Origin of the sequence: Amycolatopsis thailandensis, from assembly GCF_002234405.1 — a bacterium.
GTDB lineage: Bacteria > Actinomycetota > Actinomycetes > Mycobacteriales > Pseudonocardiaceae > Amycolatopsis > Amycolatopsis thailandensis.
The window spans coordinates 1-57,549 of record NZ_NMQT01000112.1 but is presented as its reverse complement, the minus strand read 5'-3'; the positions used below and the strand labels follow the sequence as shown (position 1 = coordinate 57,549).

Below are 57,549 nucleotides of genomic sequence, written 5' to 3'. Positions count from 1 at the left end.
CCGGTGGGGCGGCTCGTTGCCGAACCGCGCCAGGATGTTGCTGGACGTCGTGCGCGCTGTTCGCGAGGTCGTCTCGCCGTCGTTCGCCGTCGCGGTCAAACTCAACTCCGCCGATTTCCAGCGCGGCGGATTCGACGAGGACGACGCTCGCGAGGTGATCGCGTTGCTCGAACCGCTCGGTGTCGACCTGGTCGAGCTTTCCGGTGGCAGCTACGAGAGCCCGGCGATGTCCGGCCGTCCCGCGGACGCGCGGACCCAGGCCCGCGAGGCCTACTTCCTGGATCTGGCGCGGGATCTGGTGAAGACGAGTCCGCTGCCGCTGATGCTGACCGGCGGCATCACCCGGCGCGACACGGCCGAACGTGTCCTCGGCGGTGGCGTCGCCGTGGCGGGAATGGGCACCGCGCTGGCCATCACCCCGGATCTGCCGAACCGGTGGCGGCAGGGCGGCGAGGCCGGTCGGAACCTGCGGCCGGTGACGTGGTCGGACAAAGCGCTCGCTTCGGCCGCGAGCATGGCGCAGGTCCGGCATCAGTTGCGCCGCATCGCTCGCGGCCGCCGTCCGGCGCCCGGCACTCACCCGGCCTGGGCGCTGCTCGCCGAGCGACGTCGGCAGCGGAGCGCGTTGCGCGGCTACCGTGCCTGGCTGTCCACAAGGGAGCACGATGTGGACGCCATGCCCGAAGTGACCGGAAAGGCGAAACGATGACGCAAGTTCTGTTCGTGATCTCGGCCGCGGACCGCTGGACACTCGACGACGGCACCGTTCACCCATCCGGGTACTGGGCCGAAGAAGTCGCTGTACCGCACCGGATCTTCTCGGAAGCGGGCTGGGAAATCACCGTCGCGACGCCAGGTGGGAAGGCCCCGACGCTCGACCGGCTCAGCCTCGGCGTCGCCGGCGGGATGCCGGGCAAACGCCGCGAGGTGAAGGCCTACCTCGACAGCATCGAAAGCACGCTCGCGCATCCGGCCGCGCTCGATTCGGTCGACGCGAACGAGTTCGACCTCGTGTTCTATCCCGGCGGCCACGGTCCGATGGAGGATCTCGCCTACGACGCCACTTCCGGCGCGCTGCTGGCCGAGCGGTTGGCTTCCGGGAAGCCGCTCGCCCTGTTGTGTCACGCACCGGCCGCGATCCTCGCGGCCACTAGGGCCGACGGTACTTCGCCCTTCGCCGGATACCGGATGACGGGACTGTCCAACCGGGAGGAACTGCTCAACCGGTTCGCGAAGAAGGCGCCGTGGTTGCTGGAAGACCGGTTGAAGGACGCGGGCGTCGAATACTCCAAGGGGCTGATTCCGCTGCGTCCCCACGTCGTGGTCGACAGGAACCTCTACACCGGACAGAACCCGCAATCCTCGAAGGACCTGGCCTCCCGGCTCCTCGCCGATGTGGGCAGCTCCGCCTCGGACGGACCTCTAGGAGTTCACTGATGGCAGCGACACAGCAGGAAACAATCGAAGTCGATCTGGGCGGTCGCACGGTCCCGGTCCCGAAAGGCGGCCTCTACGACCGATACCGGATGAACACCGAACTCGACGACGTCGCCCGCGACCCGCGGGTTCCCGGCGTCGAGTTCTTCCGGCGGCTGCCGAAGACCAGGGTTGACTCGCGAATCGGCCCCACGCTCACGCCGAACTTCTACTACCGGATTTCGACGGCCCGGCTCACGATGATCGCCCGCTCACGGGCGATCCGTGCCCGCCTGCCACGGGCGCTGGCACCGTTGGAGATCGCGCCGGGCTTCGGGCTGGTCTCGGTCATGTTCTTCCGCTACGACGTGTGCGACATCGACTTCTACACCGAAGCCGCGGTCGGCATCGCCGTCAGGCCGGCGCGCCACGGCAAGCTGGGGCTCGTCGACCTCGTGGCTGGGCTCAAGAACGACCACCTCGACACCTACGTACTCTCGCTGCCGGTCAACACCGAGATCGCCCAGGTTCGCGGCCACGACGGGTACGGCTTCCCGAAATGGGTCACCGAGCTCGATGTCGACATCGACGCGGACCGCACCAGCGCAAGGGTCGCCGACGACGCCGGTGAAACCGACATCTCACTTTCGGCGGCTACTCCCGCTCAGTCCACCTATCCGACGGGAAGCCGGGTTTCGGCGCTCACCTCGTACACCACGATCGACGGTGCGTGGCATTCGACGCTGAGCCAGACCAACGTGCTCTCCGCCGGGACAGCGCGCTTCCCGCGCGATGTCACCCTCCACTTGGGACAAGGGCGGATGACGGAAGACCTGCGCTCGCTCCACCCGATCAAGACCGTCCAGTTCGACGTCGTCACCGAAGGGCAGCTCGCCCTGCATCTCCCGGCGCCGATCTCGGTTCAGGGCTGAGGGTTCGCGAAGAAACCGGCCAAGGTTTGGGCGATCGGCCCCGGGGCGTTTTCGGTGGGGATGTGGCTCGCGCCTGGGACCCTGATGAGCGTGGTCCGCGGGATCTCCGAGGCGAACTTCTCGGCGCTCTCGTCCCAGATCAGCGTCTTGGGCGTCGTGGACCGCCGCAACGCGGGAACGAGATCGAGGGTGTGACGGCTTTCGGCGGCGCCTGCCATGGCCAGCCAGGAGCGGCGGGACCGTGGATCGGCCCACGGTTCACGGCCGTCCCGCCCCGCGGTCAGGCAGCTGATCGTTTCGCCGTCGCCCTGGACGGTGGTCCGCCTGACGCCGATCTCAGTGGCTTTGCCCATGAGACCACTGTGGATCCGGGCCGGCTTCCGGTCGAGGGGCCGGAAAGTCATTCATCGTCGCATTCCTGCCAGGCGTCCCGTCAGGCCTGGGAGGTGCCCATCCCACGCCACAACAGGTCGAGCAGGCTCGCGACGTCGCGCCGCCACTCGCCGTTCGGGTCGAGGTACAGCAGGCCGCCCAGGCCGCGCAAGACGGTCTCGGGTGCCAGGTCCGCGCGGACGGTGCCGGCGTCGACGTTGGCTTTCAGCAGTGTGAAGACCGCGCCGACCATCGCCTCGTAGGCCCCGGCGGGCAATTCGCCGCGGGAGCTGGTCACGGCGCGCAGGGCGTCGGCCAGTCCGCGTTTGGTCATCATGTAGTGCGCCAAGTGATCGGTCGTCCACGTCCGGAAAGCCTGCTCCGGCGGATGCTTGTCGAGCAGGGTCGGCACGATGTCGACGAGCTGGCGCACCTCGCGCTCGTAGACCGCCAGGATGAGGGCCTCCGGGGTGGGGAAGTGCCGGTACACCGTGCCGACGCCGACTTCGGCCTGCTTCGCGATGGCGTTGAACGAGACCTCGCCCGACCCGGCCAAGGACTTCGCCGCGGTGGCGAGGATGCGCTCGTGGTTGCGCCGGGTGTCCGCGCGCCGGGGATTCACCGATCCCGTCGTCATCGCCCCTCCTGTTCGCCGATCCCGTTCCCCGGTGAATGTAGCCGAAGAATCCGAGGACCTGGAGCGACTCCAGGAGCCGACGTCGACATTGCGGAGCGGATCGGGTTCCGCTAACTTGAAAGTGAAGCGGATTAATATCCGGTTCACTTCACGACTGACTCCCCACCACCTCAACCTACGCCGTCGGGCTCTCGGCCCGCACGATCGGCGGAAAGAGATCCAGTGGACATCTCACTCGAAGTCAATGGCAGGACGGAACAGCTGAGCGTCGATCCCGGGGTGACACTGCTGGACACGCTGCGGGAACGGCTCTCGGTCACCGGCCCGAAGAAGGGCTGCGACAGAGGGCAGTGCGGCGCCTGCACGGTGCACGTCGGCGGACGGCCGGTGCTCTCCTGTCTCACCTTGGCCGCCACCGTGAAACAGCCGGTGACCACGGTCGAGGCGTTGTCCACAGTGGACGGATTGCATCCGGTTCAGCAGGCGTTCGTCGACCAGGACGCCCTCCAGTGCGGATTCTGCACCTCCGGGCAGATCATGTCGGCGGTCGCGGCCGTCGAGCAGGACGTCGAGGACGTCCGCGAGTTCATGTCCGGCAACCTCTGCCGATGCTCGGCCTACCCGAACATCATCGCGGCGGTCGAGCAGGCGAGGCGGGCCGATGCGTCCCTTTGAGCTGCTCGCACCCGAGACCGTCGAGGACGCGGTCGCCTCACCCGGCACCTTCCTGGCGGGCGGGACCACACTCGTCGACCTGATGAAACTCAACGTCCTCACTCCACCGCAGGTGCTGGACATCAACGCGGTGCCGTTGCGCGGCATCGACACCGACGACGGGCTGCGGTTCGGCGCGCTGGAGCGGATGAGCGACATCGCCGGACATCCCGGCGTGTACCCGGCGATTTCGCGGGCGCTGCTGCTCAGCGCCTCCCAGCAGATCCGGAACATGGCCAGCATCGGCGGGAACCTGATGCAGCGCACGCGCTGCTCGTACTTCCGGGACGTCGCCATGCCGTGCAACCGGCGGGTTCCCGGCAGCGGCTGCCCGGCGATTTCGGGCGCCAACCGGATGCACGCCGTGCTGGGCACGAGCGATTCGTGCGTGGCGACCCACGCCAGTGACGTGGCCGTCGCCCTGGTCGCTCTCGACGCGCGGCTCCGGCTGGTCAGCGAGACCGGGACCCGCACGGTCGAACTGGGCTCGTTCTACCGTCAGCCTGGTGACACCCCCGAGGTGGAGAACGACCTGCGCCCCGGTGAACTGATCGCCGAGGTCGTCGTCCCTCGCCTGGACTGGGCGTCGAACTCGACTTACGTCAAGGTGCGGGACAGGCAATCCTACGAGTTCGCGCTGTGCTCCGCCGCGGTCGCGCTGCACGTCGAAGACTCGCGCATCGTCGATGCCCGGGTCGCGGCCGGTGGTGTCGCGACCGTGCCGTGGAGGCTGCCCACGGTCGAGGAGGCCTTGCGTGGCGCGCCCACGACCGTCGCCGCGTTCGAAGAGGCGGCGGCGCTGGCCACCGAGGGTGCGCGGCCGTTGTCCGCGAACGGATTCAAACCGTCCTTGCTACGCCGGACGATCGTCCGCGCGCTGCTGGAACTGACCGAGGGGAGCCGCTGATGACCAGCCGGGTGGACGGGCCGCTGAAGGTCACCGGCCGGGCCGATTACGGGGCGGACCACACCTTCCCCGGATTGGTCTACGGCTACGTCGTGCTCAGTACGATCGCGCACGGCGAGATCGAGGCGATGGACGTCACGGAGGCGAAGGGCGCTCCGGGCGTGCTCGGCGTGTACTCGCCGTTCGATCCCCTGGAGCTGCGCACACCGACCACGGCGTTCATGGGCGAGACCTGGGTTCCTCTGCAGGACAAGGAAGTCGCCTACTACGGCCAGCCGATCGGCTTCGTCGTCGCCGCGACCTACGAGCAGGCACGTGACGCGGCGATGCTGGTCGAGGTCTCCTATCGGTCCAGGCCCGCGCTGACTTCGCTGGAGGACGGCCTCGCCACGGCCGAGGACGCGCCGGACTCGCGGGGTGGGCCTTCCTCGCTCGCCGTGCTCGCCCCTGGGGTCGAGTCCATCGAGGAGGCGCTGGCCGCGAGCCCGGTGGTCGTCGAGGCGACGTACTCCACCGCTACCCAGAACCACGCCGCGATGGAACCGCATTCCGCGGTCGCGGTGTGGGGACCCGACGGCCTGACGATCCACAGTGGAAACCAGGCATCCGATCTCCAATCGGCGGAGCTGGCCGCGGCGCTGGACGTGAGCCCGGCCGACGTGCACGCGGTGAACCCGTTCGTGGGCGGGGCGTTCGGCGGCAAGGGCCGCACGTCCGTGCCGGCGTTCCTGGCCGCGGCGGCGGCGAGGGCCCTGGACAGGCCGGTGAAGGCCGCGCTCAGCCGGGAACAGGTCTTCACCGCGACGGCGGGCCGCGCCGCGACGGTGCAGAAGATCGCCCTCGGCGCGGAGCACGATGGCACGCTCAACGCCCTGCGTCACGACTCCTGGTGCAGCACGGCGGCGGACCGGTCGTTCGTCGAGCCGACGTCACACGGCACTTCGCGCGAGTGGTACGCGACCCGGAACCTGGCGATCAGCCAGAAGATCGTGCCGCTCAACGTGCCTCCGACGACGTTCATGCGGGCGCCGGGGGAGGCGCCCGGGTCCTTCGCGCTGGAGAGCGCGATCGACGAGCTCGCGGTGGCGATGAAGATGGATCCGATCGAGCTGCGTCAGCGGAACAACTCGAACGCGCCGCCCGGCAACGATCTGCAATGGTCGAGCAAGCATCTCGACGAATGCTTCCGCATCGGTGCCGACCGCTTCGGCTGGGCGGACCGCTCACCGCAGGGAAAGACCGACGGGGACTGGCTCGTGGGCGTCGGCACGGCCACCGCCATGTTCCCCGCGCTGCGGTTCCCGGCCACGGTCGGGGTCACCCTGCTGCCCGACGAAACGGCTGTCGTCGCGACCAGCGGGGCGGACCCTGGAACAGGGCTGCTGACCGTACTTTCCTTGGTGGGCGGGGAATCCCTCGACATCTCGCCGGATCGAGTGGTGCCGCGGCTCGGTGACTCGACGTTGCCGCCGGGTGGCATGTCGGGCGGTTCGACGGCGACCGCGAGCGCGGGATCGGCCATCATGATCGCCGCCGCCAAAGCGATCGACGATCTGTTGAAGCTGGCATCCGCACCGGGAGCGCCGTTCGAGGGCATGGACGTCTCCTACGCGGACGGCAAGGTGTTCGCCGAGGGCCGGACGATGACGTTCGGCGAGCTGCTGCGGGCGCTGAACCTGCCGTCGCTCTCCGTGGCCGGTTCGTCGGCGCCCGGCGAAGAGCTGACGAAGCATTCGTTCAGCTCGTTCGGCGCCCAGTTCTGCGAAGTCCGTGTGCACAAGTGGACGCGGGAGATCCGCGTGTCCCGCATGCTCGGCGTGTTCGACGCGGGCCGGGTCATCAATCCGACGGCCGCGCGGAGCCAGATCGTCGGAGGCATGATCTGGGGAGTCTCGGCCGCGCTGCACGAGGGGCTGGAAATCGAGGCCGACGGTCGATTCGCCAACGGTGACTTCGCGAGTTACCTGATTCCGGTGAACGCGGACATCCCCGACGTCGACGTCCACTTCGTGGAGTACCCGGACACGTTGCACAACCCGGTCGGCGCGAAGGGCCTGGGGGAGATCGGCATCGTCGGGATGGCGGCGGCCGTCGCGAACGCCGTCCACAACGCCACCGGCATCCGGGTGCGGCACATCCCCATCCAGATCGAGGACCTGCTCGACGAGTCGTAGCGTCGGGTACCGGCCGGAGTACATGAAGGCCCCCTTGCTTGCGCTAGGCGCAAGGAAGGGGGCCATCATGTACTTGGACAGGGTGTGGTGGGTCGAGGTGGCTGTCGGTGCGGCGCGGCATCGCCGGGTCCGTGAAGGCCTCCTTGCCTACCCTGAAGGTAGTGAAGGAGGCCTTCACGGACCCGGAGCCGGTCACGATCTCGACCGTCCACAAAAGACACCGCCCGTTTTGGGCACTTTGCATGGCCTTGCGAAGGGGTCGTGAGTGAAAAAGAGGGTTCTAACCCTCATTATCACTCACGACCTCACGCGGAAAACCCCATATGACCATAAATCGGACACTCAGCCGTCCCCTGTGGACACTCGGGGCGCGCCTGGTCCCGTCCAGTCCGGAACTATGTCCTCGGCAGCGAAGAAGGCCTGCGCGGCAGGATCGACCATGCCATATTTGGCTTATTGCCCAATAATTCCTCCAACGCGAAGACGGGTCCGAAAACGATGTCCACGAGGCAAGACGGAGACAGCTGGGACCTGGCGTCCAGCGTCGGTGCGACAGCCACCATGGCCGCGGCGGCCAGGGCGATGGCGACTCGCCAGGATCGCTCGCTCATCGACGACCCGTTCGCCGAGCCGCTCGTCCGGGCGGTGGGCATCGACCTCCTGACCCGGCTGGCGGCAGGCGAAGTCGCGGCCGGGGAGCTGGTCGAGCAGCTCTGGATCGACGTCGCCAAGATCCGTACCAAGTTCTACGACGAGTACTTCATCGAAGCGACGAACGCGGGAATCACGCAGGTCGTGATCCTGGCGTCGGGGCTGGATTCCCGGGCGTACCGGCTTCCTTGGCCCACCGGAACCGTGGTGTACGAACTCGACCAGCCGCAGGTCGTCGAGTTCAAGACACGCACGCTGGCAGAATTGGGCGCCGAGCCGACGGCCGCCCGGAAAGCGGTCGCGGCCGATCTGCGTGACGACTGGCCCGCCGCGCTGCGTGCCGCCGGCTTCGACCCGGCCCGGCAGACGGCGTGGAGCGCCGAAGGGTTGCTGGGCTACCTGCCGCCCGAGGGGCAGGACAGCCTGCTGGACACCATCACCGGACTCAGCGCGCCGGGAAGCCGGGTGGCCACCGAAAGCAAGCCCAACCCGCGTCCGGGCGAGGAGGACAGCACGAAGGAACGTCTGAACCGCATTTCCGAACGGTGGCGCGAGCAGAGTCTCGACACCGACATGACGCGGCTGCGCTACTTCGGCGAACGCAACGAAGCCGCGCCGTATCTGGCCGAACGCGGTTGGACGCTGACCACGGCCAGTATCCGGGACCTGTTCGCCGTCAACGGACTTCCGGCCCTGGAGGACGACGGCATGCGCTTGGGCGACACGCTCTACGTCAGCGGCATCCTCGGCGCTAAGCGTCCAGCGTGATATCGGAAGTCGGTACCGACTGGCAGGTCAGGCAGTGGTCGTCGGGGAGGCCGTTCGGTGGGGTGACGAGATGCGCGGTGGTGCCGGCGAGCACGGGCACCGCGCAGCTCTCGCATTGGCCGAGGCGGCAGCCGCTGGGCAGGGAAAGTCCGGTTTTCTCCGCGAACTGAAGGAGCGTCCCGTCGGCCTTGCGCCAGGTCGCTTCACTACCGGATCGGGCGAACCGCACGGTCGCCGTGGCGTCGTCAGCGATGGTCACCGGCGCCGGTGCGGCGTGGAACTTCTCCGTGAAGATGTCCGCGCGGGGCACGCGGCGGGCCAGGAGGCCGGAGGTGATCTCCTCGATCATGGAGCCGGGGCCGCATAGGTAGAAGCGCGCCCGTCGCTCGATGAGTGAAGCCTCGACGCTGTCGGCCGACACTCGCCCTTGGACGTCGTAAGTATCGCCCGGGGCAGGACGGCTGTAGTGGTTCACGACGTGCACCGTGCGAAGGCGCTTCGCCAGGCTGTCGATCCGCTCGCGGAAGGCGTGGCTACCGGAGTTCCGGTTTCCGTAGTGGAGAACGATTTCGGGCGCGGTTCCGGGCTCGCTCGCGAGCGTCTCCAGGAGGCTGAGGAACGGCGTGATCCCGATGCCGGCGGCGATCAGCACCAGCGGCTGCCGGTGGCCGGATGGCAAGGCGAACGAGCCGGACGGCGGTGACACCAGCACCCGGGCCCCCGCCTGGAAACGCTCATGGACGAGGGGCGAGAACTGTCCGTCCGGCAACCGGCGGACGGCGACACTGTAGGCGGTGCGGCCGGTGTCCCGGGCGGCGGCCGTGAGCGAGTAGCTGCGCGTCACCTGCGGTTCGTCGGCGGCGGCCAGGGTGATGTGCTGGCCGGGGCGGAAGTCGGGCAGCCCGCCGTCGTCCACCGGACGCAGGCCCAGCGTGAGGATGTCGTCCGTTTCGAGAGCACGACTTTCCACGATGAACTCGCGTTCGGCGGTCCACGGCGATGGTCCGGCAGGCCGGACGTCGCAGGCTGTCGAGCGGAGCGCGACCGAGCCGCTGATCGGATCCCTGGTGTCGTCGCCGATCAGCAGGTTGTAGTTCGCGCCGCCGTCGACGAGCGGATCCGAACCCGGCAACGCGAGGTCGGGTGCCGGTTGCCACCAGCCGTATTCGGCGACGACGACGTCCCGGTGCAGCGCCGAGTCGATTCGCGCGCGCATCGTGACCGTCGCCGACAGGGTCGCGATCTCCACCCATTGGCCGTCGACGATGCCGCGATCGCTCGCCAGTTCGGGACTGAGATCGACGGTCGGCTCCGGGAAGCGCCGCCGCAACGACGAGATCCCGCGGTGCTGGCTGTGGCAGAAGTAGCCGTTCTTGGCGCAGGTCAGCACCAGGGGGTATCGCGTGTCCACCTCCGGCGTGCGGGCGACCGGGACCGGCGACTGCCCGTGCTCGGCGAGACGTTCGGAGTAGAGCTCGACGCGCCCGGTCGGGGTGGCGAAACCGGTGACACCGCCGTCGGTTTCTTCGGCGTACTTTCGGTATCCGGTCCGTAGCGGGACGTCGACGCCGCCCGGCTCGGCGCGGAGCCGTTCCGTGGTGAGCTCCAGCGGAGCGAGTTGGTGGTCCCAGCCGGTTTCGATCCGTCCGCCGAAGAATTCGTCGGTCATGCCGAGGCGGGCCGCGAGGTCGAAGACGAACTCAGTGTCCGACCGGGACTCGCCGACCGGCTCGATCATGCGCGGCCGGAGCTGGACCCGTTCCTGCGCCGACGGCGTGATCTCGAAACCCGCCCGGAAGGCTTCGTGCTCCCAAGGAGTGTTGACGGGCAACAGAAGGTCGGCGAAGCGGGAAGTCGGGTTCTCGAAGAGATCGAGGTGCACCGAGAAATCAAGGGCGCGCAACGCCTCCGCGGTCCGCTGTGGATCAGGCTGGGACAGGAGAAGGTTGCCTCCGAAGGAGACCAGCGCCCGGACACGGTACGGGTCTCCGTCGATCGCGGCCTGGCAGAAGTCACGGGCGTTGATCCACCCTTGTGACGGCGGCCCGACGGGGAACTTGTCCAGCCCCAGTGCTTTGGCGCGCTGCCGCGGGTCGAGCTGGGCGTGCGACGTCACCGGATTCGCGGGCTGTTTGGGCAGGACGACGTTGCCGCCGGGGGCGTCGTAGCTGCCTGTCAGGGCGTACAACGTCGCGATCGCCCGCTCGGTCTGTGTGGCGTTCGCGTGCTGCCCGATCCCGGTCCACGCGGAGTAGGAAACACTCTCCGCCGCAAGGAGTTCTTCGACGAACGAGGCGATGGAGGCGGCCTCGATCGTCGTGGTGGAAGCCGTCCGGTCGAGCGGCCAGTCGGCGCACGCTCGCGCGTACAGCGCGAAAGCCGGAACGCACTCGACGATCCCTCCGCGCGTCGGTATCCGCCTCATTCCGTGCAGGGCGAACTGCTCGGCCTTCGACGACAGGACGGCCGTGTCGACAGGCTCCGCCGCGTCCGTTGTCGCGTTCCATGCCACGAAACCCGCGAGATCCGGTTCGAGGTCCGACGCCCGCAGGAACCGGCCGGTGTCCCGGCGCACCAGGAGCGGCCCGTTGGTCCAGCGCCGGACGAACTGTTCGTCGTGTCCTCGCCGGTTCAAGAGCTGGTGGGCGACACCGAGCGCGAGGGCGTCGTCCGTACCCGGCCGGATCCGGAGCCAGAGGTCGGCCTGCAGCGCGCCGGTGGACCGGCGAGGATCGACGACGACGAGACGTGCGCCGCGCGCCTTCGCCTCGGCCAGCGCGGCGGACTGCGCGAGCCACGACTTCGCGGGATTGTGTCCCCACAGGATCGCCAGGCCGGTCCTCGCGTAGTCGGGGCCGGGGAGAGGCCCGCCGAAGGTGAAGGCGTGGGCGAAGTCCTTGTGCCAGTTGCAGATTTCGGTGCTGTACAGCGTGTTCGGGCTGCCGAACAGCCGGATGAAGCGCTCCACCCAGTCGATGGAGTCGGACATCGGCGTCCCGCTCGGCGAGGTCACGGAGAACGCGACGGACTCGGCGCCGCTTTCGGCCCGGATGGTGCCCAGCCGGTCGGCGATCTCGGCCATCGCCTCGTCCCAGCCGATCTCCGTCCACTGTGGATCGGAGGCCGACTTCGGCGTCGTCCGCCGCAGTGGCCGCGTCAGCCGCTCGGGGGAGTGGACCAGTTCGGGTGCTGCGCGGCCCTTGGGACACATCGCGGTGCCTGTCGGGTGGGCGGGATCGGGGCGAACGCCCGTCATCATCCCGTTCTCGATGGTGTAGATCGCTCCGCATCGTGAGCGGCACAGCGTGCAGTAGCCTCGTACGTCGGCCATGGCTCACTGCACCCGGTCGAGAAAGGTCTGAGCGAGCAGACTGGCGATCGCCCAGTCCTGCATGGCGACTCCGACGCTCTTGAAGACCGTCCGGCCTGCCCGGTTCGCCACCCCTTCGGCCAGCGCGTCCCCGAGTTCGACGAGATCGTCCTCGGTGATGGCTCCGGTCCCGAGCGCGTGGATGATCTCCCCGGCCTCTTCGAGGATCGCCTCTCGTTCGTCGATCACGACGGTCGCTTCGGCGAGTAGCTCGTCGGGGAGTTCCCGCATCGTCGGCCGGAAGGCGCCGATGGCGTTGACGTGGGCGTTTTCGGTGAGCGACGTGGCGGAGAACAACGGAGTGGTGGACGTGGTCGCGCAGCAGACGATGTCCACGTCGCGGACCGCCTCGTCCGCGTCGGCGACCGCGACGACGGTGTCGATACCCAATTCGGCGCCGAGGGCTTTGGCGAGCGTGCCCGCACGGTCGAGGCTGTGGTCGACGACCCTGAGTTCGATCAGTGACCGTACGGCGTGCACGGCGCGGACCTGATCGGGCGCCTGCCCGCCGGCGCCGATGAGAGTGCAGGTCTTCGCCTCGGCCGGAGCGAGCAGGTCGGTCGCGACACCGACGATCGCGCCGGTCCGGATGCGGGTCACCTCGGCGGCGTCGGCGACGAGATGACGTCCGTGGCCGAGTTCGCTCCAGACGACGGTCCCGACGATGGCCGGTACGCGGTCGGTGAAGTTGAGGCTCAACGTCTTGATCATCGCCGAGGCTGTCGGGCGGTGATGCGTCGACATCACGAGGAACGCGCCGTCACGCAGCGCCGTCCGGGTCGGCATTTCGAACTCGCCACGTCGCAGCGCGAGGAACCCGGTTCGCACCGCGTCGATCGCGGCGGACATGGAGACGGCGGAACGGATCTCCTCCGGGCCGACTGTGACGACGTCCATCGAATCCTCCTGTTTTCTCGTCAGCGCAGTACGAAACCCGGGACCAGATCGTCGTCGGGGTCGACGACGAACCGGTGGTAACCGGTACGGAACGCTCGCCCTGACACGACGGGGATCACCGCGTCGCGCCCCGCGACTTCGACCGTGCTCGCCGCCCGGGCGTGCCAGGTCGAACCGACGATCGAGGAGTGGACGAGCGTGTGGTGGGCGGCCAGCCGCCCGGACGCGTGCAGTGCCGCGACGCGGGAAGCGGTCCCCGAACCGCAAGGCGACCTGTCCACCTGACCGTCGGCGAAAACGGTCACGTTGCGCTGCCGGATGTCCCCGTTCTCCTCGACGCCGAGTTCGTCGAAGAAGATCACACCGTAGATCCCGCTGAGTCTCGGATCGTGCGGGTGCTCGGCGTACGCGCTCTCGTTGAGCTGATTCTTGATCTCGCGTCCCAGCTCGATCAGTTCGGGGAGCGAGTCCTTGTCGACGGCGAGCCCGAAGTCCGCGGCCAGGACGTGGGCGTACATCGCCCCGCCGAACGCGATCACGCAGTGGACGGTGCCGCGTGACGTCTTCACGGCGACGTCGTCTTGGAGGAGATAACTGGCGACGCTGACGAAGTCGACCGAGGTCACCTTGGCGCCGACAGCGGCGACCCGTGCGGTCACCCTCCCGGACGGAACGTCGATCACCACGTCGGTGACTCCGCTGGGATCGGCGGGCACCAGACCGGTCCGTACCGCCCAGGTGCCGAGGCACATCGTGCCGTGACCGCACGCGGCGGAGAACCCGTCCTTGTGCCAGAAGAGCACGCCGAAGTGGGCGCCGGGGTCGTCCGGCGCCACGAGGAAGCCGCCGTACATGTCCGCGTGCCCGCGCGGCTCCGAACAGAGCAGCCTGCGCAGCCCGTCGATCTCGGGGTCGGCCGCGGCCGCGACACGTTTTTCCGCGACCGTCGGCACGTCGGGCTCCGCGATCTCGGCGACGATCCTGAACGGTTCGCCACCGCAGTGGTAGTCCACCGCGAAGTACCCATCGCTCGTCATGCCGACCTCCCGCGAAGTAGTATGTGACATTGTACAGTCGCGGTGGAGGGATTTGAATGCCTGAGGACGAGCTCAAGGGGCTTCCCCCGGTCAGTGGTCGTCGCAACCTGCGCGACGAGGTCATCGAGACCCTGCGCGGCGCCGTCATCTCAGGCGGGATGCGTCCCGGCGTCGTCTACTCCGCGCCCACCTTGGCCGAGCGGTTCGGCGTGTCCGCGACGCCGGTGCGGGAGGCGATGCTCGACCTGGTCAAGGAAGGTCTCATGGAAACCGTGCGCAACAAGGGTTTCCGCGTCACCGAACCCACCGAGCACGAACTCGACAACTTCACCGAACTGCGTGCCCTGATCGAGGTGCCCACCGTGCGCCGGATCGCCGAGTCCGGCGTCGGGGCGGACGCGTTGAGACGGCTCCGCGAGCTCGCGACCGGCATCGAGCGGGCCGCCGCCGCGAACGACCTCATCGGGCACGTCACGGTCGACATGGAATTCCACCTCGCGCTGCTCGACCTGGCGGGTAACGAGCACCTCGTCGAAGTCGTCCGGTCGCTGCGTGCCCGATCGCGGATCTACGGGCTGAAGGCGCTGGCCGAACGTGGGCAACTGATTTCGTCGTCGCGCGAGCACTCGGAACTCGTCGACTTGATCGAAGCCCGGGACGCCGACGGCGCCGAGGATCTGATGCGTCGCCACATCGGCCATGTCCGCGGTATCTGGGCTGCCGGGTGACGCCCTGGGGGTCAGCCCAGCTGCCGCGGGGTTGTCGTGCCATAACCTTCGGGTGACGACACCTCCACGGGAACCGAGGGCTGCGTGTCGAATGCCCTCGTCCAGACCGCCTCGATCCAGTCGGCGACCGTGTCGACGACGACGTCCGCCGAGAGGTCTCGCGGGAGGGGCGGTACTTCCGGATCCCAGCCCGTTTCGTGGTGGACGACGCCGAAAAGGTGACGGTGTTCGTCGATCGGTTTGTTGAGGACGAACGAATCCGGGCCGTCGAACCGGGCCCACACGTCGAAAGTCCCCTCGCCGTCGGCGTCGGGGAACACTTCGATCTGCACACTCTCGACGGTGCCGCCGATCGCCTTGACGATCGCCCTCAGCCGGGCGATGACGTCCTCGGAATGCGCGTCGAGGACGTGGCGAAGTCGGTTGCTGTACTCGGCATGGTCCACACAGGCCAATCTAGCGCGGCCTTGATGCCGTCAAACGCGCGTCCTGGACGGTCTCGCTTCGCCGGAAGCGGGGGTGGGCCGCGAGCACGAGCGCGGCGAAAGTGATCGCGACGCCGACGAAGGTGGCGGCGGACGGCCGCGGGCCTGGGGTGAGGGCGTCCAGCAGGACGGCGCCGAGCAGCTGACCGGCCACGCTGGCCAGCCCGAAGACCAGCACGCCGATGCGCCGGACGACGGTGGTGGCCACCGCTACGACGCCCATTCCGATCACCCCGGCCAGGTAGAGGAGCGGCTCCGCGGGCAGGTGTCCAGGCAGGGCTCCGCCGAACCCGGCTCGCAGGACGAGAGCGAGGGCGAGCGACCCGGCCGCGACGGAAAAGTTGATCAGGGTGGCCGGCCACGGAGACCCGGCGATCGCTCCGACCCGTCCGTTCAGTGCCGACTGTGTCGCGATCGCGACGCCGGCGAACACGGGCAATATCACCAAGGCCAGGGTTCCGGAGCCACCCCACGCGCCGTTCCCGGCGATGGCGACCGCCGCCACGCAGGCCGCGGCACCCGCCGTCCGTGCCACCGTGATCGGGCGAGGAGTGCCGTCTCCACCCCAGAACCGGTCCACGATCAGCCCGCCGACGGCCGAGCCGCCCACGACCGCCACCGTGAACACGGCCACGCCGAGGGAACCGACGCTGATTCCCTGACTGGCCACGAACACGGCGCCACACACTCCGCCCGTCAGGTGCCACCCTCGCAGCCCGCCGGTGCGTACCGCCGCGCGGACCAGGCCCAGCCCGCGTCGTCCCGCCGGGAACAGCGGAACGATCGCGAGCAGCAACAGAAGTCCGACGGAAGTCGATGCCAGCGTCGCCGTGATTCCGTCGCCCACCCGCGAACCGAGCTCCCCGTTCAAGCGCGACTGAACCGCCAAGCCGACACCGGCGCTCACCGCCCCCGCAAGCGAGATGACACTTCCGCCACGTCCAGCCGGCTCCACCGATTCCCCACGCCCCATCACTGACCGGACGATATCGCCATGCCGCAGGCCTCGGACGATCTTGCCGAATTCTTCACCGGGATGGCGGAGAATTGTTCCACAACGCGGGATCACGCGGAATTCCTCGGCTCACCGAGGTACGAATGGCCCGGCGTTCCGCGAAAATGCTTTCGAATGGTGGACCTGCTCGACAGTTTCCATAAAATTCACCGAAGCGCACGAACGGAGCTGACAGCCGTCACACGGATTTCAGCACGTCGATTTCGCAGCCCGGCGAAGAGGGATCGAAGCCGTGCTCGGCCAGCCAACGGATCGCCAGCAGACAGCGCAAGGACCACCACCCGCGGATCATGTCGAGGTCGACGTCGGTGCCGTAGCCTTCTACGACGTCGGCGAGGTGTTCTTCGTGACCGAGCGTCAAGGTGGCGAGGTCGAACAGAGCATCGCCCTGGGCGGCCTCGGACCAGTCGATCACGCCGGTGATCTCGTCGCTGTCGACGAACACATGCGAGATCTGCAGATCGCCATGGATGAACACGGGCGTCCACGGCCGGAGCACCGTCTCGGCGAGTCGGCGGTTGCGCTCGACCAGGTCAGCGGGGAGGACGTGGGTGCCGACGAGCCACTCGCATTCGGCGTCGAGGCGCGCCGCGAGCTCGTCGGCACTCCGGCCCTGCCGCGGCGGCAACGGCGCGTCGTGCAACCTCCGGACCGTGGCTCCCGCGGCCGCCCACGCCTCCGGTGACGCTGTCGATGGCTCGCCAAGGCGGCCGAGTGCCTTTCCCGGGAGAGCGGCGAGCGCGAGTACGGGCGGCTTCCGCCACAAGACCTCGGGAGTCGGGATCGGCGCCATGGCCATCGCCTCGACCTCGACGTCGGTGCGCGTCTGATCGGCGTCGATCTTCAGGAACACCTCACCGACGCGCAGCGTCGCGCAGTCGTGGTGGGCGACGACGACCTCGACCTCCTCCATGAAGCCCATTGTCGCGAGGAAGATCGTCGATGTCGCCGGATTTGTTTGGGCCGAAAGGCAAAGGTGCCATGCTTGACCGCTCGCGCGTCTGCCAAGGGTTCGGGTATCAGTGAGAGGTTCCTCGATGCCGCCCGTAAGGCTCCGCTCCGACAAGGGTGACGCGGACCGCGTCGCCGCTCGGCACACGGTATTCCCGCCGCTCACCCGGTTTCGCGCCGTGCAGCGCGCGGCCGATGGGCGAATCGGGGGAGTAGACCTCAAGAACGCCATGGCCTGCTTCGTCGCGCGTGCCGAGCAGGAAGGTCTCGGTGTCGCCGTCGTCGTACTCGACGGTGAGCACCATGCCGGGCTCGGCGATCCCGTCGTCGGGGGGATCCTGCCCGACGACGGCCCCGCGCAGCAGGTCTTCGATCTGCCGGATCCGGGCCTGCCGGTGGATGGTGAGCGTGATTTCGTCGTCGCCGTCCCGGTCGTCGGCGGCGGGGCGCCGTAACGCCGCGAGCTCCCGCACCAGGCGCGCGTGAGTCTCCGGGGTGAGCCAAGGGCCTGACGAGACGATGGTCATGGTGATGATCGCCTTTCGATGGATGACGTCTGTGAGGGCCGGGCGCGGAAAGCCCCGACCCTCACAGACCTTCGGTGAGTCCCGCGTCGTCAGCGGGTCTCTGGTTTTCGGGGCGGACGCGGGAAAGCGCCCGCGTCGGTTGCGAATCCGATGGCGGCCTTCAGCAGAAGGGCCTTCTCGGTGCGCAGCAAGGCGTTCTCGGCGCGGAGCCGGTCCACTTCGGACTGTGTGCTCTCTTCTTCCGGTGGCATCGTCATCCCGATCAGCGGAGGGGGTCGAAGGGCCGAAGGGCCTCGGGCTGCTTGCCGGTGGTGATGTTCTCGGCCAGGAGCCGCCCGGTGACCGGCCCGTGGGTCAGTCCCCACATCCCGTGCCCGCCCGCGACGTAGAGGCCGGGAGTGCTCGTCGCGCCGATCACGTGGCGCCCGTCGGTGCTGACCGGGCGGGAGCCGACCCATTCGTCGGTGCGCCCCTCCCAGTCCAGCCCGGTGAGGTACGGCCGTGCCGAATCGATGATCGCGGCGATCCGCGCCGGATCCAGTGGCGCGTCCGGCTTCCGGAACTCCATCGTCCCTGCCACCCGGAGGCCGCCCCGGTACGGCGTGCACGCCACGCGGATGTCCGGCAGGTAAAGCGGTCCGGGCACCGGGTCGTCGGTCGGCACGGTGAAGGAATAGCCGCGACCGGCGCGCACGGGGACCTTGACACCCCACTTCCGTCCCAGGCCTCCCAGCCAGGCACCGGTCGCGAGTACGACCGCGTTGGCGTTCACCGTCTGGCCCGACGTCGAGCGCACGCTGATCGCGTGGCGGTGCGCGCGCAGCGACGCGACCTCGAACCGGTGCCGGATCGTCCCGCCCCGGCTGACCACCGCCCGCGCCAGCGACTCGACGAACCGGCCGGGATCCACGTAGCGCTGTCCATCGATCCGGACACCGGCGCCGAGCCTCCCGGTGGCCTGGGGGAACCGCTCCGCGAGCTCGGCGCCGGTGAGCCGGGTGTAGGAGATGTCCTGCCCAGCCTCGCCGATGCGCCGCAGTTCCGTGATCAGGCCCGCGGCGTGCCCAGCGGTCTCGAACGCCGCCGTGATCGGGGCTTCGATGGTCGGCGCGTCGACGCCGTTGGCAGTGAGGACGTCGAAGGCTTCGAGGCATTCTTCGTTCAGCGGCGCGTTCGCCTCGACGGCGCGCGTCCACGATCGGCCGGTGCAGTTCGCGGCGAACCGGGCCAGGAACGACCACAGTCGCGGGTCTGGCGACGGCGGGACGTGCAGCGGGGCTTGCCGGTCCAGCAGTGTCCGCAGGCCGTAGCGCAGGACGCCGGGCTCGTTGAGCGGGAACGCGAGCCCGGGGGAGAGCCAGCCGGCGTTGCCCCACGACGCACCGGCCGCGATGCCCTCGCGGTCCACCACCGTGACGCCGACCCCGCGTTCCTGCAAGAACCACGCGGTCGACAGGCCGACCACGCCGGCGCCGATCACGATCGCCGAACGTGGGACGCCGTCGATCCGGTCGAGATCGCCCATGAATTCCTCCGCTGCACGAGTGGTGCTGTCGCGGTCAGGATGGCTCGGAATCGGACGGCGATGATTGTCCGGATCCGACAATCAGGGCAGGCGGTTTTGGCCGGAACGGTCAAGGGGTCGGATCGGAGACCGCCAGTTCGATGATCATCGCCAGCCGTTTCGCGGGCTGGTCGAGCCGGAGTTCGGTCACTTCGGCCATCTTCCGCAGCCGGTAGCGGATCGTGTTGGGGTGGACGTCCAGGCGCTCGGCGGCTTCCGAGAGGTCCCCTTGCGCCTCCAGCCAGGCGCGCAGCGTCGCGACGTAGCTGGTGGCGTTCGCGCTGTCGTGCCGCCGCAATTCGGTGATCGGTCCCCGGGCCGGTGCCCGGCCGGACGCCGCGGCGGCCCGCAGCCGTTGCACCAGGATGTCGTCCCATGCCTCGTCGTAGGCGATCGCGGACTTCGTGGTGGGCCGGACGTCGTGCAACGCGAGACACTCGTCGGCTTCCCGCCTGCTGGCCGGCAGCTCCGCGGACACCGCGCCCGACCCGACCCCGGCCAGCATCGTCACCTGCCTGGGCAGGGCTTCGCGGATCGAACCGACCCACGCCCTGGCCGCCGACACGTCGTCCCCGGGCAGGACGGTGTAGACGGTGTTGCTGAACAAAGTGCTGCGACCCGGTCGTGACCAGCCGAAACCGGTCGTCGCCCGTTCGAACGCGAGCAGGAGTGCGGCATGGCGCTCGTCGCCGATGTGGGCCTGCAGCGCGATCACCCGGAACCGGCCGGGCGGCAGACCGAGCCTGCTGAGCACGGCCGCCGCGTCCGGCGTGCCTTCCAGCAGGCGGATCACCAGATCGGATTCGACCTGCCGTTCCAGATCCGCGCTCGCCCGGGACCGCAGCAGGTGCAGGCCGACCGTGCGCGAACTGTCCCGCAGCACCGCACGCCGGACGTCGGACAACGGCTGGTCGCATTCCACCCAGATCGAGCCCAAGGCCTCCCGGCCCGCCCGGACCGCGACGACCATGCGCCCGGTGAGCCCGTGTTCGGGATCGGCCTCGACGAACAACGGTTCGTCCGACTCGGCGAGGTGCCCGAACACACCCCGGTGCTCGAACAGTTCGCGGACCGGCTCGGGAACGCGCCTGCCCAGGATCGTTTCCAGCCGCGCCCGATCGGCCTGATGCTGACGGCTGGAGTAGGCCAGGACCCGGGAGAGCCGGTCCTCGATGGTCACCGCGCTCCCGAGCGCGTCCGCCAGACTGTCGGCCAACGCGAACAGGTCGGTCGGCCCACGGCCCGACTCGGTCTCCCGGCCTTCCAGCACCAGCCCGTAGACCACTCCGGCGAGCTGGCCCCAGGACACGTCCGGCTCCACCAGCAAAACCGCGACACCGCCGGTCTCCGCTCGCTCGGTCGCCTCCTGATCCGGCGGCTGCGATCCGCGGACCAGGACGACCGACGCCCGCGCCGCCACGGCCAGGTCGACGGCCGTGGCGATCGAGTCCGTCCCAACGGCGAGGAAGACGTCCCCGCGCAGTTCACGCGGGTCGGCGGCGTCGTACATCACCACGTCGCGGAGCGCGACCTCGCGGGAGACCGGGCAGCAGCACAACCTCGCCCCGTATCCGCCGAGGACGTTCACGAGCCGATCCAGCGTCACCATGGCTCGTTCTTACTCCATTCGCGCGGCACTCGACGTCAGCCGGGCCGGGCCTCTCCTCGGGTGGCCCAATCCGCGGCCAAGCGGTCTTGCAGGCGAGCATGCTTGAACTGGTAGCTGGGACCGGCCATGCGGAGTACGTCGCGGTCGCAGGCGTCGTCGAGAAAACGGATGAGACGCAAAGGTCCCGAGCCGGTGAAGCGTAATTGACAGAGTGACAGCCCCGCGGCCCAGGTTTTCGAGGAGACGAGCCCGAACGTCAAGCCGTACGGAATCGTGCCCTGCATCGCGCCGATGATGGCCCGCGCACGAGGAACTCATCGCGCTCCGCGCGGACGGGTCCGTGCACCGCCACGTCGACACTCCGACGGCTCGACGCCGGCTCCGGGACGGCGCTCAGGTGGCTGAGACCCTCTGGCGGACTGTCCGCTCCGTCCGATAGGTTCCGGTTCGTCAACTGGGGTGGCGCGGCTTCGCCGTGCCTGGAAAAGGAGTTCTTCCGACTATGTTCCGTACTTCGACGCGGCGTGCCGTCGTCGCCGGTGTCACCGCCGTCCTGCTCGGCGTGTCCACCGGTGTCGCGAACGCGGCCGATCCGACCGTCCTGATCCCGACCGGAAAGTATCCGGAAGCCGTCGCGCTCAGCCCGGACGGCAAGAAGGCCTACGTCACCAGCCCGCCGGACGCGTCCGTGACCGTCGTCGACACCGCGACCAACAAGGTCACGAACACGATCGCGGTCCAGCGAGGTCCGTTCGAAGTCGCGTTCACACCGGACGGGTCCAAGGCGTATGTCGCCAACGCCTATGCGAACGCCGTCTCGGTGATCGACACGGCGTCGGAGACCATGGTCGCCTCCGCGTTCGGCGGCGACTATCCGACGTCGCTCACCATTTCGCGGGACGGCAGCCGCGTGTACGTCGCCGGACGGGAAGCCGTCCATGTCCTCGACACCACCACGGATACCGAGGTCGCCGCGGTCAAGCTCGAAACCACGGCCCACGCGCTCGCCACTTCGCCGGACGGCACGAAGGTCTGGGCGGCGACCGAGTCCGGCGAACTGACCGCGATCGACACCACGACGAACACCGTGGTGGACGCGGTGAAGAGCGGTTCAGGCGGAGACGTCGTGCTTTCCCCGGACGGAACGCGTGCCTACCAGAACGGCGGCAACGCGCTGGTCGTGGTCGACCTGGTCGCCCACGAGGTCGTCACGCGCGTTCCGGGTCTGCAGAACGGCTATCTGCTCACGATCAGCCCGGACGGGAGCCGGGTCTATGCGGGTAGCCGGGCAAGCGACACGACGCAGGGCACGCTCGCCGAATTCGACACGAACACGAACACGCTGACGCGGAAGCTGCCCGCGGGTGCCTACCCGTACGGCACGGCAGTCACCCAGGACGGTACGCACGCGTACGTGGTGCTCGCCGGGCAGGCGGCCTTGGCGTACATCGATCTGCGGAGCTGAGCTTCGGGATCTTCGATTCGGCCCGGGGTGACGACCTGTCGTCACCCCGGGCTTTGTCATCTGTGGAGCACCGGCCTACTTCGTGCAGTTGATCCCGGCTTCACCCCGGTACATCACGAAGCTGATCTTCACCGAGTAGAGGTGGACGGTCACGCACTGCTCGGGCGTGTACCCGTAAGCCGCGGCATGGTCGTAGGCCTGCTGCAGCGCCGTTCGCTTGGCCGACGCCGAGGTCTTCTCGATCGTCGTCCCGAGGAACGCGCGACTCTCCTGGATGCTCGGTTCGGCGTTCGCCACCGCCGGCGCGAGTGCCATGAGCCCCGCGAGGGCCACGGCCCCCGCACCACGGGCGATCGTTCTGGTCATGCTTTACCCCTCCTGGTTTTCGGTGGACGAAACGACTGTCAGCGGTGGCACCAGAGCCAGACGGTCGCGCTGTAGTAACTGAAGTGCGACCGGATGTCCGAACCTCGGACGTAGCACTGCGAGTCCTGCCAGCCCGTGTTGCGGGCGTACAGGCGAGCGACCTTTTCCGCCGACGTGACGGCGTCCCCCGGGCCCGGGCCGATGCCGGTGGCGTAGAAATCCCCGGTCTCCACCGCGAAGGCCGGCGTCGCCGACATGGTCAGCGCGCCCAGCGACAGTGCGACCGCGGCCAGCAACTTCTTCATGAGAGCTCCCCTCCTGGGCGTCAGCCAGAATCGACCGACTCCCCATGGTCATTCATCTCAGCTAACGTGGGAGACGTTAGGGGAGCGTGTTCGTCGTTGTCAATCTCAGATGAACGGACAACGTGGACTCATTCATCTCAGTTTATGGAGGAGAAGGTGGCCGAACCACGGGAGACCATGCTCACGAGCCGGATCGACCGCCTCTTCCAGGTGGTCCGGCGGCCCAACGGTGAGCAGCACAGTCACGAGGAGGTGGCGCGGGCCTGCCGGGAGAGCACCGGCGAGTCGTTCTCCGCCGCCTACCTCTGGCAACTGCGGACAGGTCGCAGGGACAACCCGACCAAGCGGCACCTCGAAGCGCTCGCGGCGTTCTTCCAGGTTCCGCCCGCGTACTTCTTCGACGACGAACAGGGGAGAGCTCTTGCCGAAGAGATCGAATTGCTGGGAGCGTTGCGGAACAACGCGGTGCGCAACCTGGCGTTGCGCGCGGTGACGCTGTCCGAGGAGGGGCTCGGGACCGTGGCCGATATCGTCGAGGCGATCAGTCGGCGCGAGTCCAAGCGGGAGCAGGGGGAGTAGTCATGCTTGGCAGGAAGAGCGCGCTCTGGCGCAGATGCGAGCGGATCGCGTCCGCTGTGCGGCTACCGGATCCGTTCGACGTCACCACGTTGTTCGCCGAGGTCGCGGCGATGCGGGGACGGCCCATCGAGCTGGTGGCGCTCGACGCGCGGCCCGGAGCGCCGTGCGGCGTGCTCGCCGCGACCGATCGAGCGGATTACGTCTTCTACACGCGGGACACGTCTCCGTTGCACCAGCGGCACATCCTGCTGCACGAACTCGGTCATCTGCTGTGCGGGCACGTCGAAGGCGAGGTGCTGCCGGAGACGGTGGCCGCGATGATCACCCCCAGCCTTTCGGTGGATCTGGTCCGGCGCGTCCTCGGCCGCACGACTTACGCGCAGGAGCAGGAAAAGGAGGCCGAACTCGTCGCGTCGTTGCTCATGCGCCGCGCCGTGAGCGCTGGCCCCGGATCCGATCGGCTGCGCCACGCCCTCGGTTCATGATCAGCTACCTGTCCGCCGCGCTGCTGGCGCTGATCGGCCTCACCCGGCTGATGACGGTCCGCACCGGACCGAAGCACCTCGTCACGTTCTTCCTCAGCATGGCGGCGGCCCTCGCGATCTCGGCCGAGGGCACGGTCCGCCTGCTCGGCGACGACCTGCTCCCGAGGCTGGTCACCAACGCGCTGCAACTGCTCGCGATGCGCGCGCTGGTGCAGCTTGTCCGCAGTACGCGGTCCCCGGAGAAGCCGACGGCCTTCTGGCCGATCGCGGTGTGCTGGATCCTGATGGTCCTGTGCTACCTGGACTTCGCCCCACATCGGCTGGAGGCGGGCACCTCCGGATTCCAGTGGCGCTGGAGCATCGTCGCTTATCAGGTGATCCTCACGGCGTACGCCGTCACTTGCCTGGTCATGTTCATCCGCACGCTGGCCCGCAGCGCGGCGGGCCGTCCACGGGGGACGTTCCGGACCGGTCTGCGGATTCTCGTCTGCGCCGCCGTCGCGACCATCGGCTGGGTGTTGTTCTCCGGGCTTCCCTCACTGTGGCTGGAGATCACCGACCTCGCGGACCTGGACTTCCTGCCGCGCGCCCGCCTTCTCGGACTCTGCGCGATGGTGCTGTGGGTCCTCGGTGGACTGTTCACCACTTGGGACGGCGCTCTTCGGCTTGCCCGTGCGTGGAAGGGGATCCGGGCGGTGACTCCACTATGGAAGGAGCTCGTCGCCGCTCAGCCGCAGATCGCCCTGCCCTTGCGCCACGACCTGGAGTTCACGTTGTACCGCAGGGTGATCGAGATCCGCGACGGACTGCTGGCGTTGCGTGCGCACGTCCCACCGCACCTTGGAGAGTGGCTGCGCACCCCGGTCGACGAACCCACGCGCGCCGCCGCCGAACTGGCGGCCGCGCTGGTGATGCGCGAGGCGGGCCGCAGCTGGCCACATCGGCCCCACCGCGACGCGCACCCCGGCATGCGGGAGGAAAGTGCCTGGCTGAGCGCGGTGTCGTCCGCGTTCAAGCATTCCGTCGTGGTCCGGGAGGTACGGGAACGCGCGGTCGCGGAAGTCGCCTGAGTGGGGGCATCGCCGGGTAGGACAGCGCCTAGCGACCGCAGCGATCCACGCGCCTCCAAGGCCAAACGGCGGCCAGCCAGCGTGCGACGGCGTCGGCGAGCGCGGTGTCCAGGTCGGCTTTGTCGGCCCGTACCCAGGACTGCACCGTGACATCCGACTCTTCGGACTCCGGGGGATACACGTAGACGCAACCGATGACGTCACCGTCTTCCGGGCTCAGCACGGTGAAGGTGAAACCCTTTCGGTGAACGAAGTCCTCGGCGTGGCGGCGTAGATCGACGAGATTCTCTTCGAGGGTCATGCCGTCGCGCGGTGGCCAGTTTCCGTCGGGATAGCCGGGGGTGGCGCGAATGTGCTCGATGCTCGACGTCCAGGCGGCATGGTCGGCCTCGTTGTGCCGCGGTCCCAGCGGTTCGAGGTGGAACTGGTCGGTGACGAGCGAGGCCGGTGGGACGAAACCGGCCGGCACGAAGTCCTCCGCGGTCATGGCCGCGACCGTAGCCGACGGCGAGGCCCGCCTGCACCCGAGTTATCGGGTGGGTGAGCGGTGTGCCGAGCGCCACGCTTGGGACGCTCATCGTCTCCAGCGTGGCGCTCGGGACGTGCTGCCGCCGAGCGCGTCGCTGTCACCATGGATCAGACGTTCTCACATTGAGAGAACTCCTTCGCATTTTGCGAGAAGGTGTAGGCGCCGACGAAACGGTGAGCCTGGATCACGGCGATGTCTTCGGCGTGTGCTTTGTCTTCTTCGTCAGGTAGATCCTGAAAGCAGGGCCTGACCGTGAACTCCTGCCGGACGGCAGGCGGGGACACCGCACTGGAATCCGCTTCGCGGACCTTGTCGGAAGGGAGCGTTCATGACCGGCAGAGAGGGGCGGCCTCGGCGGATTCTCGTCGCGGGTGGCGCCGGTTTCGTCGGTGGTCACCTGTGCGCGCGCCTGCTCGCCGACGGCCACTCCGTGCTGTGCGTGGACAACCTCAGCACCGGGCGGCCGCGGAACCTCGACGGATTCGCGGAAACGGGGCGATTCGATTTCGTCGAGGCTGACATCGTGGACGGTCTCGCGATCACCGATCCGCTCGACGCGATCGTCAACCTGGCCTCCCCGGCGAGCCCGCCGGACTACCTGAGCGCGCCCATCGAGACCCTCCGGACCGGTTCGGCGGGCACGCTCGCGTTGCTGGAACTGGCCCGCGCCGCCGGAGCGCGGCTGGTGCAGGCCTCGACCAGCGAGGTCTACGGTGACCCGCTGACCCATCCGCAGACGGAGGAGTACTGGGGCAACGTCAATCCGATCGGCCCGCGCGCCGTCTACGACGAGAGCAAGCGTTTCGGGGAAGCCGCGTGCGCGGCCTTCGCCAGGGAATACGGCACGAACTGCGGGATAGTCCGGATCTTCAACACTTACGGACCCGGGATGCGTACCGACGACGGCAGGCTCGTGCCGAACCTGATCATGCAGGCGCTCGCGGGCGAGCCGCTCACCATTCACGGATCGGGGGAGCAGACCCGGTCACTGTGCTACGTCGAGGACACGGTGGACGCACTCGTCCGGATGCTCGAACGCGTCCACCTCGGCCCGGTGAACGTCGGCAATCCGGTGGAGTTGTCCGTACGCCAGGTGGCGACCCTGATCAAGGAACTGACCGGCTCCGCGTCCTCGCTGAAGTTCGTGCCCACGATGATCGACGATCCGCGGCGGCGCAAACCGGTCATCGAACTCGCCGAACGCGAACTGGGCTGGTGGCCGCGCACGGAGTTGCGGGCCGGCCTGCGCAAGACGATCGCCTTCTTCGCCCGGGAACGGGAAGCACTGAGACGTTGACCCGTCGGTCCAGGCGAGCCGGAACCGACGATCGAGAGACTTGGGGGTGGATCGGTGGCAGAACGGCGGATCGTCGTGATCGGTACCGGCTATGTGGGGCTCACGACCGGTGCGTGTCTCGCCTCCCTGGGGCATCAGGTGATGTGCGTGGACATCGACGTCGAGAAGATCGACCGGTTGCGGGCGGGGCGGATTCCGATGCTGGAGCCCGGCCTGGCCGACCTGGTGCGTGACGGGCAGGTCAGCGGGCGACTCGAGTTCACCGTGGACGGTGATGCCGCGGTGGCCGGCACGGAGTTCCTGTTCCTGTGCCTGCCGACGCCGAAGGGCGCCGACGGTGGTGCGGACTTGCGCGCGACGGAGTCGACGGTGGCGCGGATCCGGGACACGCTGCCTGTCGGCTGCGTGGTGGTGAACAAATCCACCGTCCCGGTGGGAACCTCGGTGCGCATCGCCGGGCTGCTCGACCGTCCGGACGTCGCCGTGGTGAGCAATCCGGAGTTCCTTCGGGAGGGCAGCGCGGTCACCGACTTCCTCAAACCGGACCGGATCGTGGTGGGCGCCGACGTACCGGAGGCGGGAGCGCGGGTCGCCGGACTGTACTCCCGGCTGAGGGCGCCGGTCCTGGTCACCGACGCGGCGAGTGCCGAGCTGGTGAAGTACGTCGCGAACTGTTTCCTCGCCATGAAACTGTCCTTCGTCAACGCGGTCGCGGAAATGTGCGAGCACTTCGACGCGGACGTCGACGAGGTACTGGACGCCGTCGGACGCGACCCCAGGATCGGCCGCTCCTACCTGAGACCGGGGCCGGGTTGGGGTGGTTCCTGTCTGCCCAAGGACAGTGACGCGATGCTGCGGATGGCCGACACCGTCGGCTTCTCCTTCCCGTTACTGCGGGCCACCATCGAGAGCAACGCCCAGCAGCTAGAACGGGTCGTCACGAAACTGGCCACGGCGTTCGGTGGTTCGCTCGACGGCGCCCGCGTCGGACTGCTCGGCCTGACCTTCAAGGCGGGGACGAACGACCTCCGGGGCTCACCGGCGCTCGCCGTCGCGGAACTGCTGGCCGCCAGAGGCGCCGAACTCCTGGCCTGTGATCCCACGGTGGCGGGCGGAACCGAGGTCGACGGCATCACCGTGATGGACGACCCCTATCAGGTCGCGGAGAACGCCGAGGCGCTCGTGCTCCTCACCGACTGGCCGCAGTTCCGTGCGCTGGACTGGGTACGGATGGCCAAGTTTCTCGACGGCACTGTCGTGCTGGACACCCGCAACCATCTCGACCCGGAGAAGCTCGGCAGCGCGGGCCTCGTCTGCCACGGCATCGGCCGATCGCTCAAACCGCGATCTTGGACGGGTGCGCCGCCAGCGGGGTGACCTCGATGTCCATGTATGGGAACAACGGCAGGCCGGACAGCAGCGTGTGCAGCTCGTCGTGGCCGGCGACGTCGAGGATCGAGAAGTTCGCGTACTCGCCCGCGATCCGCCACAGCTGCGGCCATTTTCCCTCTCGCTGGAGCTTCTGGCTGTACGCCATCTCCCGCGCGATGATGTCGGCTCGGTCCGCCGGATCGAGGTCCGGCGGGAGACGAACGTACATGCGGACGTGATAGAGCATCGGTCACTCCAAAAGGGACGGTCGTCGGGTCAGGGACGTTCGGGGTCGAGGACGAAGCCGTACTCGACGGCCTCGCCATCGCCCGACGGACGCGGGTCCAGCACGAGTTCCGGCTTCACCGCCGAAGCGATGTCGTCGTCGTTGTGCTCGTCGCCCGGGAAGTACAGCTGAGCGGCGAGTAGTTCGTGGCCCGGAGCCGAAACCTTGACGTGCAGGTGCGCCGGGCGCCACGCGTGCCAGCCCGCCGCGGCGATGAGCTTGCCGCAGGCGCCGTCGGTCGGGATCTGGTACGGGGCCGGACGCACGTGTGGATCTCGAACTCGCCGTCGGCGTCGGCGGCCGCGGTGGCCGTCTCGTGGATGGCGGTCATGAATCCTCCTTGATTCGTGGTGGGCGTCAGTGGTCCTGGCGGTAGCGCCGGAGCTTTTCGGGATCGATTTCGGCACCGAGGCCGGCGCCGGGGCAGACGGTGAGCTCGTAGGCCGAGCCGAACGCGACCGTGCGCAGCGAGCCGTGCTGGCCGTCGATCTGGTTGCCCATCAGGACTTCCAGGCCGAGACCTCGCTACGAGAGCCCCTGCCGACGGCAAGCTGCACGAAATAACGAGGTCACCGCGGAGCTGTTTGACCCGCGGCTTCAGCTGTACAAGGGCGCACCGACGCGCAAGTAGTCCAAGTACAGGTCCAGCGCCGCTTCCAGATGATCCGCGGATCCGGTGGACATGAGGATGGTCACGCCGCCCTGGATCGCGGCGGTCAAGGCGGCCGAGGCGCGGACCGGGTCGATGTCCCGGCTGATCGAACCGCTCTCCCGCATGTCCTCGATACCGGCCTGGATCTGACGTTGCCACTGCTCCAGGAGCTGCCTGGTCACCGCCTGCGCGGCCGGCGTGTGCCTGCCGATCTCGGTGATCAGCACCCCGAGCGGGCAGTGCACGCCCTGCCGCCGATATCGCTCGACCACGACGTCACGCCATTGGCGCCACGCCTCCCACGAGGTCAGCTGCCCGAGATACGGCTGCTGGTCCTCGATCACCTGACCGGCCTCCCATTCGGCGACGGCCATCAGCAGCTGTTCCTTACCCTCCGGGAAGTAGTGGAAGAGCTGGCTCTTGCCCGTTCCGCTCCGGCGCCCGATGTCGTCGAGGGTCGCCGCTCCCACGCCGCGATCGCGGATCTCGTCGGCGGCGGCGTCGATGATCCGCTGGCGGGTCGCGGCACCCTTTTTCGTGAGCATCGGGACTTCTTCCGGGTCGGGACTGCTGTCCGCCCCTCAAGGTATAGCCGAAAAAATGTACCGGCAAGTACAAAGTGTCGGAGATCGGGATCGCACTTGCCGATACATTTTTCGCCTGCAAGCTCGGCCGACTGGTGGCGACATCAGCCCAGCAGCGCGGAGCCGACCGGCGTGAGGTTGTGCAGCACCACGGCTCGGTGGCGTCGGCTGGTGATGAGTCCGGCGTCGCGGAGCACGGTGGTGTGGCGTGAAACCGCGGCCGCCGAAATGCCCAGCCGGTCGGCGAGTTCGCCGCTGCTGGGGCAGCCCGCCACCGCGTACAGAACGGCGGCGCGGGTCCGGCCGAGCAGGGTGGCCAGGTGTTTTGGCAGCGGCGCGGGTTCGTGCTCGTGGGACACCGGGAAGACGACGACCGGCGGAAGGTCGTCGTCGGCGAGGGCGACCGGAGTGTCCCAGCAGAAGTAGGACGGGACGAGCCGGATACCGCGACCCCGGAGGTGGAGATCGCGGTCGATGGGGTAGCGCGCGGTCAGGATCGGTGCCTCCCAGCGGAAAGCCGGTCGGAGTGAGTCGAGCAGGCCGAAGGTCCCGCTTTCGCCGGCGAGGCGTGAACGCAAGGCCCGGTCGGTGTCGACCTGGGTTCGCACGGTTGTCCATTGTGGAGCGACCAGGGTGTCGTGGGCGATCTTGAGCGCCTCGGCGACCTGATCGAGCGCCACACCCTCCGCCAGCCCATGGATCCACTTGGGGAGACGGTGGTGCTGCGCCATCAGTCCGACTTCGCGCCCGAGTCGATCCGACGGCGTCCCACGGAGTGCCGCCAGCCCCGCCTTCAGTCCGCCCGCGGACTCGGCGGGGGTGAGGAAGTCCGGGAAGTACCTGGCCGGCGGCGCGATCGCCTGGAGGAAACGCACCGCGGTCCGGGCGTCGCGCTCCCGGAGTTCTTCCCGTACGCGGCGCCGCCAGCGGGCGAAGGCGGGAATGCCGTCGAGCGCGAGTTTCTGCATGGCCAGGACGGTTTCCCACAGCGGATCCGGCGCGGCCGCGATACGGACGCGCGCCAGGTCGTGGTCGGTGAAGTGAATACGAAGCATGACGCCTCCCCCCGGAGTCGTCATTCATTTATCACATCGAAGGGGAACGTGAAGGGCTTTCTGGGGAACACGTGACCCCTTCGCCCGGTGACCTGGTGCGTCTCGGCGCCGGGGGTGGGGCTTGTTCTGGAGGCCGGTGTGGTCGACGGGGGAGGATTTCCGGACGTGACCGGGCGCCCTGGCGACGGTGAAGGAATTGGGACATTCAACGTCCCGATTCCTTCACCGTCGACCCAGCGCACGCGGACGCCTCCCGCGCAGGTCAGGCGTAGGTGGGGTTCGCTCTGGTGCGGGGTCGACGGTGGAGGATTTGGGACGGTGGACGTCCCGAATCCTCCACCGTCGCGCGAGCCGCCGTGGTCTCGGACCGACACGGGCCTGGCGCCCGACAGGACCCCCTGATGAAGCTCACGACCCCTCGTCGACCGCCCTGCTCAGTTTCCCGAGGGCGTCGTCGTACCGGTGGCGGTCGAACCGGAACGGTCCGAACCCGGTGTAGTCGCGTGCTGGACGGTGGGGTTGCTCGAAGGCGTCCCAGATCACCAGGTCGTCGGTCGTGGTGATCCGGGCCAGGAGCGGCCAACAGCCCCACTCGCCGCACTCGCACCCCAGCAGCGGAGTCTTCGCGTCGCCGAGCCTCCCGTGGAAGTGGTCTTCCATCGGACCGAACCGGAAGAACTGCGGGACGAGGCCGCCATAGGCGTCGCCCGACGGTCGCATCCCGGCGTCTGTCTCGAATTTGTCGATCAAGTCCGTGAGCGGGGTGCCATCGACGCGCGGCACGACCTCGAACACGCCACGATCGTCGCGAGCCCGATAGGAGAACTGGATCTCATTCTGATCGATGTCCTGGACGTCGCCGGTGCGCCACATCGTGATCGTGTACTGCTCGGTCACGGGAGTGGCGTCGACAAGGGCTTCGAAGTCGTCGGACGACGTGTACCGGTGGAGTATTTCCTGCCGGCGCGCGGAAGCGGCGTCGCGGCCTTGGTGTTCAACGGCGATGGAATACGTTCCTGGTTCGACGTCGATACCGATGGTGCTGCCGGTGGGTGAGCCGAGCGCGAGTTGTCCGGTGGGGCATTCCAGGTGCAGGTGAGGAATGTCGGTGGTCGTGTGCGGGGCGGTGTCCTGGATGGTGACGGTGATGCCGACGGGAAGAAGGTCCTGCGTGACGGAGATGACGAGTGTGCAGCCGTCCGACGCGGCGATGTTCCGTGCGGCGTCTTCGAGGCTGGGGGATCCGGGACCCGCGTCCTTGTCTTGATCGTTGAGGGTGATCAGGCGGTAGTCGGGGACGGTGATCATCCGGTGCGTGGCGAGCGGGCGGTCATCGGGCATGAGGGTGATTGTGGCGTGTACCGATGGTGCGACGAACCAGGAGTCGCCTCATCGCGCGGCGGCCGCGTACTCCTTCAACACCAGGGCGTTCGCGGCTTCGTCGAGCCGGTCGGCGACGTCGTCCGCGGACATCGATCGCAGGCGGCCGGCGGCGAGCTCGATCGCCAGCGGCAGACCGTCGAGAGCGGCGCAGATCCGCCTGACCGCGCCCGGATCGGGGACGACGCCGGGCGCCACCGCCGCGGCCCGCTCGGCGAACAGTCGCTCCGCCGCCTCGTCCGCCAGCGCGCCGACCGGCACCAGCCGCTCGCCGGTCAAGCCCAATGCCTCGCGGCTCGTGGCGAGCACCCGCAGGCCCGCGCATTCGCCGAGCAGCCGCCGGACCAGGTCCGCGACCTCGGCGACGACGTGTTCGCAGTTGTCGAGGACCAGCAGCAGCGGCCGGTCGGCGAGCCCCGCGGCCAGGCGGTCGGCAGGCTCCGGTGCCGCGCCCGGCACGAGTACGCCCTGTTCGCGCAGCCCTAGCGCGGAGAGCACCGTTCGCGGCACGTCAGTCGTCGCGGCCAACTCGACGAAACACACTTCGGCTGACCTACGTGGTGCGACTGCGACAGCCAGCCGGGTCTTGCCCGCGCCACCTGGCCCGGTGAGCGTGACAAGCCGGGAATCACGCAAGGCCTCGGCCAGCAGGCCGAGCTCCGCGTCGCGGCCGACCAGCCCGGTGAGCGGCACCGGCACGCGCCGGGCCGGAACAGGTGCGGCGCCTCGGAGGGCCGCCAAGTGCGCCTCCGCGAGTTCCGCCGCCGGTTCGGTGCCGAGTTCGTCGGCAAGGCGTTTCCGTATCTCGGCGAACACGGCCAAAGCCTCGGCGGAACGGCCGCTGCCGGTCAACGCCCGCATGAGACTGCCGGTGAGCCGCTCCCGGAGCGGGTGCTCACGGGTGAGCGCGCGGAGTTCGGCGACGAGCCGTTCGTGATGGCCGAGCGCCAGCCTCACCTCGGCGTGATCCTCCACCGCGGCCAGATGCGACTCGGCCAGCCGGGCCGCGCTCGGCGCGTCCGCGAGCCCGTCGAACGCCGGTCCGCGCCAGAGAGCCAAAGCCTCGGCGAAGAGCTCGTGCGCGACAGCCGGGTCCGGAGTTTCGCGCGCTTGAGCGGTGAGCCGTTCGAACCGGTGGACATCGACGTCCTCGGGATCGACGGCCAGCCGGTAACCGGCGGCCGTGAATTCGACCAACCCGTCGGGTGCCCCACCATCCCGCAACCGCCGCCGGAGCCGCGAAACCTGGGATTGCAACGCCTCCGCGGCTCCGTCGGGAGGGTGGTCGCCGTGCAGTCCGTCGATCAGCCGCCCGGCGGAAACGACACGCCCGGCGTCGAGCGCCAGGAGCGCGAGCAACCCGCGCAACTGCGGGCCGCCGAGGGCGACCGGGCTCCCGTCAGGTCCGAGGGCTTCGACCGGCCCGAGAATGGTGAACTGCACGTCGTCGATTCTGGACCCAGGCCGCGAGCTCCGGGTCGATCGGCCCTCCTCGGGGTGTAGGGACGCTCAGGTCCCTACACCCCTCGCGGGTTACGGCTTGATGTAGAGGTCCCAGGACCAGGCCGACGCCGAGCAGAAGTAGTCCGACCAACGGCCATTCTGCTTGCCGAAGTAGCCGTTGATCTGGCAGTCGCCCTCTTCCGACCAGCTGGACTCGTAGTGGTACCTCGGGTCGACGCCCGCGCTGGCAGGCTGCGCGAACGCGATCGTCGAGGCCAGCGCGCCCACGACGGCGGCGGTCGCCGCGATCTTCATCTTCACTTGTGGATCCCCAGTTCTGTTTGGAACGCGTACGCGTATAAACAATCATGAAACGGACGCGCTTGTCTGCCGAACGGGCGAATCAGCGGCCGGTCCAGTCAGGCTTCTCTCTCGCCAGGAACGAGCGCACCCCGATGGCGAAGTCCTCGCTGCCGAACACCGTGGAGACCACGTCCTCGTCCGGCACCAGCAGGCGTCGCCGCATGCGGCGGTCTCGGCGTCCAGCAGGCGCCCGCGGAGCAGCAGGTCCAGCGTCGCCCCCGGGCCCACGTGTCCCATGAGCAGGGAGATCGTGTTGGCGGACAAGCAGTTCCCGAGCGTTCCGGCGATCGGGACGCCGAAGCGGGCGCTGGTGTCCGCGACCCGCACGTCACACGCGGCCGCGAGGGCCAGTCCACCGCCCGTGCAAGCTCGGCGGATCACGGCGACCGTCGGTTTCCGGACGGCTTCCAGCCTGTCGACCACCTGCGCGATCGACGTCTCGTAATCGACTCCGTCCTGTCCGGTGTGGAGCTCGGCGAACTGCCGGATGTCCGTTCCCGCGACGAACGCCTTGTCCCCGCCGCCCCGCCACACGAGCACTCGCACGGCGGGATCGGCCAGCTGTGCCGTGGCGAACGGCGCCGCCAGGAAAACACCGACCTCGACCACCGTTACGCCGTCGAGCGAGCCTGTCATTCCTGCCTCCCGATCCTCCGGAACTATCCGCATGGTGGAATATGGCTATCGCAATATGAATCTTCTCCTGGTGTCCCGGGTGTGGTCGAGTTCGTAAGTGGTGCGACTTCCGAATGCGACCAGGCGACGTTGTTTCTCGCCTTTCCCGGGAATTCATCTTGCCGACACGACGGCAGATTCCCCAAAGGGCAGACTTTCGTCCTTTGATTGACCGGCGCCGACGTATTCGACCATGCTCGAATGCCTACCACGTGCGCTGGAGGGAAACCTGTGGCTTCCGAGGAAATGCGAAATCTGCGTCATCGGGTGGCGGGGGAATTCCTCGGGCGACCGGGTATAACCGGTGTCGGTGTCGGCGCGAAGATCGTCGACGGGCAGCCGACCGGACAGGTCGCCGTCACGGTCTTCGTCCGGGAGAAACTGCCTCGAGCCGCGCTCGACGCCGCCGACTTGGTGCCCGCCGACGTCGGTGGGGTGCCGACGGATGTGCTGGTGCTAAGCGATCCCCGGCCGGCGGTCGAGCCGATCGGCACCGTGTACCCGAAGGATGACGAGACCTTTGTGGACAACAAGCGGCACCGGCCGATCACCGGCGGGATGGCCATGCGGGGCAGCCTCATGGAGGGCAACGTCGGCACTCTCGGGTGCCTCCTGCGCGCCACGCAGGACCCGAACCAGGTTTATGCCCTCACATGTCACCATGTTCTTTCCCAGGTCGATCCGCGGTACAACGACAAGGGCCAGGTTTACGACCTCACGGTGGCACACGGGCCCGTCGTCGGCACGACAGTGTGCGGGCAGAACGACCTGAAGACCCACTCGACGTGCGCGGAGGGAATCTTCGGCCGCTACGCGGGCGGTGCGGAGAACGCGGACTGGGACGCGGCGGTGGCTCGGCTGGACGGCGGCACCAGCTATCGCTACGACCTGCGCCGCTCCAGTGTGGCCGCCGGGGAGGATCCCGGGGACGACGACGTCGCCGTGACGGGAATCGCGCCGCCTCCGACCGATCAGCAACTCGCAGCACGCAGCTACTTCGTCCGTAAACGTGGTGCGCGGACCGGGTTCACCGGTGGGTTCGTCATCGCCGCGCACTGCGAGATCCTCTTCCCGGGCCCGCCGCCGGACGGTGGCGCCACGCGGGTATGGGCGCGCGACGCGCTGGTGATCGCCCCGCATCCGAATCCGCAGGTGCCCGCCGACGAGCACAACCACTACCTGGCGGAGGGCGACTCCGGATCGGTCACCGTGGACACCTCGAACCGTGTGCTGGGCCTCAACTTCGGCCGCGCGCTCGCCGGGGTGATCAAACCGCCCTTGACGAATCCACCGGAACGCACGTACTTCGGCGTGGCCTTCCCGATCGCCACGGTGTTGAACAAGCTCGCCGGCCTCGGGCTCGACCTGACCGTCGGCACCGCGACCGAGCCGGGGCAGACGCATACCGTACCGGGCAGGCCGACGGTCACCACCGTCGTCGACGGCGAGCGGGTGGTCGTCCCCGTTCCGGCTCCCGCCGCGGTGGCAACCGTGGTGGGAGCGGCACCGCCGGGTGCGGGCCGACTCGCCGCTGACCTCGCGGAAACGCCCGGTGGGCGCGAACTTTTGGACTTCTGGCGGGCTTACGCGCCGGAACTACGGCGTCTGGTGAACGCCGACCGGCGGGTCGCCACGGCGTGGCATCGCAGCGGTGCGTCGGCGGTCTACCAGGTGCTGTTGCGTGGGCTGAGCGACCAAACGTTCACCATCCCGGCGACGGTCAACGGTCAGCCTTTGCGTCAGTGCCTCGACAGGCTGTACGACGCCCTGCGTGCGGCGGCGGGGGAGCAGTTGCGGACGGCGCTGGACCGACTGCGGCGAAGACTTCCCGATCTGGCCGGATCGACGTATCCCGAGCTCATCGCCGCTCTGTCTCGTCCGGCGGCCGAAGCACAGGTGCGGCATGGACACTGACTCCGAGTTCCACGCCGCCGTCCGGCGGGCCGAGAAGACGTTGCTCCGCATTCCAGGCGTGCACGCCGTCGGCGGCGGAGCGAAGCGCGCAGGTGGTGTCAATCAAGGGTTTCTGGCCATCCAGGTGTATGTCGACCGCAAGCTGCCGTTCGCCGAGGTGGCGCCCGACGAGCGCGTTCCGTCCACTATGGAGGGTTATCCGACGAACGTCGTCGCCATGACCAACCGGCGGTACGCGGTCCTGCCGCAGCCCGCGCCGGGCGAGCCACTGGGTAAACGAGAGCCGCCCCCCGACGTCGACATGCAACTCGCGGACGAGGTACTGGCGGGTGGCGGGCCGATCACCGGCCGGATCGACGACCAGAGCCGAGGCAGCATCGGACTCCTCATGGAGGACGTCGCTGCTCCTGGCAAGAAGATCTACGCGCTGACCTGTTTCCACTCCCTGTGCAAACTCGCCGGGATCGAAAGCAAGCAGGAGGTCATCGAGGCCCCGGTGCGGGAGAAAACCGTTGTCGGACAAGTGGACCCGAACGGGGACTGCTCCTCGTCGCACTGCTGTAACGACGGGTACGGTGAGTTCTGGCAGGGCGACTTCGTCCCGCACAGCTGGCGGGACATCGCACTGGTCCGGCTCCGGCCGGGCACGAAATACTTCGGCGGCATCAAGGATCACCTTCCCATCAAGGGAATCGCGCCGAACCCCACAGAAGCGCAATACCGCGACGACAGTTATCTCGTCCGCAAGTACGGGAACAGAACGGGAAAGACCGGGGGCAGGATCGTCGACTTCGTCCGCAATCCCGCCGCCGGGCAGGTCGTGCAGTTCATCGTGGTGCCGCACATTCCTCCTGGCACGCCACCGGACGCGGTGTACTTCGGCATCCCAGGGGACTCCGGCGCCGCCGTGGTGACCCCCGACGTCCGGGCTATGGGCATCGTGACGGGCGTGGCGGAGTTCGAAGCCAAGGAGTTCTTCCCCGAGACACCGGGGAAGGTGAACGGAACGCTTGTGGCGCCCCTCAACGCGATCATGATCCAGCTCCGCGACAATGTGACTCCCAAGTACAACGTCACGCCGGTGCTGGCCACCAGCCCGGCGGACATCCGGACCGTGCCTGCCAACCTGACCGCGTTGTTCGACGGCGAAGAGGTCCCGGTGAGGATGCCGAGCGCCGCCGCCGTGGCGAGCCAGGACACGCCGCCGCGGCCTACCGAGATCGGCGTCCGGGTGCGGGACGACCTGTCCGCCAGCCCGTTCGGGCGGGAGCTGGTCGTGTTCTGGGAACGGCACGGCGCCGAACTCGTGAACCTGGTCAACCACGACAGGCAGGTGATCGCCACCTGGCACCGCAGTGGCGCTTCGGCCGTCTACCAGCACCTCGGCAGGCTGCCGGACGTCGACGCGGGTGCCCGGCTTCCCGTCACGGTCAACGACGAGCCGCTGGCGGACTGCGTCACGCGGATGCACGCCGTCCTCGCCCGCCGGGGCAGCGACGGGCTACGGGCGGCGCTCGACGACCTGGTTCCTCGGCTACCCGAGCTGGCGGGCTTGAGCTATCCGCGAATCCTCGCCACCTTCGACGCGACAAGGGTGTGAGCATCCATGGCGGACAGAGCGGGCACGGTGGAACAGCTGGCACTCGAACTCGCCAGGGCGATCGCCGCGCTCGGCGACCGGATGGTCGGCGAGCGGCTGCTGGACCTGCTGGCCGAGCTGGGTACCGTGTTCCCGCCCGCGTTGGTGACGAACGCGCAGGTGCGGGCCGCGCAGGACTCCGTCGCCACGGTGACGAAGACGATGGCCCCCGCCGCTGCCGCGCTGGAGTCCGCGATCGCCTCGGGCAACACGGCCGAGATCGTCGCGCGGAGCGCGGAAGTGCTGACCCGCTGCGGTCAGATCGGGCAGAGCTACCTGGCGCTGGGCACGGCCATCGGCACGGTCGGCCCGACCCTGCCCGGTGTTCCCGCGCAGCAGGTCGCCGATCTGGTGGCCGACCTGCCTCGAAAGCTTCTCGACCTGGCCATCCTGCACATCGTTGATCCGGCCCACCGGCTGACCGGCCTGTTCGGATTGTTCGGCCTGGCGGAGGTGACCAGGCTCGACGCCGATCCGGCGAATCCGGCGAGCATCGATCACCAGCGAGTCCGGCTGCGCCTGGATCAGCTGCCGTCGTTCCTGGTCGACCCGATCGGTCAGCTGGGTAAGCGTTTCGGCTGGGGAGGCCCGGTTCTGGACGGAGAGAAGCTGCTGAAGGCGCTGAGGGATCTTCTCGAAGCGGCGCGGCTGCCCGTGCTGTTCGTGCCCGCGGCAGGTGGACAGCCCGCCCGGCTGGAGGCCTGGGCGGTCGACCTCACCGTCGACGGCGACGGACTCGCGATCAGCGTCGTCATGCCGATCGGTGTCGAGGCGAGCAAGTCGGTCGAAATCGTCGCACCACACTGGATCGCCGAACTCAAGGCCTCGGGCCTGCTGCCCGCCGGGACCACCGGTTCACTGCGGCCCCCGTTCCGGCTGACGCTGAAACCACCGGACGGCGCCGCGGAACTGCGCGGTGAGGTGTCGATCCGGGCCACCCCGCCGGAACCGATGCTGCTGCTGGGTGTCGCGGGCGGCAGCAGACTCGAAATCGGCGGCCTCGAACTGAAAGCCGGTCTCACACTGGCCTTCGCCGACGGCCAGGTGACCGGTGTACCCAGCATCCAGGGTGACCTGACCGGCGGCAAACTGGTGATCGACGCCGAATCCGCCGACGGGTTCATCAAGACCCTTTTCGGCGGCGCGAGCCTGGAGGCGGGGTTCGCCACCGGCTTCGCGTTCGACCCGGAGCACGGGCTGCGGTTCCACGGCGGCGCCGGGCTCAGGGTGCAGCTTCCGGTGCATCTGCGGATCGGCCCGGTCGACGTGCACGCACTTCAGGTCATCGCGACGCCGGGCCCGGACGGCGTGCCGGTCGAACTGTCCGCGAACCTCACCGCCGCCCTCGGCCCGCTGACGGCGGCCGTCGAACGAGTGGGCTTGACCGCCGACGTGAGCTTTCCCGAGGGTGGCGGCAACCTCGGCCCGGTCGACGTCGCGTTCGGGTTCAAGCCGCCGACCGGCGTCGGCCTGTCGATCGACGCCGGCATCGTCGCGGGCGGCGGTTTCCTGTACTTCGACCCGGAACGCGGTGAGTACGCGGGCGCGCTGGAGCTGATGTTCGCCGGTTTCATCGAGGTCAAGGCGATCGGCCTGATCACGACCAGAATGCCGGACGGCACGGCCGGGTTCTCGTTGTTGATCGTGCTCACCGCGGAATTCGGGTCGGGTATCCAGCTCGGGTTCGGGTTCACCCTGCTGGGGGTCGGCGGCATCCTCGGGCTGAACCGGCGGATGGACTTCGACGCGCTGCTCGAGGGCGTGGTCAGCGGGTCGATCGAGTCGGTGATGTTCCCGAAGGACGTGGTGGCGAACGCGCCGAGGATCATCAGCGATCTGCGGAAGTTCTTCCCGCCGGAGAACGACAGGTTCCTCGTCGGGCCGATGGCGAAGATCGGCTGGGGCACGCCGACGCTGGTCAGCGTTTCGCTCGGGGTGATCGTCGAGATCCCGCCGGGCAACATCGCGATTCTCGGCGTGCTGGAGTGCATCCTGCCCAGCAAGGACCTGCCGCTCCTGGTGCTGCGGGTCGATTTCATCGGCGCGTTGCAGGTCGACCGGTCACGGCTGTGGTTCTTCGCGAAGCTGTTCGACTCCCGCATCCTCACCATGACCATCGACGGCGGCATGGGCCTGCTCGTCGACTGGAGCGACAACCCGAACTTCGTGTTGTCCGTCGGCGGGTTCCACCCCGCGTTCACCCCGCCACCGCTGCCGTTCCCGGTGCCGCCGCGGCTGTCGGTCGACATCATCAACATGCCCGGCCGCCTCATCCGGGTGTCCGGCTATTTCGCGGTCACCAGCAACACCGTCCAGTTCGGCGCGAAAGCCGAGCTGAGGCTGGGGTTCGGCGGCTTCGGTATCGAGGGGCACCTCAGCTTCGACGCGCTGTTCCGGTTCTCCCCGTTCTCGTTCGTCGTGGAGATCTCGGCGGGGGTGTCGCTGCAGGCGTTCGGAGTCGGGTTCTTCAGCATCGACCTGTACTTCCAGTTGTCGGGCCCCGCGCCGTGGCAGGCGCGCGGTCGCGGTTCGATTTCGTTGCTGTTCTTCGAGATCTCCGCCGACTTCGACATCACGTGGGGCGAGGAACGCACCACCACGCTGCCGCCCGTCGCCGTGCTCGCGTTGCTGGAGGGGGAGATCCGCAAGCTCGACGGCTGGCAGACCCGGCTCCCCGCGGGCGGGGCCGACGCGCTGGTGACGTTGCGGCAGCTCGACCCGGGTGACGACCTCGTGCTGCATCCCTTGGGCAGCCTGTTCATCCACCAGCGGGCCATTCCGCTCGACGTCCGGATCGACCGGGTCGGCGCGCAGCGGCCCAGTGACGGCAAAAAGTTCACCGTCACGCCCGTGGTCGGCAGCGGACTGGTGCGACGGTCGGTGACCGGTGACCAGTTCGCCATGGCTCAGTTCCAGGACATGGACGACGCGGCGAAGCTGTCCCGCCCCGCCTACGAACACCAGGACGCCGGGCTCGAACTGGTGGCCGCCGACGGCGCGCTCGCGTCACCGAGGGTGGTGCGGCGCAGCGCCCGCTACGAGATGTCGATCATCGACAACGAGGCGCCGTCGGAACCTCCGGCGGGTTTCGCCGTGCGAGTGGCCCGCACCGGGCCGAAGCTGTACCGGCCACCGCCCGCGGTGTTCACCCAGCTCCTGGCGAACAGCAGCACCGCGCGGTCCTCGTTGTCGCGGCAGGAGGCGCTGCGGCGGCAGCCGTTCGCCGCCGAAGACACCGTGCAGGTCACCGGTGACCGGTTCGTGGTCGCCTATTCGCGGAACAACCACCAGGCGTTCCCGCCCGGGACCGCGTCGAGTTTCCGCAGCGCCGCTTCCGCCGAGGACGCCATGGCGGCCTGGATCTTCGCGGATCCGTCACTCGCCGGGCAGCTGCACGTCTTGCGGCAGGCCGAGGCAAGCGGCGTGCCTGCCGAACCGGGCGTGTGGTCAGCGGCCGGGTCCCCACCGGCCGCCGTGTCCGGGGCGGAAGCCGTCCGGCTGAACAGCGGCGCGGTGCTCGTGGCGGGTGGCGCGGACGCCACCACCACGGCGGTCGCCACGACGTCGATGTTCGACCCGGTCTCGCGGACCTGGGCGACCGGGACCGCGGCGCTGTCGGTGGCACGACGCGGGCACACCACCACGAAGGTGACCGGTGGCCGGGTCGTCGCGGCCGGCGGGCGCGGTGCGGACGGTGCTCTGCTGGCGTCGGCCGAGGTCTTCGACCCGGCGACCGGCGCTTGGACCACCCCGGCGAGTGGGCTCGCGGCGGCGCGGACCGGTCACACGGCCACGTTCGCGGCAGGCAAGCTGCTGGTCGCCGGTGGCACAGGCGTTCGGGGCGCGGCTCTGGCATCGGCCGAACTGTTCGATCCCGCCAGGTCGGCCTGGACCGCGGCCGCGCCGATGAATCACGCCAGAACCGGCCACGTCGCCGTACCGCTGGACACCGGCGCGGTGCTCGTCGTCGGTGGCGCGACCGGCGATCGGGCCCTCGCGTTCTGCGAGCTGTACGACCCGGCCGAAGGAACGTGGACGGCGACCGGCGAGCTGCTCACCCCGCGCAAGGGCCACCAAGCGACGCTGCTGCCGGACGGCCGGGTGCTGGTCACCGGCGGCGACGCCGTGCCCACTGTCCCGTACCGGGTCGAGAGCCTGGCGTCGGCCGAGGTGTACGACCCGAAAACCGGGGCCTGGACACGGGTCGCGGATCTGCCGGGGGGCGGCCGCAGCGGGCATCGCTGCGTCCGGACCCCGCACGGCGCGGTGGTCGTCGGTGGCGTCGGCAGACCCCGCGCCGTCGCCGGATACCGGGACGCCGTCTTGTTCGACGCGACGTCCGGCACGTGGACGACGACCGGCGCCCTCACCACCGGGCGCTGGGACTTCCCGGCACTCGACCTGGCCGACGGCCGGGTGTTCGTGGTGGGCGGCCGGGCGCTGTCCGGCCCCGCCGCGCCGTCGGCGGCCGAACTGGCCGTCACCGCCGAGATCTATCTGCCATGAGAGGAAAACCTCGATGACCACCGTCATTCTCGCGGCCGACGCGTGGTTGGCCGCTCCCCAGTACGCCGTGGCCGCGCGCTGGCACGGCCAGCACGACACCGCCGTCGTGCTGAAAGACGCCACGAAGGTCCTCGTCGCCGGCGGCGCGGACGCGGCGGGGGTGAGCGTGAGGCAGAGCGCCGTCTTCGATCTGACGGCCGGGACCTGGAAGGCGACCGCACTGCTGGGTGCCGCCCGGCAACTCCACACGCTCACGCCGCTGCCGAACGGGAAAGCGCTGATCACCGGCGGCCGGGTCGGACCTGCCGGGGCGCCGCTGAACACCGCCGAGGTGTTCGACCCGGAGGCGAACTCCTGGCAGAACGTCGCGCAGAACATGGCCGACGGCCGCTGGGGGCACAGCGCGGTGCCGCTCTCGAACGGGAAGGTGCTCGTCGCGGGCGGCATCGGTGCCCGGCCCGGCGGCGGGCTGATGGCCTTGCGGTCGGCCGAGGTGTTCGACCCGGTCGCCGGGACCTGGACCACCGTCGAGCACGGCATGACCGACGCCCGCGCCGGCCATACGGCGGTCGGTTTGCAGGGCGGCGCGAAGGTGCTCGTGTGTGGCGGAAGCGTGCCGATCGGTGCCGCCGACGACGCGGATCTGGCGTTCTGCGAGCTGTACGACACGGCGACCGCGAAGTGGCAGCCGACCGGCAGCCTGCGCCATCCACGCAGTGGGCACACCGCGACCGCGTTGTCGGCCACCACCGTCCTGATCGCCGGAGGCCGGGCGCCGGGAGCGACCGCCGAGGGGTTCGACCCGTTCGCCCGCGCCACCGCCGAGGTGTACGACCTCGCCGCCGGAGCGTGGCACGACGTCGCCGCCATGCCGGCGGGCCGGGCGGCGCACCGCGCGGTCGCGATCGCCGAAGGGAAAGTGCTGGTGGTGGGTGGCTCCGACCACCCCGCCAACGAGACCGGATATCGCGGCGCGCTCCAGTTCTCGGCCGGCGCCTGGACCCCGTATGCCGGGCTGCTCGAAGGCCGGTGGGCGTTCTCGACGGCGGCGTCGGGCACGAAGGTGCTCGTCGCGGGCGGCATCACCAGGACCGGGCTCGCGGCCGCGGAGAAACCGGTCGAGCTAACCACGTCGGCCGAACGGAGCGGCGCATGACCGAGGGCGCTTACTCGTTCCTGCCCTGGCTCCGCGCGGGGTTGTCCACGAGGATCGTGGAACCGCCGGGGATCGAGCGGGCGACGATCCCGGTGCGGCTCGAACTGAACGGCGAGGCGCTGACCACGGGTGGCAAGCCGCCGCACGCGCCGGTCACGCAACCGGTGCAGCTCTACGGCCCGGGGGACGTGATCGGGGTGGATCCGCGTGCGATCTCAAGGACCGAGCCACAGCCGTTCTCGACGAATTTCGAGCCGAACTACCTGGCGCACATCGAGTTCTATCAAGAGGAGTTCGCCTGGCGCTACAGCCCGGACCTGCCCGACGCGACGACCCGGCGACTCGCCCCATGGCTGGCACTGATCGTTCTCGCCGATGGCGGCGAGTCGGGTGTGGGCGAGTTCGAGGAGGGCGTGGCCTCCGGCGAGCCCCTGCCGTTCATCGCCGTGACCGCGCCGGAGGCATTGCAACCGCCGGGAGAACTGGGTGCCTGGGCGCACGTCCACGTCAACGGCGCACTCGACGAGCCGCTGGCCATCGACGACCCGCGCGCGATGGGCACGTCGCTGTCGAACCTCGGCAAGGTCCTGCGGGACGCCCCGGACAGCGCCTGCTGCCGGGTGGTCTGCCCTCGCCATCTGAAGGCCAACACGGCTTATCACGCGTTCCTGGTGCCCGCGTTCGAAACGGGACGGCAGGCGGGACTCGGCTTGATACCCGCGAACATTCGCGCGACGACAGCGAGCTGGGGGCCGGGGGAGAGGCCGCTGGCCGGTCGGCTCCCGTACTACCACCGCTGGTCGTTCGTCACGAGCACCAAGGGCGACTTCGAAGACCTGGTGCGGCTGCTGAAACCCGTCGAGGCCAAGGATCCCACCGGCCTGCGCGACATGGACGCCCATCGCGCCACCGACTTCGCCCTGCCGGAACTGACCACGCCCACCCGGCCGAGCGGGGTGCTGCGGCTCGGCGGGGCACTGCGACTCGTCGACTCCGACAAGATCCTCGACGGCCACGAGAACTGGGACAACTACTACGGTCCCCAGCCGCCGCCCGCGCCACCGCTGCCGCCCATGCCGCCTTACCCAAACGAGTGGCAGCGGGCCATGGCCGGGCTGATCAATCTCGCCGAGAGCTACCAGCACCAACCGGCCGCTGCCGCGAACACCGAGCTGGCGGCGCAGGTCACCGACCTCGCCGGGCAGGTCGACCCGGTGATCACCCCGCCGTTGTACGGGCGCTGGCACGCGCTCACGCCCACGTTGATCACCCGGCCGGACGGCACCGCGATGCCACCGGCCGAGCTGCACAACTGGGTGCACCGGCTCAACCTCGACCCCCGCTTCCGGGTCGCGGCGCATTTCGGCACCAAGGTCGTCCAGGACCGGCAGGAAGAACTGATGGCCTCCGCCTGGGAACAACTCGGCGAGGCACAACGGGCCAACACCCGTATCCGGGCCGCGCAGCTGGCACGGGAAATCGGCAACGTCCTGCATGCCAAGCACATCACCCCACAGGCCGGGGTCGTGCCGTCGGCAGCCGACGCGGAGCCGCTGCGCAACGGCCGGGCACTGACCCTCACCGCGCCCGCCCACCCGAAAGTCCTGGACGTGCCCGGCCGGGTCGCCGCCGCGGGCGAGACCCTCGCCGTCGGGTTCAAGGTCTCCCAGAGCCGCGTCGCGTCGGCGCCGGTTTCGCCGACGATGCGCCGCGTCACCCGCCCCGGCGCGAGGTTGATGAAGACGCTCCGCACGTCACTCGACACTCTGGTGACCCGTATCGACGAAGCACAGGTCCACGCCGCGCCACCGCTGCGGACTCCACCCGGTCTGGTCACGGCGGCGCAGCTTGCCGCGCGGCTGCCCGCGACGACCGCGGACGGTGTCCTCGCGCAGGCGTTGCGGGAGGCACGCGACGGGTTCCGGGCTGCCGCCGCGAACGCCGCCGACGAGCGGCCGAAGCTCCACGTCACCGACACGACCACCTCGGTGGTGACCGGTTTGAACGCCGACACGACCGTGATGAACAACATCGTCGCGGCCATGAACCTGCCCGGCCGCCTGGCCCCGGAGGACGGTGAGCTGGCCGAGATCATGGCGTACCCGGTGTTCGACATGCCGATGTACGCCGACCTCGTGCGGATGTCGACCGGCACGTTCGTGCCCAACCTCGGTCAGCTGCCGCCGAATTCCGTGACCCTGCTGGAGAACAACCGACGCTTCATCGAGTCCTACCTCGTCGGCCTCAACCACGAAATGGCCCGCGAGATGCTGTGGCGGGAGTTCCCGACCGACCTGCGCGGCACGCCGTTCCGTCAGTTCTGGGATCCACGCACGGCACCGGCGAAGGCCGGGGAGAAACCCGCCGCACGACTGGAACGGCTGTACGACATCCCACCGATCCACCGGTGGGGACCGACCGCCCGGCTCGGCGAAAACCCCAATCCCAAGCCGAAGCCCGGCGATCCGCCGCGTACCGAAGACCTGGTGCTGGTGATCCGTGGCGAGCTGCTGAAGAAGTACCCGAACACCGTCGTCTACGCGCACAAGGCGGCGTGGCCGGATCTGCCGGGCAAGCCCGGCCAACCCGACAAGAGCGGCGAGCGCGAGCTGGCGAAGCTACCGACCGGCGAGGACCCGCCGCACGACCTCGTACGCCTGCCGATCTACGAGGCCAAGGTCGAACCGGACATCTACCTTCTCGGCTTCGAACTGGATGCCAAGGAGGCCCGCGGCAAGGGCGCGAACCTCGGCTGGTTCTTCGTGCTGAAGGAATGCCCCGGCGAACCGAGGTTCGGGGTCGACGAGGATCGGCCGGGCGAGGAGCAGCGGGTCGAGGTGTGGAACGACCTGACCTGGGGCCGGGTCGATCCGGGCGCTAGTGGGTTCATCCGGTTCGACGCGGGTGCGCACGTCACGCTCGACAAGTTCAACGGCGACAAGGACGACCAGGAGAAGGGACTCCAGCGCCTCGACGACGAGCAGGTCAAGGTCTGGCAGTCCGACGTCAGCTCGGCCGACGTCGCCTACATCCTCTTCCAAGCACCGGTTCTGGTGGCCATGCACGCACAGGAGATGTTGCCGGATGACCCCGCTCAGCCTTGACTTCCCGGTGCTGCTCGGCCCGGTCCGGGTGGAAACCCGGTTCACGCCGACGCATTTGCTGATTCGCGTGTTCCCCGACGAGTGGTCGGTGAACAAGTTCGAGCCGCGGCCGACACAGGCCGAGGTCTCGGCGCTGGACGCTTACTGGACGGCCATGTGGGCGTCGGGTGGGCAGCCGGTGGGGGAGCAGGCGGCCTGGCACCAACTGGTCGCGCGGATCCCGGCGGGCCGGGCGGGCTGGCTCGTGCGGAGCCGTGAACCGGGCAACCCGACCGAACGCCCATTGGGGGTCCCGATCGGGACGACCGTGCTCGTGGTGGTGAGCCCGCAGCCGGTCCCCGCGGCCGACCGGACTCCCACCACCACGTACTGGACGGCCGTGTGGAAGGCGCACGGCGACCGCGGGAAACTGCGCGACGCCGAGATCGCGTTGCTGGCGGCCGTGGGAGCGAACCGGGCTGCCGCCATCCGAGGCCGCCGTCCGTCTGGTGTGGACAGTGCGCCGAACACGCCTGGGGACAACGTCGTCGTGGCGTTCCTCGTGCTGCCGACGCTGCCCGCCGACAAGATCGCGCCACAGTCGTGGACCGTGGCCGCGAAGGCGGCCTTGCTGCCCGACAAGTTCACTTTCTTCGGGTACGTCGGCGACAGACGGGTTTTCGCGGAACCCGGTCTGCCCGTCCGGCAGGACCTCGCGGTCAGCCCGGACCCGAAGGAACCACCGGCCACCCAGCTGCGCATCAACGAGCGGGACGGCACCCTCTTCGTGCCGCCGGCGCTGGAGTGGCTCACCGAATTCGACAAGGCCGTCGGGGTGGGCATGGGCATCCGGATCAAACGCACCGCGGACTTCCCCGGCGGGCTCGATCGCCTTGTCGTGCTCGGGCTGCGTGAGCAGGCGACGCCGGAGGACAGCGCGGCCGCGTTCGGCAAGCTGCTCGAAGACCAGCTGCACAGTCCCGCCGGATTCGCGTTCCTGCCGCAGGGCACGCCGACCAACAACTCCGAGGAACTCCCCGCCGGTCAGGACCGGAAGACCGAAGCCGAAGCCGGTCTCGCCACCATCGCCGGCTTCACGGCCGCCGCGCCGGACTGGCGTACCAAGACCGACGGCGAGTGGTTCGCCGAACTGCTCGGCCTCGACCCGGCGAAGCTGGCCGGTGTGCCGAACGCGAAAGGCACCGACCGGCGTGACGCGCGGGCCGCCCACACCGCACTGTGGCCCGCGACCTGGGGGAACTACCTGCCCGCGTTGCTGAACGGCGTCCTCACCGGCGAACAGATCGCGCAGACCCGGGAGTTCTTCCTCGCCAACGTGTCCGGCCGGGGGCCCTTGCCCACCGTGAAGATCGGCCGTCAGCCGTACGGGATCCTGCCGACGACAGCGTTCTCCAAGCTCGCCTGGCCGGCCACCACCCCGCATCGCACGGCTCTCAACGCCGTACTCGCGACCGCCACGGCCGACTGGCGAACCGCGCTGAAACACGTCTCAAGCCTGGACAAACCGGGCGCCGATCGGCACCAGACGCTCCTCGACATCCTCGCACTGCACCCGACCTCGGCCGAATTCCGCTTCCGGTACGCGGAAAGCGCGGAGGCCATCGCCGGGCAGGCCGAGATGGACGCGGAACTGGACCGGCTCACCTCGCCGTTGCGGGAGACGCTCACCAGGCTGGGCGTCTCGCAGGACACCGACCCGGACCTGCTGCGACGGCTGTTCGCCGACGACGCGCATCCACTGCTCGCGCCGGTGGTCGACGACCGGCCGCTGTCGGAGACGAAACCGATCCGGCCCTACACCCTCGACAAACGCGACTACCTGACCTGGCTGGCGACCAGCGACCTGAACACGATCCGCGAAGAACTGGGGTTCATCGACGACCTGCCGCCGGACGCGGTGCTGTACTCGCTCGCGCGGCACGCTGTCCTGCTGGGGTGGGCCGAAACCGCGCGCAGGCTCGCCCTGGCGACACCGGGCGCCGACGTACCGGACGTCCGCGACGCGCCGTTCGTGCACATCGGCCCCGCGGACCGGAGCGAGAGCCGCTACCGCACGCTGTATTCGACCGACCCGGCCATCGCCCCGGATCGTCCTGTGCACGAGCACATCCGGTCGATCATGGGCAGCCATCCCGCCACCGGGGAACAGACGGAACAGATCGAGGCGATCAAGATACTGGCCACACTGCCGACGGCGCGCCTCGAGCGGGTGTTCGCCGAGCACGTGGACTGCGCGACCTACCGGCTGGACGCGTGGCGACTCGGACTGGTCAACGAACGGCTGGCCGAACTGCGCTCCGGCCCCTCCGCGACGCGCGGCCTGCACCTCGGCGCCTACGGCTGGCTGGAGCACGTCCACCCGAATACGGAGCCGGTCAAGACCGTGAACGTCCCCGCCGACCTCACGGACGTGTTCGGCACCGACCCGATCCCACAGGACAGCCACAACGGCGGCTACATCCACGCCCCGTCACCCGCTCATGCCCGCACGGCGGCGGTACTGCGTGCCGGCTACGTCGCGAACGCGGACCGGGGCAAGGAAAACGTGTTCGCCGTGAACCTCAGCTCCGAACGGGTCCGGCTCGCGCTGACCATCGCCGACGGGATGCGGCAGGGCCAGTCCCTGTCCGCGTTGCTCGGCTACCGGTTCGAACGCGGCCTGCACGACCGCCGGGCGGGCCTCGACGCGCTCGTCTCCGGGATGCGGCTGAGATTCCCGTTACGTGCCAACAAGATCGAGGAGACCAAGCCTTCGCCGGACGATCCTGCCGTGCCGACGAGCATCGAACAGGTAGAGGCCCGCAACGTCATCGACGGGCTGAAGTTGCTACGGCGCGCGAACGAGCTGAGAGCAGCGCACCCGACGACCGAAAACGCCGACGACTATCCGTTCGGATACGACGACCTCAAGCCGGCCACCGGACAGCAGATCCTCGACATCCGCGCGGAGATCCGAGCGCTGCGAAACGTCCAGGACGCCGTGGCCGACCTGTCTGTCGCCGAGGGCACCCACCAGGCATTGCTGGGCAATACCGAACGCGCCTCCGCCGCGCTGGACGCCTACGCGAAGGAGGGATTGCCGCCCGCCCCGATGATCGTCGAGACACCTCGCAGCGGCACCACCCTGACTCATCGGCTGGCGGTGCAGTTCACCCCCGGTCTCGGCCCGGACCACAACGCGCCTTTGCTCGGCCACAACCCGCCGAGGGCGCAGGCGGAACCGGCCGTCGACGACTGGCTGCCCGCGGTCCTGCCGAAACCGGAGAACGTCGTCGCCCGGGTGAGCTGGACCGAACCGGACGGCTCGCCCGACCACCGGGACGTGACCCAGCAGGAGACCGGCCTGTCGTCGATCGACCTGTTGTTCGCGTTGCGCCCGGCCGACGCGGCGGCGATGACCGATCTGGACGACCGGATCATCGGCGTGGTCACGGAAAGGGCGAAACCGCGCCCGGACCGGGTGCTGAGCATCGACTACACCCAGCGGGTGCCGAACAAGGTCAGCTTCTTCGAGCTGTCCCCGCTGGTCGCGGCCGTGCGCACACTGATGACCACGTCCCGGCCGCTGCGGCAGAGCGACCTCACCCCGGCCGCGGGGAGCACAACCGTGAACCGCGCGGCCGACGACGACGTGACCTTGCCACGGGAACGGCCCGCGGCCGTGCTGGCGTCGCTGACCGTCCTCGTCGACGAAGACGTGGCCGACTTCGTCACCGACCTCGGCGCGCTTTACCCGAAAGGACAGCAACCGGCACGTGCGGCTGTGCTCGACGGCATCGACGGCTTCCTCACCCGGTACGCCAAGCTGGCCACGGCGTCGGCCGGGTTCGGGCTGCCACGCAGCGGATGGGGCGAGCTGACGGTGTGGCGGCGTGGTGTGTTCGCCGACCTGCTCGAAGCGGTCGCTGAACTGGCGGCGCGGATGACCACCGCGCTGACCGCCGCGAACCTGCTGCTGGCACAGTACGAAGACCTGCCCGGCTCGACCCCGGACGAGGACCGGTTCACGTTGCTGGAGAAGGCCGAGCGGCTGCTGACCACCAAGGCACAACCGCGGATGCCGACCCCGTTCCAGATGCGTTCCCGGGTCCGCGGCCTTCGCAACGACTTCGGGTTCAAGGTGAAGGCGCTGGAGCGACAGGCCAGCACCACGAGGACGACGTTGAGCGCACTGTTGACCGAAGTGGCGGGGAACCTTCCTCCCGCTGACTACGATCCGCTCGGCGTCGACCTGATCCCGTTCCAGGACCAGGTGGTCGCGTACGGGCAGGAACTCCTGAGCAGGGCACGGAAACTGTCCGACGAGCTCTCGGCTCGCCGCACGGTGGCGGCCGCCGCGCTCGTGCGTCACGACCAGGCCGCCACCGGTCCGGACCGGGTCCGCGCGGGCACCGACGCGTTGAAGGCGCTGCTCGGTGAGGACGTGCTGGTGGTGCCCGAGTTCACCCCACCGGCGCCGGTCATGCAGCAGTGGCGCAAGGCGCGCGCCGACAGCGACAAACTCATCGCCCACCTCAACGCGAAACGGGACTTCCCGGTCGACGACTGGCTGCACGGGATGGCGAGGGTACGGGACAAGCCGAGACTGTGGGAACAAACGGTGCTGCTCTCGGACGCGCTGCTCGGCCCGGGTGGCCTGCTCGGTACCGGCATCCTCGGCTGGGTGGAGCCCAAGCTGTCGCCGATCCAGTTGCCGTATGTCACCGGTGACCACTGGCTCGGCCTGGAGTTCGCGCCGGGCCCGAACCCGCTGAAGGAGGAAGACCGCCTGCTGTTCACCGCCCACTACGCGACCAGCCTGAACAACGACCGCCAGTGCGGGCTCGTCCTCGACGAGTGGACCGAGGTGATCCCCGCCGAACGCGAGACCACCGGGGTGGCCGTGCACTACGACGGCCCGGACGCGGAACCACCGCAGGCGATGCTGCTGGTCGCGCCGCCGGCGCGGGTCGTGAACGGGTCATGGTCGGCCACCGACCTGCTCGACGCGGTCGTGGAGACGTTCGACCTCGCGAAGATCCGGGCGGTCGAGCCGGCGCACCTCGGTGAGACGCCGCTGGCCCACCTGCTCCCGGCGACCATCATGTCGGCGACCCGGCAGATGACCGTCGGCACCGACCTGGCCCAAGCCAACGAGCGCTGGAGGGCCCGCCGATGACCTTCGCCGACGACCTGGCCGCCCGCCGCACCCCCGCCGTCGGAGTGTGGAACCGCTTGGAAGGCAGGCCACGAACCACCGACTTCACCCGCGCGTTGCGGGCGGAGATCCGGGATCCACTGTGGATGCTGACCAGGCAGTGGCAACTGGGCGAGTTCCAGGGCACCGACGGCGGTTCGCCGGTGACCGCGACCTATTCCGTGGCGCAGTCACGGCCGAGCCGGTTCCGCCCTCTCGACGGTCCGCCCGAGGACCTGCCGACCGACCGTCCACTGGAGACGATGGCGGAACGCCGCAAGGTGCCGTTCACCTACGGTCCGGAGAAGATCGGCTTCGACCTGCGGGTGGCGATCGGCCGTCGCTGGTTCAAACTGCTGGGCAAGGCCGGGCTGCTGGGCAACCTAGTGTTCAAATTCGAGGAGCAGTACGCGAACAAGTACCCGATCGCCCTGCCCGCCAAGGAAGCTGTCACCCAGCGGGCGAACCCGGGTGTGTGGGCCACCATGCAGGCGGTGGCAGGCCGCCGGATGGACGGCTATCTGCTGTACGTCTTCTTGAAGGGTGGGGGTGTGGCGGACGCGGGGATCACGACCATCCCGCTCCTGCACCACGCGGCGCTGGTGGACGCCGGCAAGCGGCTGGTGACCTGGTTCGACGGGCTGATCGACCAGCCTGCCGGTGACGGCACCTGGGATCCACGCAGGCTGGAGCATCGGTTCTCGATCTCGGCGGCGATGCCGGACGGGGCCGAGAAGGTGCTGACCGCCCGGGAATACCCAGGCGGGGAGCTGGATTGGCACGCGTTCTCGGTGAATCCGGGCCCGCCACTCGGCGGCGGCCGCCCACCGGAGCCGCGGCTGTCCAGAACGGTCTTCCCGGCACCGGTCCGCTATTCGGGAATGCCGCTACCACGATGGTGGGCGCTGGAGGACGGGAAAACGAACTTCGCCGCGGTGGGTCCGGACAGCACCGACCTGGCGAGGTTGATCTTCCTCGAGTTCGCGCTGGTGTTCAGCAACGACTGGTACCAGCTGCCTTGCGACCTGCCCGCGGGCACCGTGGCGCGAATCCGCGGCCTGACGGTGACGGACGTCTTCAATCACCGGGAATGGCTGACCCCGGCGGGCGCGGGCCCCGACGAGGACTGGCAGCGTTGGTCGATGTTCACCCTGGACACCATCGGTACCGACGACGTGCCCGCCGACACCGACCTGTTCCTGCCGCCGAGTGTGCCGAAGGTGGCCGTCGGCCCGGTACTGGAGGAAGTCCTGCTTGTCCGCGATGAAAACGCCAACCTGGTCTGGGGTATAGAACAAACCGTCCGCATGCCGACCGGCGAACCCCGCCGGGGCAGCGAAGCGGCCGCGGAAACGGTGGCGTACCGCAGGCGCCCACCCGCCACCACGCCGCCGACGGCGGACGACCCGCCCCGGGCAGCCCTGTCCTACCGGGCGATGAGCGGCATTCCCGAACACTGGATCCCCTTCATCCCGGTGCACGTCCCGAACGACAACCGCGAGATCCAGCTCCAACGCGCGGCGATGCCCAGCGTCGTCGACGGACAGCCGGTCCGCCCGAGAACCAGCTTGTTACGCGTGGGATTCGACGAGGGACAGCGGTACTTCGTCAACGAGGAGGAGGTCCCGCAGTCGGGTACCCGGGTGACGGTCGCCTACAACAGGACCCGGTGGCGAGACGGCCGCGTGTCCCTCTGGCTGTCCGCCCAGCGAGGCGAGGGCCGCGGCCAGGGTTCCAGCGGCCTCGGCTTCGACCTGCTCGTCAAAACCGATCTGCCGAAATGAGTCGTGCGGCGTCCCGATCACCGGTCCGTGCTGGATGCTGTGGGTGTGGAGTACGTGTCCAGAGTGCCGCGACCGCCGCTGGACGGTCTGATCGACGACCTCTACTACCTGGAGGGTGCGCCGCCGTACGCCAGGCTGACGCTGCCGCCGGCGCCGTCGGCGCTGCTCATCGTCAATCTCGGCGCACCCTTCCGCATCCGGGCCGGCACCGACCTCCAGACGGCCGAGTACGCCGACGGCTGTGTGGTCACCATGCGCACCCGAGCGTTGGAGTTCGGCTACCCACTCCGGACCCGGTCCGTCGGCGTGCACGTCAAGCCGTGGGGGCTGGCGCCGTTCCTGCCGATGCCCGCGGCCGAGCTGTGCGACCGGCCGGTGACGGTGGAGCAGGTTTGGGGCAGGCCCGCCATCGCCGAGCTGCGGGACCGGCTGGCCACCGCGCCCGGACCACACGAGATGCTCACGCTGCTCGAAGAGGAGCTGATGCGACGGCTGAGCGAGACCGCGGGCCTGGGGCTGATCCGACATACGAGCAGCGTCCTCGCGGCGACCAACGGGGCGGCGATGATCGGTGACCTGAGTGTGGCGGCCGGGGTCAGCAGCACTCATCTGGCGAAGCGGTTCAAAGAGCTCATCGGCGTCACGCCGAAGCGGCTGGCCCGCACCTACCGCCTCACCGCCGCCGTGTTCGCGATCGACCCCGCCGCCCCGATCGACTGGGGCGACCTCGCCAGTGGGGCCGGCTATTTCGATCAGGCCCACTTCGGCCACGAGTTCCGGGCGTTCACCGGGCTCACGCCGACCCGGTATCTCGAAGCCCGGCGGCGGTTCCTGCGCGAACATCCCGGCCACACGCTGGACGGCTGGCCGCTGCCCGCCGATTGATTTCTTACAAGAGCGACAGGGCACGACAAGCTAATTTGGGGCACCCCGAAGCAGAGGAGCGCCCGTGGGCAAGGTTGTCATGTACGGCTCGGTGTCGGTGGACGGTTTCGTCGCGGACGAAAACGACCAGCCCGGACCGCTGTTCGACTGGTTGTCCGGCGGCGACGTCCCGTTGGACGGGAGCGGCGCACTGAAGGTGTCGCAGAAGTCCTACGACTACGTCCGGCCGTACTGGGACCGGATCGGGGTCACGATCGCCGGTCGTCACGTTTTCGACCTGACGGACGGCTGGGACGGGAAGCCGCCGAGCGGGATCGACAACGTGGTCGTCGTAACGCACCGGCCAGCGCCCGTGGGCTGGGACCCCGCAGCGCCGTTTCACTTCGTCGACGGCGTCGAGGCGGCCGTGGTCAAGGCGCAGGAGCTCGCAGGTGACCGCCTTGTCGAGGTCGCGGCCGGCGACGTCGGTGGCCAGGTGCTCGCCGCGGGTCTGGTCGACGAGGTGCGCATGGACGTCGTACCGGTCGTGTTCGGGTCCGGCAAGCGCTACTTCGGGTCTGTCGACGCGCAGCACCTACTGGAGGATCCTGACGTGGTGATCCACGGAAACCGGGTACTTCACTTGCGTTATCGGGTACTTCGTTGACCGACTGCCGTACTTTTCCCGGGGGACCGGCAACGGCGGGGATATGATCGACGAGCCGGCTTCGTCATCGATTTCGGGAGGCTGAAATTCTGAGCGACACGAACCAGCGTCGAAGCGCGGTGACGATGACGCTCCCGGCCCTTCCCGCACTCGTCTACGAAGTGCTGTGGGAACGGCTCGGCCTCGGGCCCATGCCTTCCCCGCTGGTGGTGCGCCGCCACGGCGGCGATGACGCGGAGCGGCAAGAATTTCGTGCTCGCGCACACCGGTGGCTGACCTCCAACAGCCTCGGAGACGCGAACAACCTCGACGGCGATCTGGTGCAGGCCTTGCGGGCGATGGACGAGCGTGACCTGGCGCTGTCCTTGAGCTACCGCCACCCCGCCGGCCGGGTGGCGGTCGGCTGTTTTCCTCAGTCCACCGGCCGGGCGCTGCGCGTGATGATGCGCGACGAGACCGTGGAATTGGGCTGGATGAACGCGCAGCGGATGGCGGAAGGCATGCTGGAGGCCTTGCCCGACGCGGAGCCGGGCACCGGGCGTCCCCTCCGGGTGAACGAACTCGCCCTCATCCGGTCGGGCCGGACGTGGCGGCGGTCGGGGCTGCTCAGCGACGGGAAGCGATCTTTGATCGAGCACGGCGTGGCCCCTGAGGGTGCGGAATGGTTCCTGCGCGTGCTGTCGAGGGCGAGGGTGACCGGACAGGCGAGTGCGGAGCGATCGGGAGTCGCCGGGAAAACACTGACCGCCGTCCGCCCACTGTCCTTTGTGGACAGTGATGACGGCCGGTACGTCGTCGTGCGGAGCTATGGATCGGTCACGCTCATGCCTGCCGACAGTGCGACGTTGGCGGCCCGGATCAAGGGACTCGCACACGACGACTTCGTCGAGAGCCATCCTCCGCGCGGCAAAGGTGCGTTCAGCCACCTGTGGTGATCAGTTCTGATTGACCGGCCAGGCCGCGGCGGGGTGGCAGTGTGCCGGGCAAGCCAGCACGTAGGTCTCGTTGCCGAGGAAAAGGCCGTACTGACCGGAGCGGAACGTGTCGAGCTGTTCGGGTCGATCGTGCTGTTTGTCGAACCCGGTGTCCGTGGGGACCTGGCACACGTAGACGAGGTCGTTGCCACAGGGGCAGGTGTAGGACTCGCGATCCTGAGCCCAGCTCGGCACCCCGCCGATCTTGAAGCCGGGGAGACCGATGCCGTGGTCGGCGAACGCCGAGTCCAGATCCTCGCCGTCCGAAAGGACGTTGCCGGGCCACCAGATCGCGACCTGCTCGGTCGCGGGACGGAAGTCCAGCCGCTGTGGGCGCAGGTACTCGTCCGAGTCCGGGGCTGGGCTCGTGTCGTCGCGGTGGAGCATGATTCTCCAGAACGCGCCGGGTGCTGTGTAAAGCGGTGGTGGCGTGTCCCAGAACCTCGGCGGCAACTGTTCCGGTGCGCCTTGAGCGACGACCGCGTCGTTGTGTTCGGGACACTGGAAGATCAAGAGGTGATCTCCGCCGAACAAGGCGATGTCCGCGGGGATGTCGAACTGGAAGAACAGGATCATCTTCGAGCCGCAGAAACACAGCGGCCAAGGCTCCCCGGCGGGGAGAATCGGCCACCCGCCGACGGTGTCGCGTGCGCCCGGCGTCACCGGATCGTCGTACCTCTCGACCATGTGCATCGGGGCGTCGGAAGGGCGAGTCAGCGGAGGTTGTTCCTGAGATGTGCTCACTCTCGATACCTTAGGCCGCCGAACCGCCGCACCGCAGGAAGATCCTTCAAGAGTGGGTCGCGTAATTGGCCGGCTGGTCCAGGACCGAGGCGGGGGCCCGGCACGGTGCCCGATGCCGCGAAAGCCACTTTCGGGACGTCTGATGTCCCGAAGGAGGCCTTGTATTTTCTACCTACGCCTGACCTGCTCGGGAGGCGTCCGCGTGCGCTGGGTCGACGGTGAAGGAATCGGGACGTTGAATGTCCCAATTCCTTCATTGTCGCCAGGGCGTCCGGTCTCGGATCTTGATCAACGGAAGATCCGGGACACTCAACGTCCCCCATCCTCCGTTGATCAAGGTCGTACCGGTCGCGTCCGGTGAC

General features: G+C 68.9%; 48 protein-coding genes and 2 pseudogenes (1 of these 50 only partly in view). 24 read left to right on the top strand and 26 right to left on the bottom strand.

Annotation, left to right across the window (positions count from 1 at the left end; all coding sequences use genetic code 11):
- The 3 genes in view from CFP71_RS30295 to CFP71_RS30285 are tightly spaced (each overlapping or abutting the next) and all read left to right on the top strand, a layout consistent with a single transcriptional unit that may run on beyond the window.
- Positions 1-709, top strand: partial view of an NADH:flavin oxidoreductase/NADH oxidase family protein gene (locus CFP71_RS30295; RefSeq protein ID WP_093937373.1) — the 3' portion only. It extends 572 nt beyond the left edge of the window; the window shows 709 of its 1,281 coding nt (coding positions 573-1,281); its start codon lies off the left edge, out of view; it ends in the stop codon at positions 707-709.
- A complete protein-coding gene (locus CFP71_RS30290) occupies positions 706-1,437 on the top strand; it encodes a type 1 glutamine amidotransferase domain-containing protein (RefSeq protein ID WP_093937372.1) in 732 nt (243 codons plus the stop codon). The genes CFP71_RS30295 and CFP71_RS30290 overlap by 4 nt, the downstream gene beginning before the upstream one ends.
- Complete coding sequence (locus CFP71_RS30285) at positions 1,437-2,348, top strand: acetoacetate decarboxylase family protein (RefSeq protein ID WP_093937371.1); 912 nt, start codon at positions 1,437-1,439, stop codon at positions 2,346-2,348. Before CFP71_RS30290 ends, CFP71_RS30285 begins: the two co-directional genes overlap by 1 nt.
- Here CFP71_RS30285 and CFP71_RS30280 read toward each other — a convergent pair.
- Positions 2,339-2,701 carry an alpha/beta fold hydrolase gene (locus CFP71_RS30280; protein WP_244199891.1) on the bottom strand — a complete coding sequence of 121 codons (363 nt, stop codon included), beginning with the start codon at positions 2,699-2,701 and terminating at the stop codon, positions 2,339-2,341. The two genes, CFP71_RS30285 and CFP71_RS30280, sit on opposite strands and share 10 nt — an antisense overlap.
- 80 nt (positions 2,702-2,781) lie before the next feature.
- Positions 2,782-3,357, bottom strand: coding sequence for a TetR/AcrR family transcriptional regulator (locus tag CFP71_RS30275; protein WP_093937370.1), 576 nt, complete (start codon positions 3,355-3,357; stop codon positions 2,782-2,784).
- A gap of 222 nt (positions 3,358-3,579) precedes the next feature.
- Here CFP71_RS30275 and CFP71_RS30270 point away from each other — a divergent pair, with 222 nt between their 5' ends.
- From CFP71_RS30270 to CFP71_RS30255, 4 genes are all read left to right on the top strand, one after another.
- Positions 3,580-4,032 carry a (2Fe-2S)-binding protein gene (locus CFP71_RS30270; protein WP_093937369.1) on the top strand — a complete coding sequence of 151 codons (453 nt, stop codon included), beginning with the start codon at positions 3,580-3,582 and terminating at the stop codon, positions 4,030-4,032.
- Positions 4,019-4,978 (top strand): FAD binding domain-containing protein, encoded by a 960-nt coding sequence (locus tag CFP71_RS30265; protein ID WP_093937368.1) that lies wholly within the window; start codon positions 4,019-4,021, stop codon positions 4,976-4,978. The genes CFP71_RS30270 and CFP71_RS30265 overlap by 14 nt, the downstream gene beginning before the upstream one ends.
- Positions 4,978-7,152: a xanthine dehydrogenase family protein molybdopterin-binding subunit gene (locus CFP71_RS30260; RefSeq protein WP_093937367.1), complete on the top strand. Its 2,175-nt coding sequence runs from the start codon at positions 4,978-4,980 to the stop codon at positions 7,150-7,152. Before CFP71_RS30265 ends, CFP71_RS30260 begins: the two co-directional genes overlap by 1 nt.
- Positions 7,153-7,650: 498 nt before the next feature.
- On the top strand, positions 7,651-8,571 hold the full coding sequence (locus CFP71_RS30255; RefSeq protein ID WP_093937366.1) for an SAM-dependent methyltransferase: 921 nt from the start codon (positions 7,651-7,653) through the stop codon (positions 8,569-8,571).
- On the opposite strand, the gene CFP71_RS30250 is transcribed toward CFP71_RS30255, so the two are convergent.
- Genes CFP71_RS30250 through CFP71_RS30240 form a run of 3 tightly spaced genes read right to left on the bottom strand, consistent with a single transcriptional unit; the run spans position 8,555 to position 13,875 of the window.
- Positions 8,555-11,902, bottom strand: a complete 3,348-nt coding sequence (locus CFP71_RS30250) for a molybdopterin-dependent oxidoreductase (RefSeq protein ID WP_093937365.1) — start codon at positions 11,900-11,902, stop codon at positions 8,555-8,557. The genes CFP71_RS30255 and CFP71_RS30250 overlap by 17 nt on opposite strands.
- A 3-nt stretch (positions 11,903-11,905) precedes the next feature.
- Positions 11,906-12,838, bottom strand: coding sequence for an ornithine cyclodeaminase family protein (locus CFP71_RS30245; RefSeq protein WP_093937364.1), 933 nt, complete (start codon positions 12,836-12,838; stop codon positions 11,906-11,908).
- Positions 12,839-12,858: 20 nt separating this feature from the next.
- Positions 12,859-13,875 carry a proline racemase family protein gene (locus tag CFP71_RS30240; protein ID WP_093937363.1) on the bottom strand — a complete coding sequence of 339 codons (1,017 nt, stop codon included), beginning with the start codon at positions 13,873-13,875 and terminating at the stop codon, positions 12,859-12,861.
- A 56-nt stretch (positions 13,876-13,931) separates the two neighbouring features.
- Here CFP71_RS30240 and CFP71_RS30235 point away from each other — a divergent pair, with 56 nt between their 5' ends.
- Positions 13,932-14,603, top strand: a complete 672-nt coding sequence (locus CFP71_RS30235) for a GntR family transcriptional regulator (protein WP_093937362.1) — start codon at positions 13,932-13,934, stop codon at positions 14,601-14,603.
- Between the two features lie 11 nt (positions 14,604-14,614).
- Here CFP71_RS30235 and CFP71_RS30230 read toward each other — a convergent pair whose 3' ends face one another.
- The 8 genes from CFP71_RS30230 to CFP71_RS30200 all read right to left on the bottom strand — a co-directional run bounded on the left by CFP71_RS30230 (position 14,615) and on the right by CFP71_RS30200 (position 21,038).
- Positions 14,615-15,049, bottom strand: coding sequence for a DUF6389 family protein (locus CFP71_RS30230; protein WP_093937361.1), 435 nt, complete (start codon positions 15,047-15,049; stop codon positions 14,615-14,617).
- A gap of 10 nt (positions 15,050-15,059) precedes the next feature.
- Complete coding sequence (locus CFP71_RS30225; protein WP_093937360.1) at positions 15,060-16,061, bottom strand: DMT family transporter; 1,002 nt, start codon at positions 16,059-16,061, stop codon at positions 15,060-15,062.
- A gap of 220 nt (positions 16,062-16,281) precedes the next feature.
- Positions 16,282-17,016, bottom strand: a complete 735-nt coding sequence (locus CFP71_RS30220; protein WP_093937420.1) for a phosphotransferase family protein — start codon at positions 17,014-17,016, stop codon at positions 16,282-16,284.
- 106 nt (positions 17,017-17,122) lie between these two features.
- Entirely contained in the window at positions 17,123-17,581 is a 459-nt protein-coding gene (locus CFP71_RS30215) for a GreA/GreB family elongation factor (RefSeq protein ID WP_093937359.1), read from the bottom strand.
- 89 nt (positions 17,582-17,670) lie between these two features.
- A complete protein-coding gene (locus CFP71_RS44350) occupies positions 17,671-17,838 on the bottom strand; it encodes a hypothetical protein (protein WP_167406328.1) in 168 nt (55 codons plus the stop codon).
- Positions 17,839-17,843: 5 nt separating this feature from the next.
- Positions 17,844-19,106, bottom strand: coding sequence for an NAD(P)/FAD-dependent oxidoreductase (locus CFP71_RS30210; protein ID WP_093937358.1), 1,263 nt, complete (start codon positions 19,104-19,106; stop codon positions 17,844-17,846).
- 109 nt (positions 19,107-19,215) lie between these two features.
- Positions 19,216-20,754, bottom strand: a complete 1,539-nt coding sequence (locus CFP71_RS30205) for a PucR family transcriptional regulator (RefSeq protein WP_093937357.1) — start codon at positions 20,752-20,754, stop codon at positions 19,216-19,218.
- A gap of 35 nt (positions 20,755-20,789) precedes the next feature.
- A complete protein-coding gene (locus CFP71_RS30200) occupies positions 20,790-21,038 on the bottom strand; it encodes a hypothetical protein (protein WP_093937356.1) in 249 nt (82 codons plus the stop codon).
- Positions 21,039-21,256: 218 nt separating this feature from the next.
- On the opposite strand from CFP71_RS30200, the gene CFP71_RS30195 reads away from it, so the two are divergent.
- Positions 21,257-22,219 (top strand): YncE family protein, encoded by a 963-nt coding sequence (locus tag CFP71_RS30195; protein ID WP_093937355.1) that lies wholly within the window; start codon positions 21,257-21,259, stop codon positions 22,217-22,219.
- A gap of 75 nt (positions 22,220-22,294) precedes the next feature.
- Here CFP71_RS30195 and CFP71_RS30190 read toward each other — a convergent pair whose 3' ends face one another.
- Both CFP71_RS30190 and CFP71_RS30185 read right to left on the bottom strand, forming a co-directional pair.
- Positions 22,295-22,585 (bottom strand): hypothetical protein, encoded by a 291-nt coding sequence (locus CFP71_RS30190; RefSeq protein WP_093937354.1) that lies wholly within the window; start codon positions 22,583-22,585, stop codon positions 22,295-22,297.
- A 38-nt stretch (positions 22,586-22,623) separates the two neighbouring features.
- On the bottom strand, positions 22,624-22,890 hold the full coding sequence (locus CFP71_RS30185; RefSeq protein WP_093937353.1) for a hypothetical protein: 267 nt from the start codon (positions 22,888-22,890) through the stop codon (positions 22,624-22,626).
- A gap of 177 nt (positions 22,891-23,067) precedes the next feature.
- On the opposite strand from CFP71_RS30185, the gene CFP71_RS30180 reads away from it, so the two are divergent.
- From CFP71_RS30180 to CFP71_RS30170, 3 genes are read left to right on the top strand one after another with little or no spacing between them, the layout of a single operon-like run.
- Positions 23,068-23,469: a helix-turn-helix domain-containing protein gene (locus CFP71_RS30180; RefSeq protein ID WP_244199900.1), complete on the top strand. Its 402-nt coding sequence runs from the start codon at positions 23,068-23,070 to the stop codon at positions 23,467-23,469.
- A gap of 2 nt (positions 23,470-23,471) precedes the next feature.
- Positions 23,472-23,954 carry an ImmA/IrrE family metallo-endopeptidase gene (locus CFP71_RS30175; protein WP_093937351.1) on the top strand — a complete coding sequence of 161 codons (483 nt, stop codon included), beginning with the start codon at positions 23,472-23,474 and terminating at the stop codon, positions 23,952-23,954.
- Positions 23,951-25,024 carry an MAB_1171c family putative transporter gene (locus CFP71_RS30170; RefSeq protein ID WP_093937350.1) on the top strand — a complete coding sequence of 358 codons (1,074 nt, stop codon included), beginning with the start codon at positions 23,951-23,953 and terminating at the stop codon, positions 25,022-25,024. The genes CFP71_RS30175 and CFP71_RS30170 overlap by 4 nt, the downstream gene beginning before the upstream one ends.
- Before the next feature lie 28 nt (positions 25,025-25,052).
- On the opposite strand, the gene CFP71_RS30165 is transcribed toward CFP71_RS30170, so the two are convergent.
- Entirely contained in the window at positions 25,053-25,511 is a 459-nt protein-coding gene (locus CFP71_RS30165) for a GNAT family N-acetyltransferase (RefSeq protein ID WP_093937349.1), read from the bottom strand.
- 370 nt (positions 25,512-25,881) lie between these two features.
- Between CFP71_RS30165 and CFP71_RS30160 the strand changes: the two genes are divergently transcribed.
- Together CFP71_RS30160 and CFP71_RS30155 are read left to right on the top strand one after the other, a co-directional pair.
- Positions 25,882-26,850 (top strand): NAD-dependent epimerase/dehydratase family protein, encoded by a 969-nt coding sequence (locus tag CFP71_RS30160; protein ID WP_093937348.1) that lies wholly within the window; start codon positions 25,882-25,884, stop codon positions 26,848-26,850.
- Between the two features lie 54 nt (positions 26,851-26,904).
- Positions 26,905-28,227, top strand: a complete 1,323-nt coding sequence (locus tag CFP71_RS30155; protein ID WP_093937347.1) for a UDP-glucose dehydrogenase family protein — start codon at positions 26,905-26,907, stop codon at positions 28,225-28,227.
- Here the strand turns inward: CFP71_RS30155 and catC are convergent.
- The 9 genes and pseudogenes from catC to CFP71_RS30110 all read right to left on the bottom strand — a co-directional run bounded on the left by catC (position 28,187) and on the right by CFP71_RS30110 (position 34,620).
- Positions 28,187-28,468, bottom strand: coding sequence for a muconolactone Delta-isomerase (catC, locus tag CFP71_RS30150; protein ID WP_093937346.1), 282 nt, complete (start codon positions 28,466-28,468; stop codon positions 28,187-28,189). The genes CFP71_RS30155 and catC overlap by 41 nt on opposite strands.
- A gap of 29 nt (positions 28,469-28,497) precedes the next feature.
- Positions 28,498-28,814 (bottom strand): annotated as a pseudogene (locus tag CFP71_RS30145) (dioxygenase family protein); the annotation flags it as partial.
- Positions 28,815-28,864: 50 nt separating this feature from the next.
- A pseudogene (locus CFP71_RS30140) lies at positions 28,865-29,029 on the bottom strand (enolase); the annotation flags it as partial.
- Between the two features lie 75 nt (positions 29,030-29,104).
- Entirely contained in the window at positions 29,105-29,704 is a 600-nt protein-coding gene (locus CFP71_RS30135) for a TetR/AcrR family transcriptional regulator (protein ID WP_093937345.1), read from the bottom strand.
- 143 nt (positions 29,705-29,847) lie between these two features.
- Positions 29,848-30,798, bottom strand: a complete 951-nt coding sequence (locus tag CFP71_RS30130) for an ArsR/SmtB family transcription factor (RefSeq protein ID WP_093937344.1) — start codon at positions 30,796-30,798, stop codon at positions 29,848-29,850.
- 408 nt (positions 30,799-31,206) lie between these two features.
- On the bottom strand, positions 31,207-32,139 hold the full coding sequence (locus CFP71_RS45135) for a hypothetical protein (protein WP_244199890.1): 933 nt from the start codon (positions 32,137-32,139) through the stop codon (positions 31,207-31,209).
- Positions 32,140-32,187: 48 nt separating this feature from the next.
- The gene (locus CFP71_RS30120; protein ID WP_244199889.1) at positions 32,188-33,621 is read right to left on the bottom strand and encodes an AfsR/SARP family transcriptional regulator; all 1,434 of its coding nucleotides are present in this window, start codon (positions 33,619-33,621) and stop codon (positions 32,188-32,190) included.
- Positions 33,622-33,711: 90 nt separating this feature from the next.
- The gene (locus tag CFP71_RS30115) at positions 33,712-33,942 is read right to left on the bottom strand and encodes a hypothetical protein (protein ID WP_093937343.1); all 231 of its coding nucleotides are present in this window, start codon (positions 33,940-33,942) and stop codon (positions 33,712-33,714) included.
- Between the two features lie 45 nt (positions 33,943-33,987).
- Complete coding sequence (locus CFP71_RS30110) at positions 33,988-34,620, bottom strand: enoyl-CoA hydratase-related protein (protein WP_244199888.1); 633 nt, start codon at positions 34,618-34,620, stop codon at positions 33,988-33,990.
- 285 nt (positions 34,621-34,905) lie between these two features.
- On the opposite strand from CFP71_RS30110, the gene CFP71_RS30105 reads away from it, so the two are divergent.
- From CFP71_RS30105 to CFP71_RS30060, 10 genes are all read left to right on the top strand, one after another.
- Positions 34,906-36,573, top strand: coding sequence for a hypothetical protein (locus CFP71_RS30105; protein ID WP_143267212.1), 1,668 nt, complete (start codon positions 34,906-34,908; stop codon positions 36,571-36,573).
- Positions 36,563-38,173 (top strand): chymotrypsin family serine protease, encoded by a 1,611-nt coding sequence (locus CFP71_RS30100; RefSeq protein ID WP_093937341.1) that lies wholly within the window; start codon positions 36,563-36,565, stop codon positions 38,171-38,173. Before CFP71_RS30105 ends, CFP71_RS30100 begins: the two co-directional genes overlap by 11 nt.
- Positions 38,174-38,179: 6 nt before the next feature.
- Positions 38,180-42,718: a DUF6603 domain-containing protein gene (locus CFP71_RS30095; protein WP_093937340.1), complete on the top strand. Its 4,539-nt coding sequence runs from the start codon at positions 38,180-38,182 to the stop codon at positions 42,716-42,718.
- A gap of 13 nt (positions 42,719-42,731) precedes the next feature.
- The gene (locus CFP71_RS30090) at positions 42,732-43,874 is read left to right on the top strand and encodes a Kelch repeat-containing protein (protein ID WP_093937339.1); all 1,143 of its coding nucleotides are present in this window, start codon (positions 42,732-42,734) and stop codon (positions 43,872-43,874) included.
- On the top strand, positions 43,871-46,978 hold the full coding sequence (locus tag CFP71_RS30085; protein ID WP_093937338.1) for a hypothetical protein: 3,108 nt from the start codon (positions 43,871-43,873) through the stop codon (positions 46,976-46,978). The genes CFP71_RS30090 and CFP71_RS30085 overlap by 4 nt, the downstream gene beginning before the upstream one ends.
- Entirely contained in the window at positions 46,959-52,136 is a 5,178-nt protein-coding gene (locus CFP71_RS30080) for a hypothetical protein (protein ID WP_093937337.1), read from the top strand. The genes CFP71_RS30085 and CFP71_RS30080 overlap by 20 nt, the downstream gene beginning before the upstream one ends.
- Positions 52,133-53,938 (top strand): hypothetical protein, encoded by a 1,806-nt coding sequence (locus CFP71_RS30075; RefSeq protein ID WP_093937336.1) that lies wholly within the window; start codon positions 52,133-52,135, stop codon positions 53,936-53,938. The genes CFP71_RS30080 and CFP71_RS30075 overlap by 4 nt, the downstream gene beginning before the upstream one ends.
- Positions 53,939-54,001: 63 nt before the next feature.
- On the top strand, positions 54,002-54,823 hold the full coding sequence (locus CFP71_RS30070; RefSeq protein ID WP_208636072.1) for a helix-turn-helix domain-containing protein: 822 nt from the start codon (positions 54,002-54,004) through the stop codon (positions 54,821-54,823).
- A 64-nt stretch (positions 54,824-54,887) separates the two neighbouring features.
- Complete coding sequence (locus tag CFP71_RS30065; protein WP_093937335.1) at positions 54,888-55,469, top strand: dihydrofolate reductase family protein; 582 nt, start codon at positions 54,888-54,890, stop codon at positions 55,467-55,469.
- Between the two features lie 125 nt (positions 55,470-55,594).
- Positions 55,595-56,404 carry an ESX secretion-associated protein EspG gene (locus tag CFP71_RS30060; RefSeq protein WP_093937417.1) on the top strand — a complete coding sequence of 270 codons (810 nt, stop codon included), beginning with the start codon at positions 55,595-55,597 and terminating at the stop codon, positions 56,402-56,404.
- On the opposite strand, the gene CFP71_RS30055 is transcribed toward CFP71_RS30060, so the two are convergent.
- Complete coding sequence (locus CFP71_RS30055) at positions 56,405-57,187, bottom strand: hypothetical protein (RefSeq protein ID WP_244199887.1); 783 nt, start codon at positions 57,185-57,187, stop codon at positions 56,405-56,407.
- Positions 57,188-57,549 lie beyond the last annotated feature (362 nt).

Excerpts from the sequence above, each read along its gene's own strand:
- CFP71_RS30190 (WP_093937354.1), bottom strand. The coding sequence starts at position 22,585 with ATGACCAGAACGATCGCCCGTGGTGCGGGGGCCGTGGCCCTCGCGGGG.
- CFP71_RS30075 (WP_093937336.1), top strand. The coding sequence starts at position 52,133 with ATGACCTTCGCCGACGACCTGGCCGCCCGCCGCACCCCCGCCGTCGGA.
- CFP71_RS30105 (WP_143267212.1), top strand. The coding sequence starts at position 34,906 with ATGCGAAATCTGCGTCATCGGGTGGCGGGGGAATTCCTCGGGCGACCG.
- CFP71_RS30160 (WP_093937348.1), top strand. The coding sequence starts at position 25,882 with ATGACCGGCAGAGAGGGGCGGCCTCGGCGGATTCTCGTCGCGGGTGGC.
- CFP71_RS30280 (WP_244199891.1), bottom strand. The coding sequence starts at position 2,701 with ATGGGCAAAGCCACTGAGATCGGCGTCAGGCGGACCACCGTCCAGGGC.
- CFP71_RS30195 (WP_093937355.1), top strand. The coding sequence starts at position 21,257 with ATGTTCCGTACTTCGACGCGGCGTGCCGTCGTCGCCGGTGTCACCGCC.
- CFP71_RS44350 (WP_167406328.1), bottom strand. The coding sequence starts at position 17,838 with ATGACGATGCCACCGGAAGAAGAGAGCACACAGTCCGAAGTGGACCGG.
- CFP71_RS30290 (WP_093937372.1), top strand. The coding sequence starts at position 706 with ATGACGCAAGTTCTGTTCGTGATCTCGGCCGCGGACCGCTGGACACTC.
- CFP71_RS30185 (WP_093937353.1), bottom strand. The coding sequence starts at position 22,890 with ATGAAGAAGTTGCTGGCCGCGGTCGCACTGTCGCTGGGCGCGCTGACC.
- CFP71_RS30100 (WP_093937341.1), top strand. The coding sequence starts at position 36,563 with ATGGACACTGACTCCGAGTTCCACGCCGCCGTCCGGCGGGCCGAGAAG.
- CFP71_RS30095 (WP_093937340.1), top strand. The coding sequence starts at position 38,180 with ATGGCGGACAGAGCGGGCACGGTGGAACAGCTGGCACTCGAACTCGCC.
- CFP71_RS30225 (WP_093937360.1), bottom strand. The coding sequence starts at position 16,061 with ATGGGGCGTGGGGAATCGGTGGAGCCGGCTGGACGTGGCGGAAGTGTC.
- CFP71_RS30220 (WP_093937420.1), bottom strand. The coding sequence starts at position 17,016 with ATGGAGGAGGTCGAGGTCGTCGTCGCCCACCACGACTGCGCGACGCTG.
- catC (WP_093937346.1), bottom strand. The coding sequence starts at position 28,468 with ATGCTCTATCACGTCCGCATGTACGTTCGTCTCCCGCCGGACCTCGAT.
- CFP71_RS30285 (WP_093937371.1), top strand. The coding sequence starts at position 1,437 with ATGGCAGCGACACAGCAGGAAACAATCGAAGTCGATCTGGGCGGTCGC.
- CFP71_RS30090 (WP_093937339.1), top strand. The coding sequence starts at position 42,732 with ATGACCACCGTCATTCTCGCGGCCGACGCGTGGTTGGCCGCTCCCCAG.
- CFP71_RS30235 (WP_093937362.1), top strand. The coding sequence starts at position 13,932 with ATGCCTGAGGACGAGCTCAAGGGGCTTCCCCCGGTCAGTGGTCGTCGC.
- CFP71_RS30275 (WP_093937370.1), bottom strand. The coding sequence starts at position 3,357 with ATGACGACGGGATCGGTGAATCCCCGGCGCGCGGACACCCGGCGCAAC.
- CFP71_RS45135 (WP_244199890.1), bottom strand. The coding sequence starts at position 32,139 with ATGCCCGATGACCGCCCGCTCGCCACGCACCGGATGATCACCGTCCCC.
- CFP71_RS30165 (WP_093937349.1), bottom strand. The coding sequence starts at position 25,511 with ATGACCGCGGAGGACTTCGTGCCGGCCGGTTTCGTCCCACCGGCCTCG.
- CFP71_RS30175 (WP_093937351.1), top strand. The coding sequence starts at position 23,472 with ATGCTTGGCAGGAAGAGCGCGCTCTGGCGCAGATGCGAGCGGATCGCG.
- CFP71_RS30265 (WP_093937368.1), top strand. The coding sequence starts at position 4,019 with ATGCGTCCCTTTGAGCTGCTCGCACCCGAGACCGTCGAGGACGCGGTC.
- CFP71_RS30245 (WP_093937364.1), bottom strand. The coding sequence starts at position 12,838 with ATGGACGTCGTCACAGTCGGCCCGGAGGAGATCCGTTCCGCCGTCTCC.
- CFP71_RS30260 (WP_093937367.1), top strand. The coding sequence starts at position 4,978 with ATGACCAGCCGGGTGGACGGGCCGCTGAAGGTCACCGGCCGGGCCGAT.
- CFP71_RS30135 (WP_093937345.1), bottom strand. The coding sequence starts at position 29,704 with ATGCTCACGAAAAAGGGTGCCGCGACCCGCCAGCGGATCATCGACGCC.
- CFP71_RS30080 (WP_093937337.1), top strand. The coding sequence starts at position 46,959 with ATGACCCCGCTCAGCCTTGACTTCCCGGTGCTGCTCGGCCCGGTCCGG.
- CFP71_RS30240 (WP_093937363.1), bottom strand. The coding sequence starts at position 13,875 with ATGACGAGCGATGGGTACTTCGCGGTGGACTACCACTGCGGTGGCGAA.
- CFP71_RS30085 (WP_093937338.1), top strand. The coding sequence starts at position 43,871 with ATGACCGAGGGCGCTTACTCGTTCCTGCCCTGGCTCCGCGCGGGGTTG.
- CFP71_RS30255 (WP_093937366.1), top strand. The coding sequence starts at position 7,651 with ATGTCCACGAGGCAAGACGGAGACAGCTGGGACCTGGCGTCCAGCGTC.
- CFP71_RS30180 (WP_244199900.1), top strand. The coding sequence starts at position 23,068 with ATGCTCACGAGCCGGATCGACCGCCTCTTCCAGGTGGTCCGGCGGCCC.
- CFP71_RS30060 (WP_093937417.1), top strand. The coding sequence starts at position 55,595 with ATGACGCTCCCGGCCCTTCCCGCACTCGTCTACGAAGTGCTGTGGGAA.
- CFP71_RS30210 (WP_093937358.1), bottom strand. The coding sequence starts at position 19,106 with ATGGGCGATCTCGACCGGATCGACGGCGTCCCACGTTCGGCGATCGTG.
- CFP71_RS30205 (WP_093937357.1), bottom strand. The coding sequence starts at position 20,754 with ATGGTGACGCTGGATCGGCTCGTGAACGTCCTCGGCGGATACGGGGCG.
- CFP71_RS30130 (WP_093937344.1), bottom strand. The coding sequence starts at position 30,798 with ATGCTTCGTATTCACTTCACCGACCACGACCTGGCGCGCGTCCGTATC.
- CFP71_RS30215 (WP_093937359.1), bottom strand. The coding sequence starts at position 17,581 with ATGACCATCGTCTCGTCAGGCCCTTGGCTCACCCCGGAGACTCACGCG.
- CFP71_RS30110 (WP_244199888.1), bottom strand. The coding sequence starts at position 34,620 with ATGACAGGCTCGCTCGACGGCGTAACGGTGGTCGAGGTCGGTGTTTTC.
- CFP71_RS30200 (WP_093937356.1), bottom strand. The coding sequence starts at position 21,038 with ATGCAGGGCACGATTCCGTACGGCTTGACGTTCGGGCTCGTCTCCTCG.
- CFP71_RS30250 (WP_093937365.1), bottom strand. The coding sequence starts at position 11,902 with ATGGCCGACGTACGAGGCTACTGCACGCTGTGCCGCTCACGATGCGGA.
- CFP71_RS30170 (WP_093937350.1), top strand. The coding sequence starts at position 23,951 with ATGATCAGCTACCTGTCCGCCGCGCTGCTGGCGCTGATCGGCCTCACC.